The 55,921-nt window shown below is 56.3% G+C and carries 52 protein-coding genes, 1 tRNA gene and 1 other RNA gene (1 of these 54 cut by a window edge); 29 read left to right on the top strand and 25 right to left on the bottom strand.

Annotation, left to right across the window (positions count from 1 at the left end; all coding sequences use genetic code 11):
• Window positions 1–1,716, top strand: the 3' portion of a protein-coding gene (locus tag Q354_RS0111395) for a DNA topoisomerase III (RefSeq protein ID WP_027857709.1). Its footprint begins 273 nt before the window's first position; the window shows 1,716 of its 1,989 coding nt (coding positions 274–1,989); the start codon falls outside the window, past its left edge; it ends in the stop codon at window positions 1,714–1,716.
• A gap of 118 nt (window positions 1,717–1,834) precedes the next feature.
• Here Q354_RS0111395 and Q354_RS0111390 read toward each other — a convergent pair whose 3' ends face one another.
• Window positions 1,835–2,902: a nucleoid-associated protein gene (locus Q354_RS0111390; RefSeq protein ID WP_027857708.1), complete on the bottom strand. Its 1,068-nt coding sequence runs from the start codon at window positions 2,900–2,902 to the stop codon at window positions 1,835–1,837.
• Window positions 2,903–3,065: 163 nt separating this feature from the next.
• Between Q354_RS0111390 and Q354_RS0111385 the strand changes: the two genes are divergently transcribed.
• Complete coding sequence (locus tag Q354_RS0111385; protein ID WP_156948299.1) at window positions 3,066–3,752, top strand: hypothetical protein; 687 nt, start codon at window positions 3,066–3,068, stop codon at window positions 3,750–3,752.
• 225 nt (window positions 3,753–3,977) lie between these two features.
• The gene (locus Q354_RS0111380; protein ID WP_027857706.1) at window positions 3,978–4,517 is read left to right on the top strand and encodes a YaeQ family protein; all 540 of its coding nucleotides are present in this window, start codon (window positions 3,978–3,980) and stop codon (window positions 4,515–4,517) included.
• Here Q354_RS0111380 and arfB read toward each other — a convergent pair.
• Window positions 4,514–4,930, bottom strand: a complete 417-nt coding sequence (gene arfB / locus Q354_RS0111375) for an alternative ribosome rescue aminoacyl-tRNA hydrolase ArfB (RefSeq protein ID WP_027857705.1) — start codon at window positions 4,928–4,930, stop codon at window positions 4,514–4,516. The genes Q354_RS0111380 and arfB overlap by 4 nt on opposite strands.
• Window positions 4,931–4,966: 36 nt before the next feature.
• Window positions 4,967–5,170: a PA3496 family putative envelope integrity protein gene (locus Q354_RS0111370; RefSeq protein ID WP_027857704.1), complete on the bottom strand. Its 204-nt coding sequence runs from the start codon at window positions 5,168–5,170 to the stop codon at window positions 4,967–4,969.
• Between the two features lie 845 nt (window positions 5,171–6,015).
• On the opposite strand from Q354_RS0111370, the gene Q354_RS25505 reads away from it, so the two are divergent.
• The 4 genes from Q354_RS25505 (at window position 6,016) to Q354_RS27885 (ending at window position 7,910) form a co-directional block, all read left to right on the top strand.
• Window positions 6,016–6,969 carry a TAXI family TRAP transporter solute-binding subunit gene (locus Q354_RS25505; RefSeq protein ID WP_211252245.1) on the top strand — a complete coding sequence of 318 codons (954 nt, stop codon included), beginning with the start codon at window positions 6,016–6,018 and terminating at the stop codon, window positions 6,967–6,969.
• 30 nt (window positions 6,970–6,999) lie between these two features.
• Window positions 7,000–7,530, top strand: coding sequence for a molybdopterin-guanine dinucleotide biosynthesis protein B (mobB, locus tag Q354_RS0111360; RefSeq protein WP_084332564.1), 531 nt, complete (start codon window positions 7,000–7,002; stop codon window positions 7,528–7,530).
• A gap of 118 nt (window positions 7,531–7,648) precedes the next feature.
• Window positions 7,649–7,736 (top strand) — tRNA-Ser (locus tag Q354_RS0111355).
• A 57-nt stretch (window positions 7,737–7,793) separates the two neighbouring features.
• Window positions 7,794–7,910: non-coding RNA, RtT sRNA (locus Q354_RS27885), on the top strand.
• A 90-nt stretch (window positions 7,911–8,000) separates the two neighbouring features.
• On the opposite strand, the gene Q354_RS0111350 is transcribed toward Q354_RS27885, so the two are convergent.
• Together Q354_RS0111350 and Q354_RS28235 are read right to left on the bottom strand one after the other, a co-directional pair.
• Window positions 8,001–8,615: a LysE family translocator gene (locus tag Q354_RS0111350; RefSeq protein ID WP_027857702.1), complete on the bottom strand. Its 615-nt coding sequence runs from the start codon at window positions 8,613–8,615 to the stop codon at window positions 8,001–8,003.
• 41 nt (window positions 8,616–8,656) lie between these two features.
• Window positions 8,657–8,812, bottom strand: coding sequence for a hypothetical protein (locus Q354_RS28235; RefSeq protein WP_156948298.1), 156 nt, complete (start codon window positions 8,810–8,812; stop codon window positions 8,657–8,659).
• A gap of 222 nt (window positions 8,813–9,034) precedes the next feature.
• Between Q354_RS28235 and Q354_RS27390 the strand changes: the two genes are divergently transcribed.
• Window positions 9,035–9,583, top strand: a complete 549-nt coding sequence (locus tag Q354_RS27390) for a GNAT family N-acetyltransferase (RefSeq protein ID WP_051560072.1) — start codon at window positions 9,035–9,037, stop codon at window positions 9,581–9,583.
• A gap of 190 nt (window positions 9,584–9,773) precedes the next feature.
• Here Q354_RS27390 and Q354_RS25495 read toward each other — a convergent pair whose 3' ends face one another.
• Both Q354_RS25495 and Q354_RS0111330 read right to left on the bottom strand, forming a co-directional pair.
• Window positions 9,774–10,103 carry a hypothetical protein gene (locus Q354_RS25495; protein WP_036229527.1) on the bottom strand — a complete coding sequence of 110 codons (330 nt, stop codon included), beginning with the start codon at window positions 10,101–10,103 and terminating at the stop codon, window positions 9,774–9,776.
• A gap of 169 nt (window positions 10,104–10,272) precedes the next feature.
• Window positions 10,273–11,151 (bottom strand): MBL fold metallo-hydrolase, encoded by an 879-nt coding sequence (locus Q354_RS0111330; protein ID WP_027857701.1) that lies wholly within the window; start codon window positions 11,149–11,151, stop codon window positions 10,273–10,275.
• A gap of 101 nt (window positions 11,152–11,252) precedes the next feature.
• On the opposite strand from Q354_RS0111330, the gene Q354_RS0111325 reads away from it, so the two are divergent.
• Both Q354_RS0111325 and speB read left to right on the top strand, forming a co-directional pair.
• Window positions 11,253–12,161, top strand: a complete 909-nt coding sequence (locus Q354_RS0111325; RefSeq protein ID WP_027857700.1) for a LysR family transcriptional regulator — start codon at window positions 11,253–11,255, stop codon at window positions 12,159–12,161.
• A gap of 220 nt (window positions 12,162–12,381) precedes the next feature.
• A complete protein-coding gene (gene speB, locus Q354_RS0111320; RefSeq protein ID WP_027857699.1) occupies window positions 12,382–13,341 on the top strand; it encodes an agmatinase in 960 nt (319 codons plus the stop codon).
• 321 nt (window positions 13,342–13,662) lie between these two features.
• Here speB and Q354_RS0111315 read toward each other — a convergent pair whose 3' ends face one another.
• Complete coding sequence (locus Q354_RS0111315) at window positions 13,663–14,013, bottom strand: cupin domain-containing protein (protein ID WP_084332563.1); 351 nt, start codon at window positions 14,011–14,013, stop codon at window positions 13,663–13,665.
• A 134-nt stretch (window positions 14,014–14,147) separates the two neighbouring features.
• Window positions 14,148–14,936: a flagellin gene (locus tag Q354_RS0111310; RefSeq protein WP_027857697.1), complete on the bottom strand. Its 789-nt coding sequence runs from the start codon at window positions 14,934–14,936 to the stop codon at window positions 14,148–14,150.
• A 333-nt stretch (window positions 14,937–15,269) separates the two neighbouring features.
• Between Q354_RS0111310 and Q354_RS25490 the strand changes: the two genes are divergently transcribed.
• Window positions 15,270–16,139: a helix-turn-helix transcriptional regulator gene (locus Q354_RS25490; protein WP_051560071.1), complete on the top strand. Its 870-nt coding sequence runs from the start codon at window positions 15,270–15,272 to the stop codon at window positions 16,137–16,139.
• Between the two features lie 165 nt (window positions 16,140–16,304).
• Here Q354_RS25490 and Q354_RS25485 read toward each other — a convergent pair whose 3' ends face one another.
• Complete coding sequence (locus tag Q354_RS25485) at window positions 16,305–17,723, bottom strand: APC family permease (RefSeq protein ID WP_036229523.1); 1,419 nt, start codon at window positions 17,721–17,723, stop codon at window positions 16,305–16,307.
• Between the two features lie 254 nt (window positions 17,724–17,977).
• Complete coding sequence (locus Q354_RS0111295; RefSeq protein ID WP_027857696.1) at window positions 17,978–19,396, bottom strand: aldehyde dehydrogenase family protein; 1,419 nt, start codon at window positions 19,394–19,396, stop codon at window positions 17,978–17,980.
• A gap of 268 nt (window positions 19,397–19,664) precedes the next feature.
• Here Q354_RS0111295 and Q354_RS25480 point away from each other — a divergent pair, with 268 nt between their 5' ends.
• Both Q354_RS25480 and Q354_RS0111285 read left to right on the top strand, forming a co-directional pair.
• Complete coding sequence (locus Q354_RS25480) at window positions 19,665–21,080, top strand: NAD(P)/FAD-dependent oxidoreductase (protein ID WP_051560070.1); 1,416 nt, start codon at window positions 19,665–19,667, stop codon at window positions 21,078–21,080.
• 241 nt (window positions 21,081–21,321) lie between these two features.
• Entirely contained in the window at window positions 21,322–21,693 is a 372-nt protein-coding gene (locus tag Q354_RS0111285) for a putative quinol monooxygenase (protein ID WP_027857695.1), read from the top strand.
• 49 nt (window positions 21,694–21,742) lie between these two features.
• On the opposite strand, the gene Q354_RS0111280 is transcribed toward Q354_RS0111285, so the two are convergent.
• The gene (locus Q354_RS0111280) at window positions 21,743–22,510 is read right to left on the bottom strand and encodes an NAD(P)-binding domain-containing protein (protein WP_027857694.1); all 768 of its coding nucleotides are present in this window, start codon (window positions 22,508–22,510) and stop codon (window positions 21,743–21,745) included.
• Between the two features lie 550 nt (window positions 22,511–23,060).
• On the opposite strand from Q354_RS0111280, the gene Q354_RS0111270 reads away from it, so the two are divergent.
• Both Q354_RS0111270 and Q354_RS25475 read left to right on the top strand, forming a co-directional pair.
• Window positions 23,061–23,978, top strand: coding sequence for an HDOD domain-containing protein (locus Q354_RS0111270; RefSeq protein ID WP_027857692.1), 918 nt, complete (start codon window positions 23,061–23,063; stop codon window positions 23,976–23,978).
• A gap of 342 nt (window positions 23,979–24,320) precedes the next feature.
• Complete coding sequence (locus Q354_RS25475) at window positions 24,321–25,214, top strand: D-hexose-6-phosphate mutarotase (protein ID WP_169828879.1); 894 nt, start codon at window positions 24,321–24,323, stop codon at window positions 25,212–25,214.
• Between the two features lie 430 nt (window positions 25,215–25,644).
• Here the strand turns inward: Q354_RS25475 and Q354_RS0111260 are convergent, their stop codons facing one another.
• A complete protein-coding gene (locus tag Q354_RS0111260; RefSeq protein WP_027857691.1) occupies window positions 25,645–26,529 on the bottom strand; it encodes a DMT family transporter in 885 nt (294 codons plus the stop codon).
• 176 nt (window positions 26,530–26,705) lie between these two features.
• Between Q354_RS0111260 and Q354_RS0111255 the strand changes: the two genes are divergently transcribed.
• Complete coding sequence (locus tag Q354_RS0111255) at window positions 26,706–27,935, top strand: bifunctional alpha/beta hydrolase/OsmC family protein (protein ID WP_027857690.1); 1,230 nt, start codon at window positions 26,706–26,708, stop codon at window positions 27,933–27,935.
• Between the two features lie 13 nt (window positions 27,936–27,948).
• Here Q354_RS0111255 and Q354_RS0111250 read toward each other — a convergent pair whose 3' ends face one another.
• The gene (locus Q354_RS0111250) at window positions 27,949–28,560 is read right to left on the bottom strand and encodes a LysE family translocator (RefSeq protein ID WP_027857689.1); all 612 of its coding nucleotides are present in this window, start codon (window positions 28,558–28,560) and stop codon (window positions 27,949–27,951) included.
• 178 nt (window positions 28,561–28,738) lie between these two features.
• Here Q354_RS0111250 and Q354_RS0111245 point away from each other — a divergent pair, with 178 nt between their 5' ends.
• The gene (locus Q354_RS0111245) at window positions 28,739–29,749 is read left to right on the top strand and encodes a GlxA family transcriptional regulator (protein WP_051560068.1); all 1,011 of its coding nucleotides are present in this window, start codon (window positions 28,739–28,741) and stop codon (window positions 29,747–29,749) included.
• Here Q354_RS0111245 and Q354_RS25470 read toward each other — a convergent pair.
• Window positions 29,721–30,641: a LysR family transcriptional regulator gene (locus Q354_RS25470; protein ID WP_084332561.1), complete on the bottom strand. Its 921-nt coding sequence runs from the start codon at window positions 30,639–30,641 to the stop codon at window positions 29,721–29,723. The genes Q354_RS0111245 and Q354_RS25470 overlap by 29 nt on opposite strands.
• 104 nt (window positions 30,642–30,745) lie before the next feature.
• On the opposite strand from Q354_RS25470, the gene Q354_RS0111235 reads away from it, so the two are divergent.
• A complete protein-coding gene (locus tag Q354_RS0111235) occupies window positions 30,746–31,345 on the top strand; it encodes a short chain dehydrogenase (RefSeq protein WP_027857687.1) in 600 nt (199 codons plus the stop codon).
• Between the two features lie 66 nt (window positions 31,346–31,411).
• Here the strand turns inward: Q354_RS0111235 and Q354_RS0111230 are convergent, their stop codons facing one another.
• Window positions 31,412–31,792 (bottom strand): hypothetical protein, encoded by a 381-nt coding sequence (locus Q354_RS0111230; RefSeq protein ID WP_027857686.1) that lies wholly within the window; start codon window positions 31,790–31,792, stop codon window positions 31,412–31,414.
• 135 nt (window positions 31,793–31,927) lie between these two features.
• Between Q354_RS0111230 and Q354_RS0111225 the strand changes: the two genes are divergently transcribed.
• The 3 genes from Q354_RS0111225 (at window position 31,928) to Q354_RS0111215 (ending at window position 34,024) form a co-directional block, all read left to right on the top strand.
• Window positions 31,928–32,443: a paraquat-inducible protein A gene (locus Q354_RS0111225; RefSeq protein ID WP_084332560.1), complete on the top strand. Its 516-nt coding sequence runs from the start codon at window positions 31,928–31,930 to the stop codon at window positions 32,441–32,443.
• A 218-nt stretch (window positions 32,444–32,661) separates the two neighbouring features.
• Window positions 32,662–32,952, top strand: coding sequence for a zinc-ribbon domain containing protein (locus Q354_RS25465; protein ID WP_211252244.1), 291 nt, complete (start codon window positions 32,662–32,664; stop codon window positions 32,950–32,952).
• Window positions 32,953–33,079: 127 nt separating this feature from the next.
• Window positions 33,080–34,024, top strand: coding sequence for a LysR substrate-binding domain-containing protein (locus Q354_RS0111215; RefSeq protein ID WP_027857684.1), 945 nt, complete (start codon window positions 33,080–33,082; stop codon window positions 34,022–34,024).
• Between the two features lie 85 nt (window positions 34,025–34,109).
• On the opposite strand, the gene Q354_RS0111210 is transcribed toward Q354_RS0111215, so the two are convergent.
• The 7 genes from Q354_RS0111210 to Q354_RS0111180 form a co-directional block, all read right to left on the bottom strand.
• On the bottom strand, window positions 34,110–34,868 hold the full coding sequence (locus Q354_RS0111210) for an SDR family NAD(P)-dependent oxidoreductase (protein WP_027857683.1): 759 nt from the start codon (window positions 34,866–34,868) through the stop codon (window positions 34,110–34,112).
• Between the two features lie 10 nt (window positions 34,869–34,878).
• Window positions 34,879–35,646, bottom strand: coding sequence for an SDR family NAD(P)-dependent oxidoreductase (locus tag Q354_RS0111205; RefSeq protein WP_027857682.1), 768 nt, complete (start codon window positions 35,644–35,646; stop codon window positions 34,879–34,881).
• A 268-nt stretch (window positions 35,647–35,914) separates the two neighbouring features.
• A complete protein-coding gene (gene proX, locus Q354_RS0111200) occupies window positions 35,915–36,940 on the bottom strand; it encodes a glycine betaine/L-proline ABC transporter substrate-binding protein ProX (RefSeq protein WP_027857681.1) in 1,026 nt (341 codons plus the stop codon).
• Window positions 36,941–37,030: 90 nt separating this feature from the next.
• Window positions 37,031–37,990, bottom strand: a complete 960-nt coding sequence (proW, locus tag Q354_RS0111195) for a glycine betaine/L-proline ABC transporter permease ProW (protein WP_027857680.1) — start codon at window positions 37,988–37,990, stop codon at window positions 37,031–37,033.
• Window positions 37,991–38,017: 27 nt separating this feature from the next.
• On the bottom strand, window positions 38,018–39,199 hold the full coding sequence (gene proV / locus Q354_RS0111190) for a glycine betaine/L-proline ABC transporter ATP-binding protein ProV (RefSeq protein WP_027857679.1): 1,182 nt from the start codon (window positions 39,197–39,199) through the stop codon (window positions 38,018–38,020).
• Between the two features lie 428 nt (window positions 39,200–39,627).
• Entirely contained in the window at window positions 39,628–40,515 is an 888-nt protein-coding gene (locus Q354_RS0111185; protein WP_027857678.1) for a DMT family transporter, read from the bottom strand.
• Between the two features lie 71 nt (window positions 40,516–40,586).
• On the bottom strand, window positions 40,587–41,798 hold the full coding sequence (locus Q354_RS0111180; RefSeq protein WP_027857677.1) for an aromatic ring-hydroxylating oxygenase subunit alpha: 1,212 nt from the start codon (window positions 41,796–41,798) through the stop codon (window positions 40,587–40,589).
• A gap of 277 nt (window positions 41,799–42,075) precedes the next feature.
• Between Q354_RS0111180 and Q354_RS0111175 the strand changes: the two genes are divergently transcribed.
• The 6 genes from Q354_RS0111175 (at window position 42,076) to Q354_RS25460 (ending at window position 49,717) form a co-directional block, all read left to right on the top strand.
• The gene (locus Q354_RS0111175; RefSeq protein ID WP_027857676.1) at window positions 42,076–43,050 is read left to right on the top strand and encodes a LysR family transcriptional regulator; all 975 of its coding nucleotides are present in this window, start codon (window positions 42,076–42,078) and stop codon (window positions 43,048–43,050) included.
• A gap of 521 nt (window positions 43,051–43,571) precedes the next feature.
• Complete coding sequence (locus Q354_RS0111170; protein WP_027857675.1) at window positions 43,572–44,549, top strand: dihydrodipicolinate synthase family protein; 978 nt, start codon at window positions 43,572–43,574, stop codon at window positions 44,547–44,549.
• A gap of 3 nt (window positions 44,550–44,552) precedes the next feature.
• Window positions 44,553–46,070, top strand: coding sequence for an aldehyde dehydrogenase (locus tag Q354_RS0111165; protein ID WP_027857674.1), 1,518 nt, complete (start codon window positions 44,553–44,555; stop codon window positions 46,068–46,070).
• 160 nt (window positions 46,071–46,230) lie between these two features.
• Window positions 46,231–47,577, top strand: a complete 1,347-nt coding sequence (locus Q354_RS0111160; protein ID WP_027857673.1) for an NAD(P)/FAD-dependent oxidoreductase — start codon at window positions 46,231–46,233, stop codon at window positions 47,575–47,577.
• A gap of 12 nt (window positions 47,578–47,589) precedes the next feature.
• On the top strand, window positions 47,590–48,702 hold the full coding sequence (locus Q354_RS0111155) for a hybrid-cluster NAD(P)-dependent oxidoreductase (RefSeq protein ID WP_027857672.1): 1,113 nt from the start codon (window positions 47,590–47,592) through the stop codon (window positions 48,700–48,702).
• A 382-nt stretch (window positions 48,703–49,084) separates the two neighbouring features.
• Window positions 49,085–49,717, top strand: a complete 633-nt coding sequence (locus tag Q354_RS25460) for a DUF1294 domain-containing protein (protein WP_051560066.1) — start codon at window positions 49,085–49,087, stop codon at window positions 49,715–49,717.
• 419 nt (window positions 49,718–50,136) lie between these two features.
• Here the strand turns inward: Q354_RS25460 and Q354_RS0111145 are convergent, their stop codons facing one another.
• A complete protein-coding gene (locus Q354_RS0111145) occupies window positions 50,137–51,978 on the bottom strand; it encodes a hypothetical protein (protein ID WP_027857671.1) in 1,842 nt (613 codons plus the stop codon).
• 329 nt (window positions 51,979–52,307) lie between these two features.
• Here Q354_RS0111145 and Q354_RS0111140 point away from each other — a divergent pair, with 329 nt between their 5' ends.
• Window positions 52,308–52,898, top strand: coding sequence for a DUF6151 family protein (locus Q354_RS0111140; RefSeq protein ID WP_027857670.1), 591 nt, complete (start codon window positions 52,308–52,310; stop codon window positions 52,896–52,898).
• Window positions 52,899–52,911: 13 nt separating this feature from the next.
• Here Q354_RS0111140 and Q354_RS0111135 read toward each other — a convergent pair whose 3' ends face one another.
• A complete protein-coding gene (locus Q354_RS0111135; RefSeq protein ID WP_051560065.1) occupies window positions 52,912–53,397 on the bottom strand; it encodes an Lrp/AsnC family transcriptional regulator in 486 nt (161 codons plus the stop codon).
• A 231-nt stretch (window positions 53,398–53,628) separates the two neighbouring features.
• Between Q354_RS0111135 and Q354_RS0111130 the strand changes: the two genes are divergently transcribed.
• The gene (locus Q354_RS0111130; protein ID WP_027857668.1) at window positions 53,629–54,825 is read left to right on the top strand and encodes a methionine gamma-lyase; all 1,197 of its coding nucleotides are present in this window, start codon (window positions 53,629–53,631) and stop codon (window positions 54,823–54,825) included.
• Window positions 54,826–55,921: the final 1,096 nt, after the last annotated feature.

The following is a 55,921-nucleotide window of genomic DNA, read 5'->3' as shown; positions in this document are numbered from 1 at the left end:
GTAAAGGAAGCCGATCAGCTGGTGCATGCCGGAGACCCGGATCGGGAAGGGCAGCTGCTGGTAGACGAAGTGATCGATTACCTCAAAGTCTCCCAGACCAAGAAACGCAGCATGAAGCGCTGCCTGATCAGCGACCTGAACCCCAGTGCGGTCAAACGGGCGATCAGCCGCCTGAGGGAGAACAGCGAATTTATCCCCTTGGCCGTATCCGCCCTGGCCCGCAGCCGGGCCGATTGGCTCTATGGCATCAATATGACCCGCGCCTATACCATTCAGGGGCGAAAGGTTGGCTACAACGGTGTGCTCTCGGTTGGCCGGGTTCAGACCCCGGTGCTGGGGCTGGTGGTACGGCGCGATCTGGAGATCGAACGTTTTGTGCCCAAGCCCTACTACGAAGTCTTTGCCCATCTGAAAACCGCTGAGGGTGGCTATTTCAAGGCCAAATGGCAGCCCAGTGAAGCCTGCGCCAAATGGCAGGATGAGGAGGGGCGGGTGCTTTCCCGACCGCTGGCCGAAAATGTCGTGGCCCGCATCAGTGGTCAGCAGGGTCTGGTGAAAAAGCTGGAGAAAAAGCGCAAGCGACAGGCCCCGCCGCTGCCTTACAACCTCTCCTCATTGCAGATTGATGCGGCGAAGCGTTTTGGTATGAGTGCCAAACAGGTGCTGGACAGCTGTCAGGCACTGTATGAGAAGCATAAGCTGATCACCTATCCGCGCTCTGACAGTCGCTATCTGCCGCAGGAGCACTTCGCCCAGGGGCCAAAAGTCTGTGCGGCGATCGGCAAAAGCTGTGGCAAGCTTCAGGAGGCGGTGGCCGGGGCGGATACCTCATTGCGCTCCAAGGCCTGGAATGACAAGAAAGTCGATGCCCACCACGCCATTATCCCCACCGAGAAAGCCTCTGATACCGGCCGCCTTGGCCGGGCCGAGCAGCAGCTCTATGAGCTGATCGCCCGTCAGTACCTGTGCCAGTTTTATCTCCACTTTGAGTTCGATGAAACCCGGGTGCAGGTGGAGATCGAAGGTGGCTTGTTTGCCGCCTCAGCGCGCCAGATCGTAATCGCGGGCTGGAAGACGCTGTTTGGCAAGGATGAGGGCGATGATGATGTGATGCTGCTGCCGCCGATGCAGGAGGGCGAGGCAGTGCTCTGCGAGCGGGGCGAGCTGCTCGATAAGATGACCCAGCCGCCGAAGCCCTTTACCGATGCCACCCTGCTGTCGGCCATGACCGGTATTGCCCGTTTTGTCGAGGATAAGGAGATCCGCAAGATCCTTAAGGAGACGGACGGGCTGGGGACTGAGGCCACCCGTGCCGGTATTATCGAGCTGCTGTTTAAGCGCACCTTCCTGCGCCGGGAAGGCAAGGCGATTCGGGCAACCGAGGCGGGCAGGGGGCTGATCGCTGCCCTGCCTGAGATGGCTTCGCGGCCGGATATGACGGCACGCTGGGAATCGATGCTGGATGATATCTGCCAGCGCAGTGGGAGCTATGGTGGTTTTATGACGCCCCTGAGTGCCCAGCTGCACAGCCTGATCGAGCAGGCCGCCGCTTCATTGCCGACCTCGCTGCAGGGGGTGAAGTCGGCCGCGCCGGCGTATAAAAAACGCCGTGGCGGCTCGGCTAAGGGGGCTAAAGGCGGGGCTAATAGTGGCACCGGCAGGCGTAAAACCGGGTCGACAACCTCAGGCAGAGGTTCAAGAAAGAAAACCGCTTAGGTTTCTCTTTCAGGTGAATGGGGTGTTCGTCTGTGCCCTGTGTCTGTCCCGAGGCCGGGATGAGCGTGCGCATCACCACATAATGAGGAATCTGGCACCGCTATTAGTAACAGCCAGATCAGTCTTCAGATTCCAGCGCTTCCATCAGCTGCTCGACGACCTTGGTCGGTAGGCGGCGCAGTACCAGGGTCTTTGACTCCGGATCAAACTCGATATCCTTGCCCGATTCCTTGGTACCCAGCGACTTTTTGGTGAAATCCAGCTGCCAGCTGTCAGACTTGGCCTTTACCTTGGAGAAGCGGTTGATGGTGCTGGTGTGGGGCTTGAACTCGTGGCTGACGTTATAAGGGCCCTGATTGGCAAAGCTGCCAAAGGTGCCGCCTTTGGTTTCCGCCTGCTCCGGTGGGATATAGACGTCGAACAGGCGCTCTATATCGCCCAGGTTGGCGGTTTGCTTTTCAGTGCGCTGGCGCTCCATGTAGTTCACGACATCCTCCACCACCTGCTCTTTCTTCTCCGCCAGATCGTTGTAGTTACAGAAGTCACGCGCAGCGCGGATCAGTTCGCCGGTGGATTTCTTCGACGGCGTGACATCGGTGCAGCCAAAAGCATTGGTGAAGTAATGGGTAACATCTCCTTTCTCCTTGCTGCCGACGAAACTCAGATAACTGTCCTTGCCAGCCTTGTAGGTGGAGATATTGATCCGTGCCGCCTGATGTAACTGCTCCAGGTTAACCTCCATCACCTCAGTCGGCAGCAAGTCCTCATTGAGGGCAATACTGCTACGGTCCCTTACCAGCGCGACCAGCAGGAAGTCATAGCGATCGCTGCTGTAGTTGGCGAAGATCATATAGCCGCCGGTTGCCGTGCGGGCGGATGGCGATCCCATGGCGGCGGCCAGCTGGCTGAGGCCGGTATCCACCAGAGCCTGAAAATCATCCTTACTGTTGGCGCTGTTCACAAAGCCCTCAAACGCCGAGATGAAGGGGTAGCCGTCGGTGTTCTCGTTGTTGAACGAGCCATGGGTCAGTGCGGAGCGGCGATCAAATGCAGAGAGCAGGGCATCGAACAGCTGGTTCGCCATCGCCGAATGGATATCAACAGCGCCACCCTTATCGCTGATATGGACTTCACTGTCTTCGGATTCTTTGGTGAGTTCGCGAATAACCAGATGATTTAGCTGCATTTCTGTTCCTGAATGGCCTGACACACGGAGGAGGAATTTTAGCCTATTTCTGTCCCGGGTGGCAGGCGTTCGTCGCTGAACAGAGACAATTGCGTTGTGGCGAATTGGTAACTGCAGCGGCAGTGTCTATGCTGAAAATATTGCTTAACCAGGGAGGAGGCTGATGATGGACGCCTCGATTGAATTCTATTTGGTATTGTTGCTTTCCGGTCTGCTGGTATCGATGTTGTTGTGGCGTCTGGAAGCGGTTAGCCGATCCTGCCGGCGCTATTTATTGGAGCTATTGCTGTTCCGTGGCCTGTGCCGGGATCACTTTCATATATTTGAGCAGGTACCGGTGGCGACCGAACGGGGCGTGACGGTGCTTAGCTATGTGCTGGTCAGCCGGTTCGGCGTGATTGTCATCGAAATTGACGATAGCCACGCAGCCGAGGGCAAGCGGATCGATGGGTTTGCCTGCCATCGTCGACATTTCCAGCAACAGCGTATCAAGGGGGCTCTGGCACGGGAGCTGGAGGCCGAACTTCCTCTGATTAAAGGGCTGCTGCTGTGCTCTGAGTCTAAGCCCGGGTCGGATTCGCTCTGCTTTAGCAGTGTGATTGGTCTTTATCGCTGGCTGTTGCAGAACCACCCTCAGACCCTGCGGATCAAAGAGCGGCTGCAAATCGTGTCCAGATTGCAGCGGATGAAACGTTACCTGCCCGCACTGGTGGCGATGTCTGATTCGGTTAGAAATAAAGTAGTGCCGGTAAAGGTCGTGGATATCGAACTGGCCCGGGTGCAGAGGCGGCGTGGTTTACGTTCAGGCTGGCAGAAGCGCCAGCTGCGGGGCTCGGGGCACAAGATTTAGCCCAATCAAAGAAGGTTGGTACACCGCCGGATATCGATAAGGGGAATGACAGTGATCGCTGAGTACTGTCTACCCGGCGGGTACCGGAATACGCAATAAGCTATGTTAGCAAAACTTCGCTTGCGAAGGTCACAATTGTACAGATAGTAGTCGGTCTGGCGAAGCAGAAATCTGCCTTATATTGTGATTTCTTTCTGTATAATGCCGCTTTTTAACGGAGGCGGCATGGCACTTAAACCCACTATCTACAAAGTCGAACTGGATCTGGTTGATACCGACCGTCATATCTACGAAAACCTGAAACTGACCGTAGCACTGCATCCCTCTGAAAATTTCGAGCGTATGATGGTGCGGTTACTTGCCTATGCGATGAACTACCATCGGGATCTGGAATTCACCCGTGGCCTGTCGGCGACAGAGGAAGCGGATATCTGGCAACAATCGCCGGATGGCTCAATCGAGCATTGGATTGAAGTGGGGCAGGCCAGCCCGGACCGGATACGTAAAGCAGTCAGTCGAGCACCGAAAATCAGCCTCTACGCCTATGGCAGCGAAGCGGATATCTGGTGGCAGAAACATCAGAACGCCTTTGCCGGGCTGCCAAAGGTGGCTGTGTGGAAGCTGGATTGGCAGCAGGTGCAGCAGTTACCTGAGTTCGAGTCACGAACCATGGTTATGACACTGACCATCACAGATGGTGAACTTTATCTTTCCAGTGATAAGGCGCAGCTGAGCCTCACTGCAGAAGCTCTGCAGTCAGCCTAAAAATCTTTTACCCGGCCACGCATCGACTTGGTTTTACCGTGCTTGGTTTTACTGTCCATCCGCTTGCGCTGTGAGCTTTTGGTTGGCTTGGTCGGGCGGCGCTTTTTCTGCGTCACGGTAACGCTTTGTAGTAATTCCCTCAGGCGCTGCAGGGCGTCTTCGCGGTTTTTCTCCTGTGTGCGGTAGCTCTGGGCTTTAATGACGATAACACCCTCGCTGCTGATGCGTTGATCAGACAGCTTCAGCAGCCGCTCCTTATAGATATCCGGCAATGATGAAGCCAGGATATCGAAGCGGAGATGGATCGCCGTGGAGACCTTATTGACGTTCTGGCCGCCACTGCCCTGGGCACGAATGGCGTTGAGTTCTATTTCACTGTCATCAAGCGTGACATTAGCGGAGATTCTTAACATCCCGCTATTGTAATGATTCCCGCGCCAGATCGGAAATCAGTCGAAGTTCAGCTCATCATCAATCAGGTCGCGCAGGCGACGTTCCTCCTGCATCATCTCGATACGCCGGCGCATGGCGGGGTCGCTTTGCTTGCGGCTGTAGATCACCGACTCCTCCTTCATCTCCTCTTCATATCGGCCATCCCAGCTCCAGTCTTCAGGGTCATTCAGCGACGATGATTGTTTTTGCTTTTCGCTCATCACAAAACCTCCTGCGTTTCTCTGTGGTGCCTGAAGGAGGGACTGGCAGCGCCGTGCGTCCAAACATCCATGCATACACCTGAAATGAGGTTGGCAGGCTATTGCCAACCGATATGAACTGACTATCCAAGTCTCTAAATTAAAGTTCTGTCGAGCTGGCGTTCAAGTGAGAAAAATTCAATCGGAAGGCGAAAAAAAGAGCGGGCGCCAGGAGCCCGCATAAAAGGAATGGGTGATAAATAAAGCACCGTATGATCATCGCCAAATGCGATCGATCGTTTGTTGCTGAGCACAAAAAGACAAGCCTCCCAGTCTCTGAGACCGGCTGCAGCCTGAACCGATATCTCCTGTATGGGCTTCTAATGCAGCCTTCGGGATCTGAAAAAGCTGATCGCACGCCGGAACACATTTTTTGCCGTGAACAAAAAATACCGGATGCAAGAGCCAAAACAGCCTTGTCTCCTTTTAAGCAACTCGCTAGCCGCTGTTCAGGAAACCTGTGATAGCGTCTTTGCTATTGAATGGCATTCATTCATCTTGTTAAAGGCAATAGCCGTGCCAGTATACTAAGGGCGCTGCAGCTACGCGGGATGGCTGTTTCAGGCGCGGTCTTCGCACTATTTTCGGGACAAAAACCGGCAAGATAACTATCAATGGTTGTAAAGAAAGTTACCGCCTGAATGGGGAGAGGCAGGTTAGCGCGCTTTGATCTGGTTACTATTGCGGTTTCCAGATCGTCGGGGGGGCATTATGATATCGCCTTCGCTTCGTGGCCCATAACAAATATAACTATGAATACAGACCGATGCTCTGGCCCTGTTTGGCTAACACGCCTGATGACCATCATGATGCTGGCGTTGATCGCTGTGCCGGCGCAGGCGGGCAAACAACTCATATCTCTGGGCACCGGGGGGGTGACCGGCGTTTACTATCCGGCGGGCGGTGCCATCTGTCGTCTCGTCAACCTGACAAGAAAGTCGCATGGAATCCGCTGTGCTGTAGAAAGTACCGGTGGTTCATACAGCAATATTCAGCGGGTTGAAGCTGGCGAACTGGATCTGGGTATTGCCGAAGCAGGATTCCTTTATCGCAGAGTGCAGGCCGGTGGTTCCCGCCAGGACAGTCGTTTGCGCAGCCTGTTCTCGCTCTACACCGAATATTTCACCATTCTTGCCCGTGCCGACAGTTCGATTCAGAACTTCGAGGATATAGAAGGCAAGAAAGTCAGTATCGGTGCACCCGGATCGGCCCAGCGCCTGATGTTCGATCTGTTGCTCGCGGTCAATGATAAGCGTGCTGAGGGGCTGGTGACGCCGGTAGAACTGGAAGCCGCCCGGCAGGCTAAGGCATTATGCAGCGGTCAGATTGACGTGATGTTGTATACCGTCGGGCACCCTTCAGGAGCCGCACGGGAAGCCACGCGGGATTGTTCCAGTCATCTGATATCACTGCGGGGGGCAGCGGCGCAGAAGCTGGTGCAGGACAACCCCTGGCTCTACTGGGCGGAGATCCCGGGTGGAACCTATCCCGGCAATCCGCACTCCACACGGACTCTGGGCCTGCGCGCAACCCTCTTTGCTTCAGATCAGTTATCTGAACAACAGGCCTATACACTGGTGAAAGCGGTATTCCAACAGATAGAACAACTGCGGCAGATGCACCCGGCCTTTAGCGGACTGCAGCCATCAACGATGGCGCAGGGGCCTTTTCCGGCCCCCCTGCATCCGGGTGCAAAGCGTTACTTTACTGAAGCCGGTCTGTTGCCCGGTCCTGAGAATCAGATCTACAGCGGTGAATGATTATCGCTGGTTGTTATAGGGTTAAGTGAGATGAACCTGACCGAATTTCCCCGCCCGGTACTGGGCATCGCCGCACACAGCGGCACCGGTAAAACCACACTGCTGGAAAAGGTAATCCCATTGCTGCGTGAACGCGGCCTGCGCCTGGCTGTGGTGAAACATGCCCATCACGGCTTCGACGTCGACAAACCGGGTAAAGACAGTCACCGCCTGCGCACGGCAGGTGCCAACCAGATGCTGATCGCCTCCAGCCGGCGCTGGGCCTTGATGCACGAGAACGAAGTCGAAGCTGAGCCGAAACTGGAAGATATGCTCAGCCAGCTCGACCTCGACAACCTCGACCTGGTGCTGGTGGAGGGGTTCAAAAAATACCCGGTACCGAAACTGGCCCTGCGTCGCGAAGGCTACGACGGAGACCTGATCGAACTGGACCGCAGCGACCTGGTGGCCGTTGCGACCGACAGTGACAGCCTGCAACTGCCGGAAGGACTGGTACGACTGGATATCAACAGCCCGGAAGCCGTTGCCGACTGGATTATCGGCTACGCCGGTAGAGGTTGAGCGTAGTTCAGGCTTAATTTTTGAATAATTTCGAATTCGCTGTTGCGCTTACCAAACAATATGTTAGGATACGCGCCTCTTCTGAAGGGCAACATGAAAAGCCCAGTTGAAGACGAGTGGTGAGGTGTCCGAGTGGCCGAAGGAGCACGCCTGGAAAGTGTGTATACCGCAAGGTATCGAGGGTTCGAATCCCTCCCTCACCGCCATCCAAATTCAGAAACCCCGCATAGTAATATGCGGGGTTTCGTCGTTTCAGAACCCTACGAAATTTTTGTGAGGGAGGGTGAGAACCCTCGCGGTTCGAGCCGAGCGAAGCGAGACAACAGCGGAGCCTGCGACGCTGGCCCCGAAGGGGCGAAGTAATCCCTCCCTCACCGCCATCCAAATTCAGAAACCCCGCATAGCGATATGCGGGGTTTCGTCGTTTCAGCACCGCTTACCTAAGCGGTTTAACCAGATCTCAAAAGGCTTCAGCGCGATACCAGATAAGCCCCTGCCGCAGCCATCAGCGAGCCGGCACTGCGGTTTAACCGCTTCATGGCGAGTTCCGATTTGAAAAAGCCGCGCGCCTTGCCAACAAAACTGGCGATCAGCATCAGGCCCAGTATCAGGCCGCTCATATTCAGCATAACGGCCAACAGGATATCGCCGTCGCCAAGGCGGGTGATATCCAGAAAAGTCGGCAGGAAAGCGATATAGAACAGGATCACCTTAGGATTAGAGGCAGAGATCAGGAAGCCCTGCAGGAAGCTTGTGGTGATACTGCGCTTGCTGGCCCTGGGGTTCTCCGCATCCAGGTTGACAGGGGCACGCCACATCTTCCAGCCGAGATAGACCAGATAGATAGCGCCGATGATACGGATCGCGGTAAACAACTCGTTCCAGTTAGCGGCGATCGCAGCCAGGCCAAAACAGGCTGCCGTCAGGTAGAGGCAGTCGCTGACAACCATGCCAAAGGCCAGCGGAAAGCAACTCCGCGCACCCTGCGCCAGCGCCCGGGCCAGGATGGCAAAAGTACCGGGACCGGGGGTAATGCCAAAGATAAAGATGGCGATAAAGAAGGATAGGGCGCTTTCAACGGTCATGGAACGTTCTCGATATGGCACTGGCTATTAAAAGTGGCATCCTAGCACAGTCCCACCCATTCTATCGCCGCGATTGAATCGGCCGGAGCCCGCTGGCGTGCTTCGGAAAAACGGTGTAACCCGGTTGTAAGCTCCAGCTGCAGATACTCCGCTTTACCTTCCCAGATAGCACTGACTTCAAAAATAACCGCGATCATCGTTAGCTCCCCTGGCTCACGAATCTGTACGACTATAAATGCACAGGAAGCTGATAACGATTCGCCAAGACGCGGGTAACGCCATGCTCGTACCGGCAGATGGCTTCAGTTACGATAGGATTCACTCTGGGGCTCGGTCTCGCTTGGTTTGGCGGCTGTTGGCAGCCTTATGCCGGTGATGACATCTCCCAGTACCCATCTGGAAATATGAGGTGATGATCGTTGTTGAATTCGGACTGGACTTACTTGACTGATCGGTTGCTGGTAAAAGAGTGGCACTCTTTTGCATCTGATGAGTGGCGTGATCAAGATCTTGCTGTCATCGTCAAGGGTATCCTTACGCCAAGGGTTACCCACTCTCTTCCGCCAAGCTGGCAAGGCAGCTACACCTTGGAGCGTGCAGAAGCCTGGATTGCTGAACGGGATGATGAAGGGGTCGCTTTACTGGCAATAGAAAAATCTTCAGGAAATGCCATTGGCATCATTCTTTTATTTGAGGCGGCTAAAGATAAAGACGGCTCGGATCTGCGTTTGGGCTACATGCTGGGTGAGTCATCGTGGCGGAAAGGCTTTGCCAGCGAGCTTGTAAATGGCTTCGTCGCCTGGTGTCAGGACAATAAAATCAAATCAGTTACGGGAGGTGTTGAAAGGGACAGCATCGCATCAAGGCGAGTACTGGAAAAGTGCGGCTTTATGCACACGGCATCTGATGAGAGAAGCGGGGATCAGCTGTTTGTGCTGAAAATCCCGTTTCGCAGTAATAACTTATAATACGCTTTATCGGCTCGCCCCCTAAGGACCTGTGACTAAGTCGGAAATTACAGCTTGATACGCTTTTTCTGCTGAACTCGCTGTCAGAAAACAGAAAAATGACAGCCACTACAACTCACGGTCGGAACTAACTGTTTTTAAATAGTGAAACATCTCTGATATTCCCATCGCCTTTCCACCCCTGAAAAAATCACTGCACCCTCATCGCATCGATATGCCAGCAGATGCGCCCGAATACGGTCAGGTCTCCGGTGCTGATTAATCCCAGCGGTGATTTGCCTTCGTAGTAGGGATCGTCATGGGGGGCTGACATATAGCCGTAGACTTCATCGGGATCATCGAAGATGGTGCTGAGGTCGGAATGGATATTGAGGACGAAGGTGACGCGTTCGCACTGCTCTTCGCTGAGCACTTCGGGAAATGGTTGTTCAGGATCGAGATTCAGGATAGTGAGGGCCTGATTCGGTGTGCATTGCCATTGAACCAGGATATTCAAGGCGTCGGAAAGGCCAGTGCTCATGTGTTTATCCCCCGATTACAATCTTAAATATTGTCCACCGACAGCCAATGCCTGTCGGGCAGAAACGTAGTCTAAGGACAGTATAGATAGTGGCTGAGTCATAATCTGAAGCTTCCCTGTATTAATCCGGAAAGCTTCAGTCGGAGCTGACTCTGGGGAGGTTAGGCGGTTACCACTTCATTTCGCCGGTATTGACCTTAGCACCGATCTGCAGGGCGATGCCCAGGCCCGCATCCGGGTAGAGCTGCTGCATACGGTTGATCAGGGCGCCGGAGTCAGCGGCTTTATGCAGTTCAGATTCGTAACGCTGCAGGTATTTCTTGCTGTAGCTTACCGCTGCCAGGCCGGTGTCGGCGTTGGCGGCCGAGTGACCGGGAATCACGGTTTCTGGTTGTAGCTTTTCAATACCTTCCAGGATCTTCACCCAGGCTTCGCGGCTGGCTTTGCTCTGGGTATCGGCGGTCCAGAGGTGCAGACCGCTGAAGACGTTGACGCCACCCACGACCGCTTTGATCGATGGAATCCAGACGTAGCTACGGCCCGGTGTCTGGCCGTTAAGGCCTTTGACTTCGATCTTGCTGCCCTCAAGGTTCAGGCCTTCTGCGGGCAGCAGATTAGGGATGATCGGCTGGCGCGGGGCGTTGGCTCCCATTTTCGGTCCCCAGAAGGCGACCTTCTTTTCTACGGTCTGGTTGATCCAGTCGATGGTTGGCTGGCTGGCGTAGACCTTCACATCAGGGAATTCCGCTTTAATCACTTCCAGGCCGAAGTAGTAGTCCGGATCGCCGTGGCTGACATAGACGCTTTTCAGGGTCTTGCCGCTGGCGAGGATTTCCGCCACCAGGCGGTGGGCATCGGCGCGGGTAAATTGCGCGTCGATCAGCATGGCATCGCTTTCGCCGGTGACCAGTACTGAGTTGACGTGGAAGCTGTTGCCGTCGGCGTTGTATACCTCCAGGGTCAGAGGCTGCTCTGATCCGGCCAGGGCGCTGCCAGTGGCGGCGATGGAGATAGCGGCGGAGAGTAGCAGGCTGTGTAGCTGTTTCATGGTTTTAGGCCTCAAGTAGGTTGTGATGGAGCTACTTTAGTGGCTTGATAGGTTCGGATATATATACAAAAATGGGCTTTTTTGTTTCATAGAGTGAGCATATGGATCGTCTGCAATCGATGCGGGTCTTTGTTGAGGTGGTGAAGCGGGGCAGTTTTACGGCCGCGGCTGACCATCTGGATATGACCCGGGTAAAAGTGACGCGCTACGTCACGGCGTTGGAGCAGTGGTTGGGCAGCCGGTTGTTACAGCGCTCGACCCGCAGTATCTCCCTGACGGAGGCCGGACAGGCGTTTCTGTTGCAGTGTGAAAAGATGCTGGCGCTGGAAGAGGATATGCAGCTGTCGCTGGGGGCGCGGGACAGTGCCCCTAAGGGACAGTTGCGGATTACCTGCAGTACATCGTTTGGGCAGGCTCATCTGGCGGATGGCGTGGTGGAGTATCTGAAGCGCTACCCGGAGGTGTCGGTTGACCTGATGATGGTCGACCATACGGTGAACCTGATCGAGGAGCGGGTCGATCTGGCGATCCGGATCTCCGGTGAGCTGGACCCGGGGCTGGTGGCGCGGCGTCTGGCCAACTGTGAGTCGGTAGTGGTCGCCTCTCCGGATTACCTGGCCCGCCACGGCACACCAGTAGCGCCGCAGGATCTGGTCGGTCACAACTGCCTCTGCTACGCCAACTTCGGTAAAGGGGTCTGGCGTTTTCAGGGTACGTCAGCGGAGGAGGTTTTGGTGCCGGTCAGTGGTAATCTCAGTGCCAATGAGGTGGGTACCCTGACCCGCGCGACCCTGGCCGGAGGCGGTATCGCCCTGCAGCCCACTTACCTTGCCGGGCCGCTGATCCGCTCGGGCCAGCTGGTCTCTTTACTGGACGACTGGAGTGCGCCGCCGATGTATCTCTGGGGTGTTTACCTCTCCCGCCAGCATGTTCCCGCCTCGGTGCGAACGATGCTGGACTTCCTCGCTGAGCGCTACCGTGGCGTACCCGATTGGGATCTTGGCATCTGAACCAGGGCAGGGTAAACGGCAGATCGGCAGCGATATTTTACTTTTGTATATCTAAGGATTAAGTCACTCAAATATTTATATAAGCCGTTAGGATTATTGACTATAACTTAGCTTAGCCACTTTCTTTATCTGCGTTGCCGGCTGTCTTACCCGGCGCTGCGCAATACTGGAAGGGGAATAATCTATAAAGAATCTATGACGGTGTTTAAGAGGTGACGAAATGTCTGAGAAAAAGTTTTACCAGCCGATGAGTGGCAATGAGATGCCACGTTTTGGTGGCCCGGCGACCTTTATGCGGCTGCCGGCGGTGGAGCTGTCAGAAGAGCTGGATGCGGCCTTTATCGGTGTGCCGCTGGATATCGGCGCCTCTAACCGTCCCGGTGCCCGCCTGGCACCCCGCGAGATCCGCGATGAATCCCGCATGCTGCGTCCGTTTAATGTCTCCACCGGTGCAGACCCTTTCAACAGCCTGATGGTGGCGGATATCGGTGATGTACCGATCAACACCTTCAATCTGGAGAAGAGCATCAAGATCATCGAGGATTACTACGATGAGGTGGTGGAGAAGGGGGTGACTCCGCTAACCATTGGTGGCGATCACACCATTGCATTGCCGATTCTGCGCGCGCTGGCGAAAAAGCATGGCCCGGTGGGGCTGGTGCATGTGGATGCCCATGCCGATATCAACGATGAGATGTTCGGTGAGAAGATCGCTCACGGCACCCCGTTCCGCCGTGCCGTCGAGGAAGGCCTGCTGGATTGTGATCGCGTGGTACAGATCGGCCTGCGTGGCACGGGTTATTCTATCGATGAGTATGACTGGTCGCGTGACCAGGGCTTCCGCGTGGTACAGGCGGAAGAGTGCTGGCATAAGTCGCTGGCACCGTTGATGGCCGAAGTGCGCGAGAAGGTCGGTGGTGGTCCGGTGCATATCAGCTTCGATATTGACGGCCTGGACCCGGCTTTCGCACCCGGCACCGGTACCGCTGAAGTCGGTGGCCTGACGGTGATGCAGGGAATCGAGATCGTACGTGGTTGTAAGGGACTGGACGTGGTTGGTTGTGACCTGGTGGAGGTGTCGCCGCCGTTCGATACCAGCCGCAGTACCTCAGTGGTCGCGGCAAACCTGCTGTATGAGATGCTCTGTGTGCTGCCGGGTGTGAATTACGTCACCCGTTAAAGATTACGGTTGAATAGGAAAGGCGCTGTTGGAGGCTGTTACAGGCAGACTCCGGCAGCGCCTTTTTTGTCTAAATAGTGTCGGGATTTGCGTCGATCTTCTAGGCAGCGGAGGCGTGTTGGGTTTTTGTGGGAGGCGCGCTCTGCTGGCGAATGAGCAGGGTATGAAGTTTGATGGTATTCGGAGGAAGTCCCTGCCAAGTTATATAAGAGTAGGGCTGTCTTGCTGGGCTTTGTCGTGGTGTTCCGTAATCCAGGCTGCGGGGCGTTTAACCAGCATTGCGGCAAGTATGAGCGCCTCAGTGTGAAGCGCTATCTACGATCAGTTTGCCGGGATGCCGACGTAGAACTTGCGGCAGTTTTGGTAGATGGTCCACTGCAGCTTGCTACCTTTACGACAGATAAATGCCTGGCCGGCGGTAAAAATCTCTTCCTCACCTGATGCCAGATCGGTGATGCCAACCTTGCCTTCGGTAATAAAGCAGACTTCATCAAACGGATAGTCTTCGACCGTAATCTGACCCTGGCTGCAGTACCAACTGCCCGCGAAACCTGAATGCTGCTCGCTATCAAACAGTTCGGATACGCGCTCCATCGGGTTGCCTGCGCTGGTGCCATCTGCGGGAATCAATTCACTGGCTGGTGCTTCAGTCATTCTTAGAATACTGCTCATGGAATACTCTCTTGATCGGTTTTTGTGGTGGGATACCTACGCCTTCGTGCGATGAAAAAGCACGAAATCGTAGATGAGTATCGAGAAACCGATGTTTTGGAGAAATAACCTGATCAGGTAGGTAAAGCCGGGCTTCAGCCCAGCAGTGCCAGTATATCGCTGCGGCCCGCGTTGGCCTGTGCCTGCAGGGTGATGTTGACGTCACGTTGCAGCAGTTCGCGGCTCTGTTCCGAGATCGCCTTGGCGAGGTCGGCGTCGCTGATCCGGGAGCGGGCGGCTTCTTCGCTGACTGAGGCGTCGCTGAGGCTGCGGACATTGCTGTCGAGCTGGCTCTGGCTGGCGGCGAAACTACCGGCAGACTGGTTAAGCAGGTCGAGGCTGCCATCGAGGCTTTCCAGGGCCTCAGGTGAGGAGATATCCAGTGAGAACAGCCCCTGATCACCCAGCGAGCTGAGCAGGTCCGGGGTGTCGATCTCTGTCCTGCTTTCTCCGGCCTGAATGCCGATGCTGCCTTCCTCATTCAACAGCGAGCGGCCGTTAAAGCGGGTCTGATCGATACTGTCCCTGATCTGCGCCAGCAGCTGGTCCGCCTGGTCCTTGAGTGCCTGGCGGTCGGAGTCATTCAGGGTGCCATTCTGTGCCTGCAGTGAAAGTTCTCGCAGTTGTAATATCGATTCGCTGATTTGCGAGATTCCGCTGATAGCCGATTCGGTCAGGGATGTGCCGTCCAGCAGGTTACGTAGTCCGACGGTATTTTCGTTGATATCGCGGGTTATTCCGATAGAGATCTGAATACCGGATGGGTCGTCAGCGGCGCTGTTGATACGTGAGCCAGTGGCAATCTGTTCGCTGGCATCAGCCAGACGATTGCTGGAGAGGGCAGAGCTGGCGAGATTGGCGACTGAGGCAGGCTGAAGTTCCATCTTTCGGCACCCGGTTATCTAAGGAGAGAGATTAAGTATATGACGGAAAATGGCTGTGTAAAATTTAATCAGATACTTTGTTGCCCGCTTGCCGGAATATTCAGTTGATTACCGATGCGGCGCAGATCAGGGCAGGGGCTTTCGCCGGGCCAGCTCGATTGATTGTTAGTTTTTCTGGCAGGAACAGCCGCGCGGGCGCATATTTTAAACGGCGGGGTCTATACCCTTAGTCAGGGTATTTCCCCTCCCGCATGATATCCGGATACTTGGAAGGTTCACCTAATCGGCACCGCTTCTCCTGAAGCCGGGCCTTAGCCTCTGGAGTGACTCCGTATGGAAAACAGCCTCTCTTTGTTTGGAAAGTGGAATCAGTCAGTCGCAGAGCTGATTAATCATCTGGAGGATGAAGACCTGCCGCGTCTGCTGGTGGAAGCCATTAGCCAGTTGGTCAAGGTAGAGGCGGTGATGCTGGTGCTGGAGCGGCGTGACAAGATGCCGGTGCTGCTGTACGACCTGGGGATTCCGCAAGAGGAGCGGGCACTGCATATCGATGCCTATTTCTCTGGTGCTTACCTGCTTGACCCGCTCTGTCTGGCGGTGGATGAGGGGCTGGAGACCGGGGTCTTCCATCTGTCAGAGATCGCCCCCGACGATTTCTACCAAAGTGATTACTACCGGGCCTACTATCAGGAAACGTCGCTGGTGGATGATGTCTACTTCCTCGTCGGGCCAAGGGACGGCGTCAAACTGTCCTTTGCCGTTGGTCGACAGCATGACCATCCCACCTTCTCTGGCGATGAGCTGGCGCTGTTTCGCCTGATGAACCCGGTGGTGCAATCCGTGCTGGATCGCTACTGGCACAGCGTCTGGGAGGCCAAGGAGATTCCGGATGGATCGGAAGGACGCATGCGTACCCAGATCGAGTCGGCTTTTAACCGTTTCGGCGCCTCCATGCTGACCGACCGTGAGCGAGAGGTGGCGCACCTGTTGCTGAAGGGACACTCTTCCAAATCGGCGGCACAGAAGCTGGGGATCTCACCGGATACGGTGCAGATGCACCGCAAGAATATGTACGCCAAGCTGGATATTTCATCCCAGTCAGAGCTGTTCTCACTGTTTATCGCTGCGTTGTCCAACGCCAGTGGGGATCTGGAGCAGGACCCGCTGGCGAGTTATATGCAGCAGGGCGACAGTCAGAAGTAAGCGGCTTACGAGGGTCCTGAAGGGGGCCTGTTGCAGTATTGGGCGAGCAGAAACAGAAAGCCCCCGGCTGAGACAGGCCGGGGGCTTTTTTGGGTGTAGGCGTGAGGTGCGAAGTCTAGAACAGCTCTGTTACAGCGCGCCTTCAGTTTGTTTAAAGCTGTGCTATCAGGCCGAGCCTTCAGTCGTGCGCAGTTTCTGCTGTGCCTGTCGTTTCAGTCTTTCGCCCCGGCGTACCAGAATCTCGCCGACGACCAGGGTGCCCAGCACGCCGCCGCCAACCTGCGCCAGCAGCACCAGATCCAGTGGTTCGCCCGGTACCCAGAAGAACAGCAGGATCGCCAGTGCCAGTACCGCGATGCAGAGCAATGACAGCAGCAGGCCGGTCAGGGCGCCGCCTGGCACCCGGAACGGGCGTGGTGTCTGACTGTCGGTGGCGCGCAGCTTGATAAAGGCGAAGTGCATACCGATGTAAGGCATCAGGAAGATGATGGCGCTGAAGGAGAACAAGGTCCAGAACAGCTCTTCGGCGTTGTTGGCCATAAAACCATACAGCACCATGATGGCGGCACTGATCAGGCTGGTCAGCATCGCGGCACCGATTGGCGCTTTATGCTTTGGATGACTCAGGCCAAATACGGCCGGCATCTCTTTCTCGTCGGCTGCTTCGGCCACGGCGCGGTTGCCGCCCAGGGTCCAGGTCACCATGGTGGAGAACAGGGTAAACAGGGTCAGGCCACCGATCACCAGTGCGAAGCTGTTACCCAGCTCGCTACCGCCAAACAGCTCTTTCAGGGTTACGGCCAGGATATCGATCATATCGATATCTTCAGCCGGCACTGCCGCCAGCACGCCAGCGGTACCAAAGATATAGAGCGCCGCGGTCATCAGGCCGGCAATCATCATGGCACGCGGGATCGCTTTCTTCGGATTACGGATCTCGTCACTCTCGGCGCAGATCAGCTCGACACCCAGGCAGCCGTAAACGATCACCGGAATAAAGGCCAGGCCCTCATCCAGGTTGTCCAGTGCCTGACTGAAACCGAAATCGTTGGCAAAGCCGTTTTTCAGGCCGTACATCAGGCCGGCAATACCCAGCGTCATGATGATCAGGAACTTGACCGGGGTGCCCAGGTTGGGAATCCACTTGCTCTTATCCAGTGAAATGCAGTTGGCCCAGCCGGTCAGGAAGCAAAGCGCCACGCCCAGGCCGATCTGGCTCCAGAGACTCATCTCGGGGGCAAACAGGGCGCTGTAGATACCGGCGAACATGATATAGACCGCCGGCATCCAGAGGGCGATATTAATCCAGTAGAGCCAGGTAATACGGGCGCCCCAGCGGGTGCCGAAGGCATCGCGAATCCAGGCGTAGATGCCGCCCTGCTGTGGGTAGGCAGTACCCAGCTCGGCGGTAATCAGGGTATTGGGGATAAAGAAGATTGCCAGTACCACAATCCACCAGAAGATAGCGGATGGGCCCACCGCAGCGGACATGGCGATCTGGTCGACCAGCAGGATCGCGGAGACCGTATAGAGGGTGACGTCAGTCGTTGTTAGAGTTTTATTATGGCTGTTGGGAGTGCTCATATTCTATCTCTGATTATTGTTGTTATTGATGCGCAGCAGCGTTGCCTACCCTCCCTGTTAGACAGTATGGCTGCGGAATGCGCGTTTTATCAGTGTGCTACCCGCTCGTCATGGGCGGTATACCCTGTTCAGGGGTACTGGCTCCGGCACAGGAAAAAAGGCGGGAGGGTACTCCCGCGAAAACCACCGGAACTGCTAATAAATCGGATAGCGGTGCGGACCTGATTCTGAGAAACAGGCTTAGCGGAGCCGTGTTAGCGAATCAGGGCTTTGGTCTCGAAAAATTCTTCGACGCCGAAATTGCCCAGTTCACGGCCATTGCCGGACTGCTTGTAGCCGCCGAAGGGGGCTTCGTTGTTCCAGAAACCGTCATTGATATAGACCTGTCCGGCGCGGATCTGGCGTGCCAGGTTTTCGGCGTGGGTCTTGTCTTCTGACCAGACCCGGGCCGCCAGGCCGTAGGGGGTATCGTTGGCGATCTGCAGCGCCTCGGCTTCATTCTGGTAGGGGATGATGCAGAGTACCGGGCCGAAGATCTCTTCGCGGGCGATGGTCATGCTGTTATCGACATCGGCAAAGATCGTGGGGCGCTGGTAGTAGCCTTTCTCCAGCCCTTCAGGGCGATCCAGGCCGCCGGTCACAAGACGTGCGCCTTCCTTGAGGCCGATGCCGATATAGCGCTGGACATTCTTCAGTTGCACTGCGGAGGCCAGCGGGCCGAGGAAGCTGTCGGCGTCGCGCGGATCGCCCACTTTGAGTGACTCGGTGTATTCGCGGGCGATCTCTACCGCTTCTTCATAGCGGGAGGCAGGCACCAGCATCCGGGTCAGGGCGGTGCAGGTCTGGCCGCTGTTAAGCATCACATCATCGACACCCAGCGGTACTGCCTTGCTCAAGTCGGCATCCTCACAGATCAGGAACGGCGACTTACCGCCCAGCTCCAGACAGACCCGTTTGATGGTCGGAGCCGCCGCCTGGGAGATCAGTACCCCGGCGCGGGTGGAGCCGGTAAAGGAGACCATATCCACTTGCGGGTGGCTGCACAGCGGCTCGCCTACCTCAGGCCCATTGCCGTTGACCAGGTTAAAGACCCCGGCTGGCAGACCGATCTCATCGATCGCCTCGGCCAGCAGGAAGGCGTGCAGCGGTGTCATCTCGCTGGGTTTTACCACCATCGTGCAGCCTGCCGCCAGGGCCGGTGCGACTTTGCCGATCATCTGGTGCAGTGGATAGTTCCAGGGATTAATAAAGGCGCAGACGCCGACCGGCTCGCGGATAGCGGTAGCATTGCCGATCTCGATCTGCTCATCCAGCAGGGCGCAGCGCTCAGCATGCTTGGCCAGGGCATCGATCGGGTCTTCCACCTGAACCTCGCGGGAGAAGGCCAGGGTGGTGCCCATTTCGGTGGTGATGGTGTCGACCATCTCATCGGCGCGCTGGCTCAGGGCCTCGGCCAGGCGACTGATATAGCCGGCGCGTTCGGTCGCGCTGGTGCGGGACCAGCTGTCGAAGGCGCGGCGTGCAGCCAGCACCGCCATATCCACGTCCGTTGCATCGGCCAGCGCAGTGCGACCGGCGATCTCCTCGGTTGCCGGGTTGATCACATCGATCATCGCGGCGCTATTCGGTGTCACCCACTGTCCGTCTATATAGAGCTTGTCGTATATCTTCATGCTTGTTGTCCCGCACAGGGTAGGTGTCAGGGCCGCAAAGGCCTGAGACTGCCCGGCATTGCTGTTGTTATGGTGCTCACGAGTCTAGGCCGGGTGTGCGGGAGGGCGGTATACCCTGATCAGGTAGGCCCTGACCCCTGGTACCCCAAAACAGGGTATACCGCAGCGGGGTTGTGCGCGGGATAGTAATAACCATAAAGCACTCCTGAGGGCAGGTTATTGATCCGCAGGTCGGTGCGCTAAATAAGAATAGCGACAGGTAACTCCCATGAGCTCGATCGAACAGGCCCGCAAGGCACTTCTGAAAACCAAATTCTTTCCCTACTGGTTGGATCACAAGGACGCGCCTGAACCGGAACCCGCATTGCAGGAGGATATTCAGTGTGACCTGCTGATCGTTGGCGCAGGCTTCACCGGCCTCTGGGCGGCGATCCATGCTAAGGAACAGAACCCGCAGCGTGATGTGGTGATTATCGAATCCCAGTGTGTGGCCATTGGTGCTTCAGGCCGTCCGGCGGCGATTCTGTCGGCGTCAGTGGTGCACGGCCTCGAGAACGCTCAGCGCTTCTTCCCGGAAGATATCGACGCGCTGGAAACACTGGGCAAAGAGAATATGGATGGCTTTCGGGCCACCATTGAGAAGTACAACATCGATTGTGATATCGAATGGGGCGGCGAGCTGACCGTAGCTGTCGGTAAAGAGGGGATTCCTGACCTTGAACGCGAGCACAAGCTTTACAGCGCACATGGCCATGATGCCCATATGCTGGATGCCGATGAAGTTAAGGCTGAGATTAACTCGCCGCTGTTTGACGGTGGTCTCTGGTCGAAGCAGCGCAGCGGCACCGTGCACCCGGCCAAGCTGGCCTGGGGCCTGAAACGGATCGCCACCGATCTCGGCGTCCGTATCTTCGAGTATACGCCGCTGCAAGATTCTACCCACCTCAAGCCGGGCGTGCTGGTAAAAACGCCGGAAGGTTCCGTCAGGGCCAATAAGGTACTGCTGGCAACCAATGCCTTCGCTGCGGGTAGTAAGAAGATCAAAAACCGGGTGGCTGCGATCCGCGATCGCATCGTTGTCACCGAGCCTCTGAGCGACGAACAGCTGGCGACCATCGGCTGGAAGAACCGTCAGGGTGTCTACGATACCCGTACCCAGCTCAACTATATGCGCCTGACCGCCGACAACCGAATCCTGTTTGGTGGCCGTCTGGGCTATTTCTTCAACAACAATACCGATCCCAAGGCGGACAAGTCGGCAGATAACTTCCTCAATCTGGTGAAGAATTTCTATGCCACTTTCCCGACCCTGAAAGATATCAGATTCTCCCATGCCTGGAGCGGCCCGATCGGCCTGACCACCCGTATGGCCGTGCACTACCAGAGCTACCATGATGGCGATATGGTCTACGCCGGTGGCTACTCCGGATTTGGGGTGACGGCGACCCGGTTTGGCTCCCGTATCGGCCTGGCGATCCTCGATGGCGATGATATCCCGGAAACCCGCCTGAAGTTCGCCACTACCAAGCCGAACTACATTCCGCCGGAGCCGTTTCGCTGGATTGGCGCCAAGATCACCATGTATGCGCTGGATACCATGGATGAGAAGGGCGGCTGGCGTATCCCCTGGATCCGTATGGTGGAGAAGATGGGCTTCCCGATCACCCAGAACGAACTGGGCTAAGGGAACGGTCTCGCAGACCTGAATCACCGGGCCTCTATTCAGGCCCGGTTTTTTATCGCGGTTGTTCCGTAGCGCCGGTCCCAGTCCTAGCTCCGGCTCCGGCGCAGATAGCATTGCTGGCGCCTCTTCTCTACAATGCGCCGCTGCGGCGCTGTCCTGGGGGGCAACTTTTCTCTATGGCGTGACCGGTGATAGCTAGCCGCTCTGGTTGTACCGGCATGCATTGTTCTCGGGGTATCCCATGTCGAAGAAAGTCTATTGTGTAGCGCAGTTTCTGCCAAAGCCGGGTAAGGAAGCGGAGTTGTTTGCGGTACTGCAGGCGCTGGAGCCGAATACTCAGCGTGAAGACGGATGTTTGCAGTATCTGGTTACCCGCCAGATTGCCAGTCCCTTTGCTGAAGGTGAAAGCTATCCGATCGTCTTCAATGAGATCTGGCAGGATATGGCGGCGTTTGAAGCGCACTGCCAGCGTCGGGAGATCCAGCAATTCTTCGAAACCCAGTGTGTGGCGGAAGACGGCCTGGCGGCGAAGTGGAATGTCTGTGTTTACTCCGATGAACCGGAAAACTATGATGCCGCAGAAATCCGTGATGCGGCGGAGATCGCGGCGTAAGTTGATGACAAAAAGGCGCCATCAGCGCCTTTTTTACTGCGCTCAGCGGTCAGGGAAACAGCTTCTCTTTGACGCTGTCGCAGGCTTCATCCCAGGCGCTGAAGGCGTCCTGTTGCTTCAGCTGCTCCAGTCCCAGTTTGGTATAGGTCCCTTCAGTGGCGATACCCTCCAGAATCTCGCCCAGCGGCTGATCTTGCTGTCTCAGGCCGTACACAGCGGCACTCTTGGCGGCATTCAGCATCAGACAGCGCGCCGCCCTGGCGTCGATATCCTCGTTTACCATCCATTGCTCAAGCTGTTCGAAAAGCTGGTAAAACCAGCCATTGGCACAGGCGGCGGTCAGGGCGATCTCGAAACCGCGCTCATTCTCCAGTTCGACCGGCGTGCTGATCTGACCAAACAGAGTACGGCTGAATTCATGCGCCGGGTACAACGGCGTAGCGCCTTCACCAAACTCGACGCTGGATACCGGCATGGCACGGACGATCCGGGTGTTCGGCGCCAGTGCGCTCAGTGTATCGGAAGAGATACCCGCTACGCAGGAGATCAACAGCTGTCCGGGTTTGAAGGTGCAGTCGGTCAGGACATTGCCGACCTGATCAGGACGTAACGAGAGGATAATGACATCGCTGCTGTCGATCAGTTGCTGGTTGCTTTCGGCAATATTGCAGTTGGCGCTGAGCTTAAGGGTTTCGGCGGTCTGTGCGTTTCGCGGTGATACGTTGATGGTGCGGTTGTCACCGGCATTGCGTAAACCCCTGATCACGTAGCTGGCCAGGTGACCGGTACCGATAAAACCGACTGATTGATCTTTCATGCGTCTGTCCTTGTAAGCAGTTTACTGACTTTGGTTGTACCATGATTAGCAGAATGATCAATCTTTCGCCTGGTTATTTTTTCTGTCTATACAATTGGTAAGGCTGGTCGATCAGCAGCTGCCCAGGGTGTCATCCGGTTGGGAGCGGATCATCGCAACCGGTGTGGTATCAAATATCAGTCGGAGTCGTTCACCACTTTCAGCAACAGTGCTTTCAGACAGATCGACCGTCAGAGCCCAGATACATAAGTTGATGAGTATTCAGTTTTCCCGCATGTTTTATTTTCGCGAATGCGCGGGCTTCTCAATATGACGACAGCATAGATTTACATCGTGAACCTTAATGAGGTGGCCGGTCCCGGAGCTGCTTTCAGGACAATACCGGTTGAGCCAGGTCACAAAACAGAAAAGTGTTATGGACGGCGGCGAAAAAAACGTAAGGGAGCCGACGCAGCAACGCTATAATTTGAGCGGTACTATAACGACTATTTGGTTTGTCAGCCTGAAGTATATGGCGTTTTAGCAGGGTGTATTGACGTTGGTGGCAGTTATGGAAACTAATCCGTCAGAACGACATGAAGTTCATATATCGCTGGAGGCCATCAGCAAGCATATTGATCAGTTGCCGCTTTTACCCGGCGTCGTGATGGAGCTGATTAAGTGTGATATTGAGGATGAGACCTTTTACGATACCCTGTATTCGCTGGCGATGTCCGACCCGCCGCTGGCAACCTTTATCCTCGGCTACGCTAATTCCGCCTCCTCCTCACCGAATCAGAGTATTAACAGCCTGCGGGCCGCCCTGACCCGGGTAGGTTCCCATACTATTGTCGAGCTGATCACCGCCCTGTCCGTTGCGAAGGTGTTTGTGCCGACCAAGGCTGAACATAAGGCTCTGTGGCAGCATTCAATCGAGACGGCCTGCATCGCATCCTTTGTTTGCCGCAGCTCGGAGCTGATAGCAGTAGAGCCGGAGATGGCGCATCTCTGCGGCCTGCTGCACGATATTGGCCGCTTTGTACTGTTTCAGCTGGCGCCGGATGCCCTCAACGAGACCGATGCACGGGGCTGGGGCACACCGATTGAGCTGGTCGACGTAGAAAAAGCGGTGGTGGGATTCTCCCATGCCGATGTCGGTTTTCTGGCCTGTAAAAGGCTTAACCTGCCGCCGTTGATCTGTAACCTGGTGCGTTATCACCATAACTACAAAGTATTTAATCACCCTAAAGCGCCGCTGGTATTCCGTCAGCTGGCATTGGTGATCCAGTTTTCAGACTTCGTCAGCGTGTTGGTGGAGCGTAACACCGACTGGAAAGAGTGGAAGCCCGACCTGCTACGCGAAAAGATTCTGCAACACTGTATCAGTGCCGAGTGGCAAAACCACTCGTTGCCCGTGCAGGCGCTGGTAGAAAACCTGCCTCAGCTGATTAAAACCAGTGACGAGTTGCGCGATAGTCTGGGTTTATAAACCCCGGTATGTGGCAAAAAACGGCAAGCCTGACTTGCCGTTTTTTGTGAACGCCATTCAGGCCTGATCCGTGCCTGCGCAAAGGGGCTGCACATATCGGATGGAGGATAAGTTAAATCACATCTGTCATATTTCCTGCAGCCTGGCTGACGATCATAGTCTGCCTCAGGGGCCAGAAAGGTTGGGGATTTATCCCTGCGCTGGCATTATGCCGCTCAGGTCATGCCGGTGTCAGAGTCGAAGGCCGGTCTTGGCGGTATAAAAGAGACAGCGGTCTGGCCCGGTAGAATGAAAAACGCGGCTGCACAGCTTCAGCGGCGCTGGATAATGTCGAGGTGGGAGATGGATCAGGTGACAGGCAACGGACTGGCAGAGTTTATCGCACAGCAACCGGATGGTAGCTTTCTTATCCGCTGGCAGGGTTTTGATCTCTGGCTGGTTAAGCAGCCCTGGGGCGAGCTGGCCGTCGCGCAGCAGGGTGCTCAGTTGCTGCACTTTCGCCCGGCAGGTCAGGCTCCGGTGTTGTGGTGCTCCAGCCAGCCGCTACCGGCACCGAAGGCGATCCGCGGCGGAGTGCCTCTGTGCTGGCCCTGGTTTGGTGATCATCCGCAGGATAGCAGCAAACCCGCCCATGGCTATGCCCGTACCGCCGGATGGCAGCTGGACTCGGCCGAACCGAGTGTCGAGGGTGGCAGCTGGACATTCTCACCGCAACAGGCGCTCTGTGAGGGCCTGGCATTATCGCTGCAGATTGAGGTGAGAGCCGCGCTGCTGACCTTGCGGATGCGGTCGGAAAATAACACCCGCGAAATGCAGGAACTGAGCATGGCGTTGCACAGTTACTTTGCAATTTCCGGACGTGATCAGGTTTCTCTCGACGGCATCGAAGGCTGTACCTATGCCGATAAGCTGCGCGATATGGCCCACTTCAGGCTGGAGCAGCCGCAATCGATCCGCCAGCGCACCGATCGGGTATTCCGGCACCAGGGTGATGTCCATCTGATCGATCGCGGATTACAGCGGATGATCAGCATCGGCAAAGGTAACAGCAATTCAACGGTAGTCTGGAATCCCGGTGATCTGGCCGCTGAGATGGCCGATATTGGCATGGATCAGGTGGATGGCTTTGTCTGTATCGAAACGGCTCGCACGGCTGATTTTGATCAGCTGGCGCTCGCGCCCGGAGAGCAGTTATTGATGGAAACCCGTATAGCGGTCAGCCCCTTGAAGGGTTAAAACCTGATCAGGTTGAACTTTATCGCCGGAACAGTGACAGAGTTAATGGTGAGGCTGAATATTTGTCGGGCAGACAAAAAAACAGGGGCAGGAAGGTCAAACCTGCGTCTGGATATGGTTAAAGATTGTGTTGGTTACTGATTGCCGCTCTGCATCGCAGAGCGGTTTTTTTATCTGTCTGTGCATCAACTCCCTGTCACAGCCCCTGTGCCTGTTCTTTCTCCCGTGCGGCCCCGCACATGCCCTGCTCCCAGCCGTGAATCATCCGTTTATAGATCTCTCCCCCGATAATCGTGACCAATCCCGTCGCTGCCCCCCACCCGTTGTGCCCGCGGTGATCTTGCCACCTTCGTATTGGAGATGGCTTAACTAAAAACCATCAACGTTTTATAGGATGGGGCAAACAGAACAGGCTGTGAATAGGATAGCGTTACGCTGCCTTATTGTATTTCAGACTGGCTGTCCTGAAGCCGGTCACTTTAGCTGTACCCAGTACCACCAGTATGGCACCGGCCAGGGTGTGCCAGCCGAGCTGTTCCTGCAGGAATATCACGCCCCAGAGGACGCCAAACACCGGAACCAGGAAGGTGACGGTAAGGGCTGAGGCGGCCCCGATATCGGCGATCAGGCGGAAATAAAGCAGATAGGCGATGCCGGTGCAGATCACGCCCAGAGCCACAACCGATGCCATGATATCGGCTGGCGGCGCCGATTGCAGGGGGGAGAACGCCAGCAGCGGCAGGATCAGCAGGGTCGAACTCCACATACTGCCGTGGGCATTGGAGAACGGTGCGACAGAGGGGGCGGACTGAGCGTAGACACTGGCAATACCATAGGAGAGTGCCGCACCGAGGGCTGCGATCACGGCCAGCAGCGAACCCGACTGCAAGGCGCTCTGGTCAAGCCCGACTAACAGCGCCACGCCGCAGATACCCAGCAGCAAACCGATCAGCTGTGACTGGCTGAGTGGCTTACGAAACCAGACCGCACCCAGCACCGCACCGAAAATCGGCGCGGCTGCATTGAGGATGGATAACAGGGAGGCAGTCAGGCTCTGGGCCGCATAGGCCAGTAGCAGAAAGGGCAGTGCCGAATTAAACAGACCGAGCAGGCCGTAATGTTGCCAGTAGCGTCGGGCCTGCAGCGGACGACGCAACAGCATCGCTACCAGCAACAGGAACAGGGCGGCAAACAGCACCCGGAATTCGATTAGCCAGGCGGGGCCCAGAACCGGTGCGCCGATCCGCATAAACATAAAAGAAGCGCCCCAGATAGCGGCGAGCAGCAGTAGTTGAGAGAGGCTGATCAGGTTCATAGCAGGTCCTTATCGGGTTTAGACTCAGTGTCTGCAATCCGCGCGGGGCTTGCTATCCGATTCTTGCGCATCGGCCGGAATTTTATCCCTGCAGTGCAACGACTGAGCTAAGCTGCTGTCTCACCCCCGGGAATGATTAAAAGGTGTGCGCACTGATCTAAGTGGAGGATCTGGTTATGTCAGCAGGGCGGAAGAAAGTTGAGTTCAGTGGCAGTGACGGGCTGAAAATTGCGGGTCTGCTGGAGACGCCGGCGGAAAGCCCGCTGGGATTTGCCCTTTTTGCTCATTGTTTTACCTGCGGTAAGGACCTGGCGTCGGCATCCCGCATCGCCCGGGCGCTGGTGGCGCGGGGCTATGCGGTGCTGCGTTTTGACTTTACCGGCCTTGGCAGCAGTGATGGCGATTTCGCCAACAGCAACTTCTCATCCAATGTGGCCGACCTGATCAATGCCGCTGATTTCCTGCGTGCGAACTATCGCGCGCCATCACTGCTGATCGGCCACAGCCTTGGCGGTGCTGCGGTACTGGCGGCCGCCGGTGAGATCGCAGAGGTGCAGGGCGTTGTCGCGATCGCCGCCCCCTCTGACCCGGCCCATGTGGCTGAACACTTTGCCTGCGACCTGTCCCGTATCGAGCAGGAAGGGCAGGCTGAAGTGCTGCTGGGCGGCCGGCCCTTCACCATCAAAAAACAGTTTCTGGATGATCTGGCCGCTCATGATCAGCAACAGAAGATCGCTCATCTGCGCAAGGCACTGTTGCTGTTTCACTCGCCGCTGGATGAAACGGTGGCGATCAGTGAGGCGGAGAAGATCTATCGGACGGCGAAACACCCGAAAAGCTTTGTCAGCCTGGACCAGGCTGATCATCTGCTAAGCCGGGCCGAGGATGCCGAATATGTCGGTGCCACCATCGCTGCCTGGGCTAGCCGCTATATCAGCGATCCGGTTGTGCTGCAAAAGCAGCAGTCCTCGCTGGCGAAGGGGCATATCCGGGTTGATGAGAAAAACAAGCAGTTCACCCGCACCATTATCTCGGACAGCCATATCTGGCTGTCCGACGAGCCCTCGGCCGTGGGGGGGGATGATCTCGGCCCGGACCCCTATGAGCACCTGCTGGCCGCCCTGGGCAGCTGTACCTCGATGACGGTGCGGATGTATGCCAACCTGAAGCAGATTCCGCTGGAAGATATCAGTGTCGAGCTGCGCCACGATCGGGTACACAAGCAGGATTGTGAAGGCTGTGACGAGGAACCGAGAAAAATCGAAGTGTTGTACCGCTATGTGACCCTGAAGGGCGAGTTGAGCGATCAGCAGCGCCAGCGCCTGCTGGAGATTGCCGACCGCTGCCCGGTGCACCGCACCCTGCATGCTGAGCTAGAGGTGCAGACCGAACTGGTCGACAACTAAGGCCCTGATTCGCCTACTGGCTTAGCGGTAGTGCCGTACCGATTATCGCAAAGATGCCGCCACAGGCACGGTTAAAGCGCTTACCGCTGCGTTCCAGCCAGGGACGCAGCTGGTGGGCAACCCGTGCCAGAGCGCACTCCACCACGAATTCCACCACCGCAAAGGTCAGCGCCATCACCAGAAACTGCGTCCAAAGTGGCGCGGTCGGATCGATAAACTGCGGCAGGAAAGCACCGAAAAACAGCAGCACCTTAGGATTGGAGATCGCAGAGATAAATCCCTGCCGGAACAACGTGCCATTGCTGCGCTGCTGCGCCTGCTCGTTGCTGGCCAGGTTCATCGGCGGTGAACGCCACAACTGAATCCCCAGCCATACCAGATAAGCCCCGCCTGCCCATTTGAGGATCGTCAGCGCCTGGGTACTGGCCTGAATCAACGCACCGATGCCAAACATCGACAGGCTGATCAGCAGCATAAAGCCCAGAGTGCCGCCGCTGACAGTAAACAGGGTGCGCTTATGGCCATAGAGTGCGCCGTGGGTCAGGGCCAGCAGGCCGTTGGGGCCGGGAGAGGCGGACAGGCCCATCACCGCCAGCAGGTAAAGAATCCAGGTATCCGGTGTCATCGCAAAATCTCAAACAGGAATCGTTAGTGAGTCGAGGCAGTCTAATCGCATCGGGGTTAACTTATATGGTAAAAAATGGACATTATACGGTTATATATGGACATTTTATCGAATGTCCCTGAAAACCAAATGGCTACTGAAACGAATAAGCTGGTGGAAGATTCCGGGAGGATGTCAGATGAGGCCTGAAAACAGTTACTCAGACTGCAGTTCAACGGTGGAGCTGCGCTTCCTGCTGCTGCCGCTGCCGGGTTTTACCATGCTGCCGCTGGGTGCTTTTATCGATAAGCTGCGTTTCTCTGCAGATGATGCCGACCTCAGTCGCCAGCGCTACTGTGAATGGAAGGTATTAGGGCTGTCGCCGGGCATGCTCAGCTCCAGCAGTGGTATTACGATCGGGGTAGAGCAGACACCAGAGGATATCGACTTCGGTCACTATGATTATCTGGTGGTCTTTGGGTGTCGCAGCGCGCGTGATGCCCGGCTGGCGGTCACTGATTACGGGGGCGTGCTGCAACAGGCGGCCGCTGCCGGTATTACCCTGGTGTCGATCGACAACGCCAGCTTTCTGCTGGCGGAAGCCGGGCTGCTTAACCGCACCCCGGTCGCCGTACACTGGCGTCATCAGCAGGAGTTCAGTGAGGCTTTTCCGGCACTGGATATGCGATCCGATCAGATTTTCTGTATCGCTGAAAAGCGGATCAGCTGTGCCGGTGGCGGTGCGGCAGTTGATCTGGCCGTGGAGCTTCTGGCGCGCCATCTGGGGCGAGACCGGGCACTCAAGGGGCTGGCTGATATGCTGGTGGATGAAGTGCGACAGCCACTGCACCAGCTGCGTTCGCGGGACAATCAGTCGACCGGTAGCCGTCATCTGGATCGTGCTCTCAGCCTGATGCGGGACCGGCTCGCCGGGCCTTATCAGATCTCAGCGCTGGCGCAGCAGATTGGTATTGGCCGCCGCCAGCTCGACCGCCTGTTTCAGAGCCACTTTGACAGTAGCACTGCGGGCTACTGGCTGGAGATGCGCCTGCAGCACCTGCGCTGGCGTCTGCTCAACAGTGATCACAGCCTCGTCAGGCTGGGAGAGGAGGTCGGTTTTGCGGATACCAGTTATCTCTGCAAAGTATTCAGAAAGCGCTTCGGAAAAACGCCGGCCAGATTCAAAGCTGATCCGGCACGGCCGACGTAAACAGTGACTGTTGCCGGCTCCTGTTCCTGATCTCCTCAATCAATGCCTTAAGCGCCGGACTGAGCAGGCGGTTTCCCGGGTAGACCAGCGAAACCGGTATCGGTGCCGGCTCATAGTCTTTTAACAAGATCTGCAATTTTCCCTCTGCCAGCAGCGGACTGACCAGAAAGTCGGGCAGCTGGGCGATGCCTACGCCGTCTGCGGCGAAGCGTGCAACCGCCTCACCGTTATTGACCTCGGCGGCACCGCTGACACTGATGTGCTGAACCCGGCCCGCTTCCTGATAGCTAAAACGCCCCGGCTGGCGATTGCCGCTATCCAGAATGCAGCGATGATCGCGCAGCTCACGCGGGTGCTGCGGCTCGCCATATGCCGCCAGGTAGGCCGGGCTGGCAACAAAGTGCAGCGCCATTTTGCCCAGGGTGTGGGCGATCAGGCTGGAGTCGGGCAGGTGACCCACGCGAACTGCCAGATCAATCCCTTCCTCGACCAGATTGACGTAGCGGTTGAGTAACAGCCAGCTGACCTTTACCGCCGGATGGCGGCACAGGAAGTCGCTGAGCAGGCTCTGCAGGCCGAAGTGACCGATATGCAATGGTGCACTTATCCGTATCTGGCCGGAGATGGCGTGCAGGCGCTGTTGCGACTCCTGCTCCAGCGCATCCACATCGCGCAGCAGGGCATCGAAGGCGGTCAGGTAGTGCCGACCTTCCTCGGTCAGGCGCATGCTGCGGGTGGTGCGTGCCAGCAGGCGGCAGTTGTAGTGCTGTTCCAGCTCGGTGACATGACGGCTGACGGCCGAGGTGACCATATTCAGCTCCCGCGCTGCGGCGCTGAAGCTCTGGTGTTCGACCACCTTGGTAAAGATACGCAGGGATTTAATCAGGTCCATTGTTCTCAAAATATGAAATATGGTTTCTTTATCAGGTTATTTTTCTTTATATCGTATGTAAATACACTGACCTCAACTTAAACGAACAGCTTGAGGTAACAGCGATGAAAATTCTGGTGATTGGCGCAACCGGCACGATCGGAAAAGCAGTAGTGGAAAACCTGTCCGCAGACCATCAGGTGATCAGCGCAGGCTACAGCGACGGAGATGTGAAGATCGATCTGGGCAGCGCCGAGTCTATCCGCGCCGCATTGCAGCAGCTGGCACCGCTGGATGCGATTATCTCTACCGCCGGTCTGGCTAACTTCGGGCCTTTCGCTGCGCTGAAAGATGAGGACTTCCAGCTGGCACTGGATAACAAGCTGATGGGACAGGTAAATCTGGTGCGTATCGGCCGCGAGTTTCTGGCGGATAACGGCAGTGTAATCCTGACCTCCGGTATTCTGTCTCGACAGCCGTTACCGGGTAGCAGCAGTATCAGTATGGTTAACGGCGCCCTGGAAAGCTTTGCCCGGGCGGTCGCCCTTGAAGAGCAGCGCATCCGTGTCAATGTAGTGGCGCCGGCCTTTGTTAAAGAGACCATGGAGATGATGGGCATGGACAGCAGCCAGGGTGTCAGCGCGGTCGAAACTGCTAGCCATTACCGCCGGGCGCTGGAATCGGGTCTGAACGGCCAGACCTTTGATGTGCAGGCGGTCGCGTAGGTCATTCCGTTATTCTGGTGCCGTTTCCCGCAGTGCCCCGGCACTGCGGGAAACGGCTGCATAGCCTTAGTCGAAAACGCGTGCGCAGCCACTGTAGCGGTTGAAGCGGTCATCCCAGCGCCGCACATCATTGGCCCGCCGCCAGCGGCTGTGAAAAAACTCCATCAGGCAGCTGCCGCTCTCCAGTTTTATCAGCAGGGTATCGAACTCCTGTACCTGAGCGTAAGGCGGATAGTCATTGCGTTCGCCCCAGGTCAGGCCGCCTTTGCGGTCGGCATAGTTACGCCAGAACTGCTGTGGTGACAGCCACATTTCCTGCTCCGCGTCCCAGGCCTGTAGGCTGTCCGGCAGGTTGCCCCTGAGCTGACCGTCCTGTACCTCTTCATTGCCTGCATAGGCGGTTGCGGATACTGATACCAGTAACGCCGCGATCAGTGATTTTCTCATCCCTTCTCCCTGAAAATAACCCGTGTGGCCCGGACATTTCAGAGCCGCCCGGATAGTCCGCACCTATCGGTGTGATGGTTTTTAACGGGTTGTTATGGGACAGTAGCGCCCCTGTTTGACCAACCCGGACTTATTATGGCTGAAGAAAGTTCCGCGTCCACTGCCGGGCGCGGCATACCCGCAGGGCAGGCGAGGCGACTGAAAGGAGTGCTGGTGGCGGCTTTTCTGCTATTTATCGCGGGGATCAGCTTGCCGATGATCACTATCAGCAAGTTCTATATCGTGGAAAACTCGTTCTCGGTGCTGTCGGGTATCCTCGAGCTGCTGCTGGAAGGGCAGCTAGTGCTGTTTATCCTGATTGGCAGCTTCAGTGTGGTACTGCCGGTGCTGAAACTGGCCGTTCTCTATCGACTGCTGTCGGCGACAACGCCCGCCGGAAAACTTAAGCGCTACCTGCACCTGATGCACGAGTACGGGCGCTGGTCGATGCTGGATGTGATGGTCGTGGCGGTACTGACTGTCACTGTTAAGCTTGGCGCTATCGCCAGCGTGGAAGTGCACTACGGCCTCTACCTTTTTGGTGCGTCGGTGTTGCTGATGATGCTGATTACCCAGCGTATTACCGCGTTGGTGGCAGGCAAAAAGCCTTGAGGCTCTGATCTCAGGTATCAGGTATCAGGTATCAGGTATCAGGCGATGGGGATTTGGGATTAGTCCCTTTGCCTGTTCTGACGCAGTCTGCACTGCGCTCCCGGTCTATATCAATTTGTAGCTTCATTATTGATCTATGCTCCTTTAGTATTAATGGCAGTGTCATCTCTGTAGCGGACACTTTCGGTGTTAAACGGATTTTTCGATAGGGTGAATTTATGGATATCGCTCATAGCCTGCAAAACAGAAAAGAAACCCGCCTGCCTGTAGACCGTTCCAAACTCAATCTCGGTAATAGCTACGATCCCGGTCCCGAGTACTACTACGACCAGACCTTTACCTGTAAAGGGTGCGGTAAGGCAGAACTCTGGACTGCAGCCCAGCAGAAGTGGTGGTATGAAGATGTCGGTGGCTACTTCTTCGCAACCGCGATCCGTTGTCGTTCCTGCCGGGCCAAAGAGCGGGAGCGGCGGGAAAATGCCCGTCGCATGGCCGGGCATCAGATCTGATAAAGCGCCGGCTGACAGCTGCCACTTTTTTACCCTTCTGAAACACTGATCGCCCTGCCTCTTTCGCTGGTATCTATAATTAACTTTTGGTTAACTCAAAAGATACTTTCAGAGTCGGTTATCAGCGATGGAAAACCTCAGCAGGGCGTTACCCCCCCTAAATGCATTGCGCACCTTTGAAGCGGCTGGTCGCCTTGGCAGCTTCAAGGCCGCCGCAGATGAACTGTGCGTAACCCAGGCGGCCGTCAGCCGCCAGATTCAGGTGCTGGAAGACTATTACGGTCAGGCGCTGTTTCTGCGTGGTAACCGCAAGGTGGATCTGACCGTTGAGGGCCGCTTTCTCTATCTGGCCGCCAACAGCGCATTGCGTCAGATCGCGGCCAGTTCAGTCGAGCTGAAACGACGGAAGGGTAAAGAGCATCTGACCCTGGCCACCACCACCTCTTTTTCCCGCCTCTGGTTGCTGCCGCGGCTGAAACTGTTCCACAAGCTGCATCCGGAACTGCAGTTGCACCTTGTCAGCAGTGAAGGCAGCCCCGAATCGCATGAAAGCTTCGACGCGGCGGTCACCCTGGGGTATGAAGAGCACCCGGACTTCGTTGCCGAATTCCTGTTTTCCGAAGATATCTTTCCGGTCTGTACCCCCGGATTCCTGGCTAAACACCCCGCGATCGACGACCTCGATGGCCTGTTGCAGGTGCCGTTGCTTAACCTGAGTGCCGATCACTGGAAGGCCCGGCTCTGGCCCGCAATGGACTGGAACCGCTGGCTGGAGCATTTTGGCTATTCCCTGGACCAGTGCCAGCCGGTCATGAGCTTCAGTCACTTTCCGCTGCTGGTGGATGCGGTGATGGAGGAGATGGGCGTCGGCCTGGCCTGGCACCATCTGGTGCAGAATAAACTCGAAAGCGGGGCGTTGATCCGGCCGCTGCAGCAGCGCTGGCGGGCGGATGATCGCTGCCACTACTTTGTCTGTCGTCGCGAACGGGCGGGGAGTCCGGAGATTGCCACGCTGCGGGAGTGGTTTCTTGAGCAGACCCGCCCTCTGAGAGAGCGGGATCTGGCGGACTAAAACCGGGTCGCAAGACACTGTGCTACTGTTGCCCGCTGTCAGCGCTCAGCTTATGCCGGAGCGACCGGCCGGGGAGATCTCCTGATCAGAACGGCAGCGGCAGTTTGGCGGTGCGGCCGCCATCAATCACCATCACCTGACCGGTAAGAAACGCCGACTCATCCGATGCCAGGAACACCACGGCACCACCGATATCGGCTGGCTCGCCGGTGCGGCCGATCGGGTGCATCGCATGGAGATCCTGTCGTGCCTGCTGTGGGTCCTGCTGGGCATTGATGTAATCGTTACTCAGGTCGGAGTTGATCCAGCCCGGCGCGATGGCATTGCAGCGAACCCCATCCGTGCCCAGGTCTACCGCCAGTGCGCGGGTAAAACCATGCACCCCGGCTTTGGAGCCGCAATAGGCCGCATGGTAGGGATTGGCACCAATCCCCTCGATAGAGCCGATATTGATAATGCTGCCGCCGCCTCGCTGGCGCATCTGTGGCAACAGCGCTCTGGCGAGGAAAACCGGCGCACGCATATTTACGATCATCATGCGGTCCCAGTCATCTTCGCTCATATCCTCGATATGCTGCTCAAACATAAAGCCGGCATTGTTCACCAGAATATCGGTGCCGCCAAACTGGCTTTCAGCGGCGTGGGCGATGGCGTAGGGAGCTTCCCGCTGGGTCAGGTCGGCCTGGATATAGCTGATGCTTTCGTTGCGGCTCAGGTCATTGTCCAGTGGCTGGCGCTGGGCGATCAGGACCCGGGCACCGGCTGCCAGCAGCTTTTCCGTGATGCCGCGGCCGATACCGCGACCGCCGCCGGTGACAACGGCGACCTTGTTTGTCAGATTCATTGCTATCCCCTTAACCTGAGACCGGCTTGGCACCGGTGACTTCGATGGTTTCACCCGCGATGTAGCGCGACTGGTCCGAGGCGAGGAAAGCGATTACATCGGCGATATCCTCGGGCTCGGCGATACGGCCCAGCGGCACCGTCTTGTTCAACTCTTCGACCGCCTTGTCCGGATCGAGGCCGCGTCGTTCGAAGCCGCTGCGGATCATCGGTGTATTGATCTCATGGGGGCAGACGGCATTCACCCGGATACCCAGTGGCGCGCAGTCTCGGCCGAGGTTTTTAGTCAGTGCCGCGACAGCGCCCTTGCTGGTGCAGTAAGCGACATGGGCCGGGCCGGGATGGGTACCCCAGACTGAAGAGGTATTCACGATGGCACCGCCGCCACGTTTTTTCATATGGGGGATTGCCGCACGGGAAAGGAAAAAGACCGCATTCAGGTTAACGTCCATCGCGGTAAACCACATCTCATCGCTGGTCTCCTCGATGGTGCCGCGGGGGATGATACCGGCATTGTTCAGCAGGATATCGATCCCGCCGAAGCGTTCTGCGGCTTGTGAGATGACTGCCTCGCAATACTCTTTCTGGCGCAGGTTTCCGGCCAGATAGTCGGCCTCAGCGCCCAGGGCGCGGGCTTCTTCTGCCATCAGGCGGCAGCCTTCTTCATTGATATCGGAGATCATGATACGGGCGCCTTCACGGGCGAACAGGCGCACCAGTGTCTGGCCGACACCGCCGGCTCCGCCGGTTACCACTACAACCTGATTTTCGAATCTCATTATTGTTATATCCTCTGTCATCAGCGGGTTGGAATCTGTGGACTCCATATTCGTTAATCATGACAGCGGCGACAAACGAGTTTTTGTGAGCGTTCGATTAACAAATAGTTAATCGAATCTGGTTTAGGGCGGGGCGTCACTCACGGAGTGAACGCCTGCAAAAGCGGGCAGGGGAGAAACAAAAAAGGGTGCCATAAGGCACCCCAAAATGTCGGATGAGAAGCAAGGGAGGGAGCTTCAGCCCCTCCGGTCGAACATGTGCAACAACTTACTTCGCAGCGGCGCGGGCAGCGTCCAGCCAGCTGTTGTAGGTCGCACGGTTAGCGGCGATCCACTCCTGGGCGTGGCGCTTGATGTCTTTGACAGACTTCTCGCCGTTCTGCATTTTCAGGTTCTGGGCACTTTCGTCGTCTGCGGTGATCTGCACTTTAGACAGGAATGCTTTCGCGGCCGGGTTTTCCTCGGCGAATTCACGTCCCATAACAGCCATTACCTTATCGACTGCGAAGCCGAGGTTTTTGCCATTGAAGGTGGTGTTCACGTCGTTGTTGCCGTCTGGCAGGTTGGTCTCGGATACTTCCAGCCACTCAACGTCTTTACCCGGAACCAGTACGCCGGAGATCCACTGCGGAGCCCAGGTGTAGTACAGGATCGGCTTGCCTTCCTTGTAACGGGTGATGGTGTCAGCCATCAGCGCGAAGTAGGAACCGCGGTTATGGGTGACGGTTTTGTTGAGTCCGTAGGCCGCGATATGGTGATCGATCACCAGCTCGCAACCCCAGCCCGGGTTACAACCGGTCAGGTCTGCTTTGTTATCGCCATCGGCGTCGAACAGTTTAGCGATCTCTGGCTTTTTCAGGTCATCCATCGAGCGGATGTTGTACTGGTCAGCTGTTTTCTTATCGATCAGGTAACCCTGCAGTACGCCCGGAATCGTTGTACCGGCTTTAACCAGGTTAGTGTCAGCACCGGCCTTCTGATAGAAGGTATCGTGCAGGATATCCCACAGGTGAACACTGAAGTCGGCATCGCCATAGGCCAGGGCCAGCATCATAGTGGCGTATTCGGTTTCCTTCGGCTCTTCTACGTCATAACCCAGTTCTTCCAGGCCGGCGATGGCGATTTCACCACGGAAACGCTCTTCGGCGATGGTCGGGAAGATCGGCGTAATAGATTCACCATTGCCCGGTGCGGAAGCCGCGTAGGCACCGCTGGTCAGTGCGACTGCAGACAGTGAGGCGGCTGCAGTCAGTTTCATGATCGATTTGGACAGTTGCTTAATACGAGAGTGCATGGATGCGGACTCCTGATTGTGTTTATTGTTATTCAGCGTGTCGTTTAAAGTGCCTGCCAGGCCTCGCTGAGCCGGGCAGGCAAGGGTTAATTAAGGGTCAGTCTTGGCGACTGGCTGCTGGCCTTTGGCGCTGCGCGAAAGGCGGACAAAGAAGCCAACCGGGCCGGTTTCATACCAGTGCAGGGTGTTATCGGCATTGGAACGCTCACCCATCGCCTGAGTCAGGCGGTCGAGGAAGATAGCCAGCAATACCAGACCGGCACCGCCCACGGTCGCCAGACCCATATCGAGACGGCCGATGCCGCGCAATACCATCTGACCGAGGCCGCCGACAGAGATCATGGAAGCGATCACTACCATCGACAGCGACAGCATCAGTGTTTGGTTGACGCCCGCCATAATGGTCGGGGTTGCCAGCGGCAGCTGTACCTTGAACAGCATCTGACGCGGGGTGCAGCCGAAGGCGCGACCGGCTTCCACCTTGTCAGCAGGTACCTGGCGGATACCCAGGTTGGTCAGGCGCACCAGCGGTGGCAGGGCAAAGATAATCGTTACCAGTACGCCCGGTACGTTACCGATACCGAACAGCATCACCACCGGCACCAGGTATACGAAGGCAGGCAGTGTCTGCATCGCATCAAGAATCGGGCGGATAACACGCTCGACCCGGTCGCTGCGGGCGCAGATGATGCCCATCGGAATACCGAACAGGGTGCAGAAGAACAGTGAAGTCAGTACCAGAGACAGGGTAGTCATCGACTCGGACCAGACCCCGATCAGGCCCAGGCTGAACAGGGTGATGGCACAGAAGATCCCCATTTTCTTACCGGCCAGCTGCCAGCCAAGCAGCGACGAGAGGATGATGCCGATCAGTGGCGGTATTGATTGCAGTACGTATTCAATACCGTCCAGTACCTGATCTATCGGCCAGCGGATAGCGCGGAAGAAACCGCGGAAGTTCTGTACCAGGTAGTTAAGGATGGCTTCGACCCACTCACCCAGCGGGACGTTGAGGAACTGGAACGGGTCCAGCAAGCTAAATTCTGACATGATCTTACCCTTATCTTCTTATTGTTCTCAGCCGTGGCTCAGTGTTTCCAGCAACAGATTCTTTGAGATGGTGCCGCGGAACGCGCCGCATCGGTCAACCACCGGAATCGGGTACGGCACCTCGGCCACCTTGCGCAGCACTTCATGCAGTGGCGTATCGCTGTAGATGCTCTCGTGCCGGTCGATCTGCAGGCCCTGCAGGGTGCTGAGATCCGGAGACTGACCGGCGATATCACCGGTTGGCACGATGCCCTGCAGCTGGTTCTGTTCATTCACCAGGTAGCCGTAAGGGCAGATCTCAGACGCTTCAAACGGGTGTACGCTGCCGTTGACCTTGATCAGGCTGGCCGGGTTATGCTCGGCGATATCACCGGCTTTAAGAATCTTGGAGACATCCACGCCCTTGAAGAAGGTTTCGACATAGTCGTCGGCCGGATTGCGCAGGATCTCTTCCGGGGTACCGATCTGTACCACGCGGCCGCCTTCCATAATGGCGATACGGTCGCCGATACGGATCGCCTCATCCAGGTCGTGGGAGATAAAGATAATGGTGCGTTCCTGCTCCTGCTGCAGGCGGATAAGCTCACCCTGCATCTCGTAGCGGATCAGCGGGTCCAGGGCCGAGAAGGCCTCATCCATCAGCAGGATGGTCGGATCGTTTGCCAGCGCGCGGGCCAGGCCGACTCGCTGCTGCATACCGCCGGAAAGCTGGTGCGGGTAGCTGGAGCCGTGCTCGCCCAGGCCAACCTGGCTCAGTGCCTCGGCGGCACGGGAGTGGCGCTCCTGCTCGGCGACGCCGGAAATCTCAAGGCCGAAGGCGGCGTTTTCCAGTACGGTCATATGCGGCATCAGCGCGAATGACTGGAAAACCATGCTCATCTCCTGGCGACGCACATCCAGCAGTTCGGCGTCGGACAGGCCGGTCAGCTCCAGACCGTTGAGTTTGATGCTGCCGGAAGTGGGTTCGATCAGCCGGTTGAGCAGACGCACCATGGTGGATTTACCGGAACCGGATAATCCCATGATGACGAAGATTTCACCCTTCTGAACTGAAAAGCTGGCATCGAAAACTCCCACGGTCTGACCGGTTTTATCGAAAACCTCATCTTTTTCAGCGCCGTTATTCAACATCTCCATCGCAGTATCCGGATCTTCTCCGAATACTTTATAGATGTTTTTGATTGAGAGGATTTCGTTCGAGTCTGTCATGTTACCCTCGTTTATTATCATTATTTTATTCAGGATTTGTTTACCGGTTTAAATCGGTAAAGGCCAAATGCCTGATTGGTAATCTCATGCATTCCGAATCTTTTTATGACACATAGGCGATCGAAATACTTCAGTTACTTGCGCAGATGTCGGTGTCAGTGTCGCTGTTGTCGCCTGCGCTTTGTTAATAAATTATTGATTCGGGCCCAAAGCGTCCAACTATATTTGGTGGGTGCTAACCATAACCAAAGGTTATTATTTTCGGGGTGCCGGGCCTGTTCCTTACGCAGGCCGCTTAAGTGCGGTCTGAAAGCGACTTAATTAGTCGGAAGCAGGCATAAAAAATCCCGTACCACGGCGTGATACGGGATCGCTTTACACTATGTTTCGGACACAAAACAGTGGCCGGAAATTCAATGCAGGGCTGCTCAGGCGGATTTTCTGGCGCTGTTCGAGAGTAAAACAGCGGCGACAATCACCATGGAGCCTCCCCATAGCATCGGTGGGCTGAGGTTTTCCCCGATCAGCATCACCGCAATTACCACCGCAACCACCGGCTCCAGCAGCGACAGGGTCGAGGCATCCGATGCGCCGATGCGGGGCGAGCCACTGATAAAGGTGGCGATGGGCACAATAGTGGCGAACAGGGCCAGCCCCAGTATGGCAATCCAGCCTTCCAGAGTGGCGGGCCAGCTGGCCCCCTGCACCAGCGCGGCGATGGCAAAGGTGATGGCACCCCCGACGAGGATGACACCCGCCGAGGTCATGGGGTTTTGTGGTGAGACCCTGTGGCTGCCATAGAGAATGGCGGAACCGTAACTGAAGGCCGCAAACAGTGCCCATAGAATACCGCTGAGGTCACCGTGAAAGTCCATCCCGGTCGCCAGCAATACGCCGCCACTGGCCAGCAACAGGCTCAGCAGCTTGATAAAACTGGCGCTCTCCTTCAGAAACAGGATCGAAAACAGGGTGACAAACGCGGGGAAGGAGAACATCAGTATCACCGCCAGACTGGCGGAGGCGCTGTAGCTGGCACTGTAGTAGCCCAGCGCCGCCGCGGCATAGCCAAAGCCGATCAGTATGGTCGATCCCAGCTGACTGCGGCCGGGCAGCGGTGTACGGCGCTTTTTCAGCCATAGCAGCATAATCAGAGAGGCCAGTGAAAAGCGGGCCAGCAGCAATCCGATCGGATCGGCCCCGGCCTGATAGGCAAACCAGGCAAAGAACGGCTGCAGGCCGTAACAGAATGCAGACACCAGCACGAGCAAAAAGCCTTTGCGGTATTCCGGCCGCAGTGGCTGAGCGAATGACTCCATCTCAAATTCTCATACGCAGCGGAAAAAGCCCCGTTTGCTGCGAAACGGGGCTTTTTCGGGGGGGAGTGGGATTAGTCCGTCAGCTTGGCCTTCATGGTATCGCAGTACCAGTCCACAAACTGGCAGACACCGTTTTCAGCGATATCCGAGAACGGGCCCGGAATGTAGGACGGCGAGCTGACGCCACGGAAGGTTTCCTCAACCAGCTGGCGATCCTGATCGTTAGTGGCCAGCCAGACCTTGGTCAGGTTATCCAGGTCATAGTCGACCCCTTCCTCCGCATCCTTCGGTACGATCCACTTAGTGGTGACCAGGGTTTCGCCCGGCCCCAGTGGCAGCACACGGAAACTCAGGGCGTGATCGCCGAGGAAGTGGTTCCAGGTGGAAGGGTAGTTGAAGTAGAGCAGGGCACCGATATCCTCGACGTCGGTATCATCCAGGCGGCCATTTATCGCCGGCTTGCCATCCATGGTGTAGCTGACCGAATCACGGAACAACGGGATACGGGTCATGCGGTACTGGCCGTTCGGGTCCATCACCAGACGGCTTGGCAGGCCCGCTGCCTCACACTTGTCCCAGTGGGCGACCAGTTCCGGATCGTCATCACCGCCGACACCGGCGACGGCCAGGTTTTCAACGAAGGAGTTCAGCAATTCCGGGTGGTTGCTGTCGCAGTGATAGCATTCACGGTTGTTCTCGAATACCAGCTTCCAGTTGCCTTTCTCGACCAGATTGGATTCGAAGGCGACCTTGCAGTTGTCGAGGTTGTGCGGCGTGATAAAGGGTGCCAGATCCTGACGGAAGGCCGCGAAATCCGGAGCATCTTCTGCCACGCAGATATAGATGTAGCTGTTCACGATCTCGCAATGCACCGGCATCAGGCCGTGGTCATCGTTATTGAACCTGTCGCCCATATTGGCGGCAAACAGCAGCTTGCCATCCAGATCGAAGGTCCAGCTGTGGTACGGACAGACCAGCTTGGCTACCTTGCCTTTGGACTCGGAACAGATCCGTGAGCCGCGGTGGCGGCAGGCATTATGGAATGCCCGTACGTTACCTTCGGCATCACGCACAATCACCACCGGATAGTCGCCCACCTGTATCGTCAGGTATTCGCCCTGTTTCTCAATCTCGAACGTATGCCCGGCAAAGATCCACTCTTTATGCCAGATCTGCTCAAGATCCTGCTGGTAGACGTCTGGGTCGCGGTAGATCTCGCGTGTCAGGGCGTGGCGTGGTTTACGCTGATTGATCAGGTCGAGCGTCTTGGATTTGCTTGTCATTACTGAAACTCCGATGACAGCAGCCGTGGCTGCAACATTTTTTATTCTTGGAAACCTACTGACCTGTCGCTAAGTGCTTTATGCCACAGGCTTTTTCGTTGGGTCTACCGGGTAGCCTTATTGTTGTTATCCGTGTCGCGAAGAAGCCTGTCCCTCGTCGGGCGCTTATGGCAGTCTAAGTAGGGTGATCCCTTCTGCGACGATCTGTACTCAGTCTATTTATCGGCTATGTTTGGGTAAAACGACTTTTTATCTGGGAAATTGAATACATAACGTTATGGTTAAACACGTCGAGCCGGACAAGATTCTGGTGAAAATGCCCTCGCTGCGGGCGGTAAAGTCCTTTGTTGCTGCGGCCAAGTATCAGAACTTCACCCGTGCGGCGGAGGCGCTGTGCGTGACTCAGGCGGCGATCAGCCGGCAGATTCGCGAGCTGGAAGCGCACCTGGGTGTAGAACTGTTTAAGCGTGCCGGGCGCGCCGTAGAGCTGACCGAAGCCGGTACCATCTTCTATGACGCGGCCTACCTGTCTTTTGTTAATATCGCCCAGGCGGCACAGCGCATTCAGAGCACCGACAGCAATAAGCGCGTACTCACTATCTGCTGCTCACCGGCATTCTCGGCCCTGTGGCTGTCGCGACGCTTACCGGATTTCTTCGCCGATAACCCGGATATCGATATCAATGTCGTCACCACCAATAACTTTTTGCAGATGGAGCCGGGCATCTATCCGGATGTCTTCATTAATAAGGTGACCGATCCGCGCGAGGGCTACAGCTCGCTGCCTCTCTTCTATGACCTCATTTATCCGGTTTGTACGCCGCACTATCTGCAGGAAAATCCTGAAATCAGCGAGATGGAAGGGTTGCGTGATGCCGTGTTGCTGAACCTCAGCCCCTATGGCCGGGCGCAGATCGCCGAGCATGTGGACTGGAGTGTCTGGCTGGCGCTGCATGATATCCAGATCGATGACCGTCCCAAGAACGGCAACCATATGCTGAATGCCAATGATTACAATATGCTAATCCAGATGGTGCAGAACCATCAGGGTGTTTCACTGGGCTGGCATCACCTGGTCGCTCCGCTGGTGGAGCAGGGCGTACTGATCAAGCCGGTGGAAGAGCACGCCATCTTCAAGGAGAAGATGCATTACCTCACCTATGCCGACGAGAAGGAGAACAATGAAGAGTTCTGCCGCTTCCGCGCCTGGCTGCTGGATATGATGGATGACCCGCTGATCAGCGTGGCTTGATTTACCCTAGCAAAGGTAAGCGGACGCGACCGGAGGTCGCTGCTACAAGGGGCGCGGCTTTTTCTGTGAGCGAAGCTTTTATCGGCAAGAGCTTCGCGAATGGCAAGCGCTCCCGCATGGTAGTCAAGTTGCGATTGATAACTAAAAGTCATCAATAGATCCTATAAAACATTGGGCTACATTTTGATCAGATTGGTTTAACCTCGGTTATGACCTGAAACAGTTTAAGTGACTGCTTCGAGAATTGAGATGTTTCCCTATGCCTGAAAAGGTTGGGTGTTAATTAATATGCCCAGTTAGTAAATGCCTTTTGTTTTAGCCTGCTTTTGCAGGCTTTTTTGTGCCCGCCTGATTTTTTCATAACCCAGCGTTATGTTTATTGCGAAATAAATGTTGATTGTGGCCCTGTGCCTCCCCTCGTTAATCTTTTAGCCATCAGATGAAATGCAAAGTTATGAGCCTTCTGCGCTCAGTTCTATGTTGTTTCGAAAATAAAAACAGAATATATGCAGGTGAGTTAAATGCGCTTCGAAGGGATTTACACACCGGTAATCACGCCGTTTGGCGAAGATTACACAATCGACTATGACGCTTACGCGACCCATGTGCAGTACCTGATTGATTCCGGCGTACACGGCCTGATGATCGGCGGTACTACAGGTGAGTATTATGTAGAAAGCCATGAAGAGCGGGTTAAGCTGCTGCAGATCGCCAGAGAGATCGTCACCGGCGACCAGCTGATCATCTTCGGCACCGGTTCGGTTAATCCGGATGCCTCACTGAAGCTGGCAGAAGATGCCGCCAAATACGGTGCTGACTGCATCCTGGTCGCCACACCTCCTTACTCGCTGCCGACCCAGCGCGAACTGGCGCTGCATGCGCTGGCGGTGGACCGTGCCGCTAACCTGCCGGTGATGCTCTATAACTACCCCGATCGTATGGGCGTCAATATGGAAGAGGAGTTCCTCGACCGTGTGGGCCGCTCCTCCAATTTCTGCGGTATCAAGGAAAGCTCCGGCGATATCAACCGTCTGCATATGCTGGCGCGCGACTATCCGCATATCCAGGTGGCCTGCGGTATGGACGACCAGGCGCTGGAGTTCTTCGCCTGGGGTGCCCGCAGCTGGGTCTGCGCCGGTTCCAACTTCCTGCCGAAAGAGCACATTGCCCTCTATCAGGCCTGTGCCGTTGAGAATGACTTCAACAAGGGCCGTCGCATCATGTCTGCCATGATGCCGCTGATGCGGGTGCTGGAGCAGGGCGGCAAGTTTATCCAGAGCGTGAAGTACGGTGTCACCCTGGATGGCCGGGTCGCCGGTGAGGTGCGCAAACCTCTGCGTGGCCTCAACAAAGATGAGAAACGCGCCATGGAGCGGGTGGTGAAGGTTCTGAAATCCACCATCGCCGGTATCGAGGCGGAAGGCTCCACGCAGTTTGTAGAAACCATCAAATCCAGCATTAGCGGTCTTGAAGTCGCCAGCACCGAGAAGGGAGAGTAAGCCATGTCTGACCTGTTAACCCGTGAAGAGTATCAGGCGATTGCCGCTGATCTGAATCCCGCTTCCATGAGCTTCATCGATGGTGCCTTCCGTCCGGCCAGCAACGGCGCAACGCTTGAAGTCACTAACCCGGCGACCGGTGAAAAGATCACCGATATCGCCGCCTGTACCGCCGAAGATGTCGACTTCGCGGCGCAGAAAGCCCGCGATGCCTTTGAAGATGGCCGCTGGAGCAAGCTGCATCCTTCGGAGCGCAAGGCGGTGCTGATCAAGCTCTGCAAGCTGATCCAGCGCAACGCCCGTGAACTGGCCGTACTGGAGAGTATCGATTCCGGTAAGCCGATCCGCGATTGTGAAACTATCGATATCCCGGAAGTGATCCACACCCTGAGCTGGCATGCCGAGCTGATCGACAAGATCTACGACCAGACGGCACCGGTGGGCAACGATGCCGTGGCGATGGTGGTGCGCGAGCCAGTCGGCGTTGTCGGCGCGGTACTGCCGTGGAACTTCCCGATCCTGATGCTGGCGTGGAAGATCGCCCCGGCACTGGCGGCCGGTTGCTCGATGCTGGTGAAGCCGGCCGAGCAGACCTCCCTCAGCGCGCTGCGTGTGGCGGAGCTGGCGATGGAAGCGGGTGTGCCGCGTGGCGTGCTGAATATCGTGACCGGTACCGGCCCTGAAGTGGGCGAGGCGATCGGGACTCACCGCGATATCGATATGGTGACCTTTACCGGCTCCACGGTTACCGGTCGTCGCTTCCTGCATTACTCCGCCGACTCCAACCTGAAGGAAGTGGTGCTGGAGCTGGGTGGCAAGAACCCTTGTGTGGTACTGGACGATGCGGAAGATCTGGATAAGGTCGCCGAGCAGGTGGTTTCGGCCGCATTCTGGAATATGGGCGAGAACTGCTCTGCCGGTTCCCGACTGATCGTTCAGGCCGGAATCAAAGACAAGCTGATGGAACGGATTCAGGCCCACGCCCGTGACTGGAAGACCGGCGACCCGCTGGACCCGCAGAATCACCTCGGCGCACTGGTCGACCAGGGCCATTTCGGCAAGGTCGCCGGCTACCTCGACGTGGCAAAGGAAGCCGGTCATCAGCTGGTACTGGGCGGTGAAACCGTCGAAGACCGCTATGTGCTGCCGACGATCTTCGATGGCGTCAGCAACAGCGATCGCCTGGCGCAGGAGGAGATCTTCGGCCCGATCCTGTCGGTGATCACTGTCGCCAGCTACGACGAAGCGATTCAGGTTGCCAACGATACCGAGTATGGCCTGGCGGCGTCCGTATTTACCGCCAATGCCAAGAAGTCCCTGCGCGCGGCCCAGGCCCTGCGTGCCGGAACAGTGACCGTAAACTGCTTCGGCGAAGGGGATATCACCACACCGTTCGGCGGCTATAAGCAGTCCGGCTTCGGCGGTCGTGACAACTCTATCCACGCCCATGACCAGTTCACCCAGCTGAAGACCATCTGGGTAGACCTGAGTGATGACGCGGTAGACGGCAGCGTCGACTGACCCTTTGCGGCTCAGTCACAGATCAGGTCAGGCCGCGGGGCGCTATCACAGCGGGCCGCGCCGTACAGGTACTGCAGGCCAGACAGGCATGTAGCGGGCCTGCACATGCCCGGCCTGATCTGCGCCTGACCTGATCGTTCTCCTCAACAGGAGCCTAGTTATGACCAGAACTATAAAAGTCAGCAAAACACCGAAGGACACGGGACCTGCTGGCTGGAACCAGATTCTGACCGCTGCCAGAGCCTACCCCCAGCTGCAAGGCGATATCCAGGCTGACTGGGTGGTCGTGGGCGGCGGCTTTGCCGGTATCGCTGCGGCGCGCCGCCTCAGTCAGCTGACGCAGAATGAAAGCATCGTACTGGTGGATGCCAACCGGCTGGCGGAAGGTCCGGCCGGACGCAACAGCGGCTTTATGATCGACCTGCCCCACGACCTCAATTCCGAGACCTATGCCGGGGCGCAGGATGAAGACCGTAAGCAGATCCATCTCAATCGCACGGCAATCGACTTTGCCCGTGAGATGGCGCAGGAATTCGGCATGCCGAAGCAGGTCTTTGATCCCTGCGGCAAGGTGACCGGTGCCGGATCTTCCCGTGGCGAGAAGCATATCGATAGCTATATCAAGCATCTGGAGATTCTCGGTGAATCTCACCGGCTGATGGATGCGGCAGAGATGAAACGCTGGACCGGGACAGACTTCTACAGTAAAGGCCTGTTTACCCCGGGTGCCGTGGTGATTCAGCCCGCCGCCTTTATCCGCATGGCGGCCGAGGGGCTAAGCAAGCGGGTTGATATCTACGAAAACACTCCGGTGACGGCAATGGAGCTGGGCAGCGAACACCTGCTGACCACGCCGGCGGGACGTATCCGGGCGCGTAATGTGATACTGGCCGTGAACGGCCATATCCAGTCATTTGGTTTTTTCCCGCGCCAGCTGCTGCATGTCTTTACCTACGCCTCCATGACCCGGAAGCTGAGCCGGGACGAGCAGCAACGCCTCGGCGGTGCGGCCGACTGGGGCGTGCTGCCGGCCGATCCGATGGGCACCACGGTGCGTCGTTGCTCTGACTTTATGGGTTCGGGCGACCGTGTCACGGTGCGCAACCGCTTTACCCTGAACCAGTCGATGGAGATCTCCGAGCGGGAAGTGGCAGGCGTGATCCGTGCCCACGACAAGGCCTTCTCCGCCCGCTTCCCGATGCTGGAAGGGGTTGAGATGGAACACCGCTGGGGTGGCCGCCTGTGCCTGTCCTGGAACTCGGTACCGGCGTTCGGCGAACTGGAAGAGCGGGTTTACTCTGCCGCCTGCCAGAACGGTCTCGGCACCGTGAAAGGGACCATGTCCGGCATGATGGCCGCCGAGCTGGCCGTAAAGGGTTCGTCACAATTGCTGGACGAATTCCGTAGTTATGATAAACCGCGTCAACTCCCCCCGGAGCCGTTTCTCTCCGTTGGCGCCAATATAAACCTGCGCTGGAAGGAATGGCTGGCTGGCGTAGAGCTGTGATCGGAGTGAGTGATGAGTGAATTCAACACCGCAGAGTTTCTGAACCCGGTACGTACCCAGACCTGGAGTAACGGCCGTCACCTGGTGCGCTGCGTCAAGGTGATACAGGAGACCCACGACGTCTGCACTTTCACCTTTGGTGTCAGTCAGCCGATGTTGTTCTTCTTTAAGCCCGGACAGTTTGTCACCCTGGAGCTGGAGATCGACGGCGAGCGCGTGATGCGCTCCTACACCATCTCCAGCTCGCCATCGATTCCCTACAGTTTCTCCATCACGGTGAAGCGGGTTAAGGGCGGGGTGGTGTCTAACTGGCTGCATGACAACCTGAAGTCCGGTGACCAGATTGCGGTGCATGGTCCGGTGGGGCCGTTTAACTGCATGGATTTTCCGGCGGACAAAGTACTGCTGCTCTCCGGCGGTGTCGGTATTACCCCGGTGATGTCGATGGCGCGCTGGTGGTTTGATACCGACTCCGAAGTGGATATGGTGTTTGCCCACAGTGCCCGTACCCCGGGGGATATTATCTATGCCCGCGAGCTGGAATACATGTCGTCACGGATCGACAACTTCAAGCTGCATATGATCTGCGAGCGCAATGAGATCGGTCAGGCCTGGGGCGGCTATCGCGGCTACCTCAATGAGACCATGCTGCAACTGATCGCCCCCGATTTTATGCAGCGTGAAGTGTTCTGTTGTGGCCCGGCAGTCTACATGGATGCCGTGCGCAAGATGCTGGAAGGTCTCGGTTTCGATATGAGCCGTTACCACGAAGAGTCTTTCGGCGAGACCCCGGCCAAGGATGTACGCAATGCCGAAACCCATGCCGATCAGGCCGAGGAAGCCGCCGAAGCGGCGGATTCAGCCGATACCGTCAAGGTCACTTTCAGCAATGGCAATAGCATCAGCGTCATCCCCGGCACTAACCTCAACGAAGCCGCGCTGGATGTCGGCGTCAAGATTTCCAAGGCCTGCGGCATGGGTATCTGCGGGGCCTGCAAGGTAAAAGTCAGCAGCGGTGATTTTGAGATGGAGCACAACGGCGGCATCACCGAAGAGGAGATCGCCGAAGGTTACGTCCTCTCTTGCTGTACCAGCGTCAAAAGCGACCTGCAGATCGATTACTAGATAAGCCGTGGGTTTCGCTGCGCTCAACACCACGCTACTTCCCTGCTGCCTGCTGTAGTGGGCGGGGTTTTCAGGGGCAAGCGTTTTCAGCCGTGGGTTTCGCGGCGCTACTTCCCTAGTGCCTGCTGTTGTGGCGGCGTTTTTCAGGGGCAAACGTTTTCATCTGGGTAGCGGAGCGCAGCGACAAAACCCACGAATCACAAGCGCCAATGCCTATTGTCCGGTGTTGCAGCGCTTTCCAGCGGCGAAGCTTTGTCCGACAAAGCGCTTCGCTCACGGAGTGAACTCCTCCTACAAAAGCCGCGGACCCACTTCATCCACACCCGGTTTTTCAGATACCATTATCCTCTCGCCGTATGAATTACAAGGACATAGCCAGGATATGCGCAACAAGGGTAAGGTCGCCTCATGGAACGACGATAAGGGCTTCGGTTTTATCGAACCCTGCCTGGGCGGCAAAAACGTCTTCCTGCATATCAAAGCGTTTGATCAACGCGGTCGGCGACCTGAGGTGGGCAATTTCGTCAACTACAGCCTGGCTGCCGACAAACAAGGCAGGCCCTGCGCGGCGAAAGTCAGTTATGACGGCGAGCGTAAAATGAAAGCTAAATCCGGAAGGTCATCAGCGTTGCCGATGGTCGCCATAGTGTTTCTCGGTATCATTGGCCTGTCTGCGTGGATGCAAAAGATCCCGATGCTGCTGGCAGCCCTCTACGTCGTGGCCAGCCTGATCACATTCCTGACCTACGCCAGCGATAAGTCGGCGGCCCGACAAGGCCGGTGGCGCACCCCGGAAAGTACCCTGCATCTGCTGGCCCTGATCGGTGGCTGGCCCGGTGCGGTCTTCGCGCAACAGATACTGCGCCACAAATCCAGTAAACGATCGTTCAAAGTCGTATTCTGGCTAACCCTTCTGCTTAACTGCACCGTTTTCCTGTGGCTGCTGTCCGAGTCTGGCGCTCCGGTTAAAGCCTTGCTGGTCAGATTGACAGAGACGGGACTGGCGTTGCTTTAAGTTTTCAGTATTTGCCTATATACGTGGGTTTCGCTTCGCTCTACGCCACACTACGTTCGTGCCGTTTCCACTTGTAGAAGCGATTTCCAAGCGCGAAGCTTCATCAAGGCCAGATGCTAAAGCAAGTATCACTTCAAAGGCCGGATATATGGTGGCCACCTAAATCAGGCATCGCGCACAAAGTCATTGTGAATAGGGAGGAGACCATATATGGGTAGCGGAGCACAGCGACAAAACCCACGGATACCTCATGTCTACCATCCGGTGTAGGAGCGATTTCCAAGCGCGAAGCTTTTCAGGCAATGCGCATCGCTCACGGAGCGAGCTCCTATAAAAATCTGAATTACCGGTAGTAGCGACCTCTGGTCGCGTCCGGGATATGTGTGAAGCCTTTCAGGCCGGGCGAAAGGAGGGCTGATTCAAAAAGCGTGTTCCAGGTAAACCTGTTTCTCTTTCTCGGTGTGATCCTTACTGAAGTAGCTGATCAGATCCTCCAGCTCTTCGACAACATCATCTCGGTCCTTCTCTCCGGCTTCAGTCAGTGAAGCCTGTTCTGCCAGCGTCACTATGATCTGCTCCCGCAGTGCGGGGCCGTTGTCATCAAGTATTGCTATCAGGTCATCGACTTTCTCACCTGAAAGTTCGGTCGCCTGCCAGAATGATTCGCGCAATTCCGGCGGAGTTTCTTCCTCAGCCTCAGCCAGAGCGTTCAGGTCATCGACATTGGCGATTGAGGTGGTACGGTCAAAGAAGGCGCCATAGGTCTCTTGCAGTGCCGGGGCGGATAGCTGGGCCATAGGATGTTGTTCCTGGCCCTGGCGGTTAAGATCCTGCACCAGTTCATCGCGTTGCTCGGCCCCCATCCCGGATAGCTTGCCGATGAGGCGCTGGGTTTGCGCCTGATGGGCGGAGCTATCCTCTATCTTGTTGTTCAGCCAGGCATCGGTGACGAGGAAGCGGGTTATCTCTTCCATATCGCGGTTTGCTTCGCCAAGGTTTTTCAGTTCATAGCGACGCTCGCCCTCAACAATGCTCTCCTCGCCCATGCGCGACTCGAACACCAGCTCTCGCACCAGAAGGTTATTACGCAGGCTGTCGACTGTCTCGACCGCCTCTTCATGCTGGCTCATATCGATCGGCTCAGCCAGCCCTTCAGGCTTCCCTAGCAGGGTTTCAAAACCGGTTTTACTGATCGCCAGGTAAGCGCGCTGGTCGCTGCGGTCCAGCTGTTGCAGCTGCTCTGCCATCTGTGTGAGCTGGGCATCATCGAAGCTATAATCTTCAAGCAACGAAACCGTATCCTCGACCATCCCCGCTAAGACCCCTTTGCCATTGTTATCAAAGTCGAGCGATTGAGGAGTTTCGTACAGGGGATCGTAATCGACCTTTGAACCGCGGATGTTGTTTAATTCAACAACGTAATCGAGCATCGCATTGTGCGCCTCTGAATTATTGTCCTTAAGCACTTCCATCATCCGGTCGCCCAGCTCAACATCCGTTCTTAACAGGCCGAGCAGCTTTTTCTGCTGAGGCTCTTCGAACTGTTCCAGCTTGTCGAGCATGGCGTTAACGTCATCGCTGTTGTTGATGGCAGTATTCAGGTCGAAGACGCTGGTCGCCGCTATCTTGGCGTTGATCCTGTCGAGCCCGTCCAGAGGGCTGTAGGTTAACGGGTGAACCGGTGTTTTAGGGACTTTAGCGGCATAGTCGGCTGCTTTTTCCAGCACCCGGGAACGGGTATCGCTATCCATGTCTGAGAGGTTATTGATCAGCTTGGCTGCTTCGTTTTTACCGCGATAGTCACGAGGCTCGCCATCAAATCCGTGAAACGGCACGGTCAGGAGCGCTGTGCCAACCGAGACGAGTTCTCGAAGCTCTTCATCACTCAGCTCCTCGGTCAGCTGGAAAAACGCTGCCTCGGAATCCTCTCTTGAGCGAACAAAGATGTCATACAAGGCACTCTTCTCCTCCTCAGAGGAGAGGCGATTCAGGATACTGTCTAACCGGGCATCTCTTTCAGGATCTTCTGAAGGACGATAGCGAAACTTACCGTCGAAATTCTCAGCAACCCGCCGGCTGGCTTCAGCATCTGATTCCTTTGCTTTAAGGGTATCTTCAAGTAACGACATCTTGCCGTCAGCTGATAGCTTATGGTTGATCGGGGTTTTAGATTCAGCCTGATTAGGCGTCCCGGACTCTGCTGGGCGGGTGGTTGATGATCCCTGAGATAGCGTCAGATAGTTAGCAGAGGTGATTTGCATAGCGTGATCCTTCATCCATAAGTGCAACTCCATTGCTAACCTTTTCGGCCTATTGTGAAGAAACTTGATCACTTTATCCCCAATGATTTTATGTTATTCCGTTTCAGAGCCGGATAGGGTCTCCATGGGAATACATCTTGTGAGCGGTACAACATCGCCATGGGTGTGGAAACCAGAATATGGATTGGGCTCTTGTAGGAGTGAGCTCCTACAAACCCACAAACCTCCGTTGGTGTCGGCCTTGGTGGAATACGATCTTCATATTTGCCACAACGCCGCAAACCACCTATAACAAGCGCTTAGCATCGGGAAAATCAGGGAGCTTTGAGATGGCAGATCTGACGCTTAGTTGCAGCTGCGGGACAGTGCAGGGCATGGCAACGGCTATAACTCCGGACAGCGGCACCCATGCAGTCTGTTACTGCCGCAGTTGTCAGGCATTTGCCCGCCACCTGCAGCGGGAAGGGGAGATCCTTGATCCCTGGGGCGGTACCGAGGTATTTCAGATCACACCGTCGCAGATCAAGATCACCGCCGGAGCCGATCAGATCCGCTGTATCCGCCTCGGCCCTAAGGGGATCTACCGCTGGTACAGCGGCTGTTGCAATACAGCGATCGGCAATACCCTGGGTGCATCGGTGCCCTTTATCGGCCTGATCCACAGTTTTATCACCCCTGGCGAGCAGCGCAGTCAGGCACTGGGGCCGGTGTTGTTTAAGGTATTCGGCCAGTATGCCCGGCAACTGCCGCAATCCGATTCCCTGCACCCGGGGCTGCCGCTGAAGATGCTGGCACGCAATCTGCCCAAGATGCTGATGGCTAAACTGCGTGGCCGCCACAAACCCTCGCCTTTCTTCAGCGATACAGGCGCACCGGTGTCAGAGCCACAGATCATCGCCAAGCCAGGCCCGGGCGACTGATCATCAAGTCTTCTTAATCGTTCAGGTGGCCCAGCGGCAGGGTGGTTCTTGAGATCACCCGGCGCAGGGCGAAGCTGGTACGGATGCTGGCCACCCCCTCGATCTGGTTCAGCTGCTTCAGCAGGAAATGCTCGTAGTAGGCCATATCCGGCATCACCACCTTGAGGATGTAATCGGCATCGCTGCCGGTGATCAGTGAACATTCCTGTACTGCTTCGAAGTTCTGCAGCGTCAGCTCAAAGTTCTCCAGCCGCGCGGTCTCCTGGGTCTGCATACTGACATGGACATAGATTGTCAGCGGCAGCCCCAGTGCTTCCTGATCCAGCAGGGTCACCTGGCGTTTGATGATTCCGGCGTCCTCCAACTGCTTGACCCGCCGTGAGCAGGGCGAGGGCGACAGGCCGACCTTATCGGCCAGCTCCAGGTTACTGATCGCCGCGTCTTGCTGGATCTCGCGCAGAATCTTGCGGTCGATCAGGTCTGGTTTGTGTTTTAGCACCACTGCTCCCTTTTATGTTTATTTTTGGTGAAGGCTGCTAATCGGCTGACTCAATTGGGGTGAATAAGCGCAGTTCTGCCGTATCAGCCGGGTTAGCCTTTTATAAAGGAATTCCACTATGAAGGGAAACGGGTGCTGCCGCTGCTGCTTGCCAGCCGAACGCCAGCACGCCGGGCCGTCGAGTGGGATTCCGCATCAACAGGCATAATCAACCGGACGACGAGACCTAAGATGAACAATAACAACAAGCAGGCTTTTGCTACCCGCGCGATCCACTCCGGCTATGACGCCCGCGACCACCAGGGCGCACTGGTACAGCCGGTCTATATGACCTCCACCTTTGAATTCGAAGCCGTTGCCCAGGGCGCGGCGCGCTTTGCCGGTGAGGAGGCGGGCCATGTCTACAGCCGTATCTCCAACCCTACTCAGGAGTTGCTGGAAACCCGTCTGGCCGACCTGGAAGAGGGCGAAGCTGCACTGGCCACCGCCTCAGGCATGGGCGCCATCACCGCCACCCTCTGGACACTGGTCTCGGCGGGGGAGCATATCATCGCCGACAAAACCCTCTACGGCTGCACCTTTGCCTACCTGCAGCACGGCATCAGTCGCTTCGGTGTCGAGGTCAGCTTTGTCGACTGCACTGACCTCAATGCCATTAAGGCCGTGCTGCAGCCCAATACCCGCGCTATCTACTTTGAAACCCCGGTGAATCCCACCATGCGGCTGATGGATATCGCCGCCATCAGCGCCCTGGTACATGACTATAGCCGCGAGATCAGCGTGATTGTCGATAACACCTACTGCACCCCGGCACTGCAACAGCCGCTGACCCTGGGGGCCGATCTGGTAGTGCACTCCGCCACTAAATACCTCGGTGGCCATGGTGACCTGGTGGCAGGCGCAGTGGTGGGCCGACAGGAGATGATCGATCAGATCCGCCTGATCGGCCTTAAGGATATGACCGGTGCCGCCATCGCCCCGATGACCGCCTTCCTGATTATGCGCGGCCTGAAAACCCTGCAACTGCGGATGGAGCGCCACTGCCAGAGCGCCGCCACACTGGCCGAATGGCTGCAGCAACAGCCGATGATCGAATCCGTCTACTACCCGGGCCTTAACTCCCACCCGCAGCATCAGCTGGCCGCCACCCAGATGGCCAAACCCGGCGGCATGATCGCCTTCGAACTAAAGCAGGGCCTGGATGCCGGTATCCGCTTTATGGACAGCCTGCAGATGATCAAACGCGCCGTCAGCCTCGGTGACGCCGAAACCCTCTGCCAGCACCCCGCCAGCATGACTCACTCCACCTACACCCCCGAAGAGCGTGCCGAGCATGGCATCTCCGAAGGCCTGATCCGCCTCTCCGTCGGCCTGGAAGATATTGCCGATATCCAGGCCGATATCCAGCAAGCGCTCGAAGCTGATTAGTTCGACTCCATTCCTATCAGCTCGATATAAAACAGGCGCTCCAAGGCGAGCGCCTGCTAGGCCCTTCCGCCCGTAGCAGCGACCTCCGGTCGCGTCCGCTTCCAGCTCAAAGCCCCATCATCCAGGAATCTGTAGCAACCCCAGCCGTAGGTACGGGCCCCGTGTGCGAATGCTCTTTCTGTACCCCCAGATCCTTACCTATTGATAGAGCAACTCCGGCTTTTATCGCTCTCGATCAATAAAACAGCTCCGCTGGAAAGCAAACCCTATAAACAGCTTTCAGTTTTATCTAAGGTATTCACTCTCTAAATATTTGGTCAGGTTATAGATCGAACGGTTGTTTAAACTGAGGTGTGCTTTGTTGAGGTCTATATAAGGATTTATTCATAATTATTGAGTAATTGATCTGAATTTGTAAGCCCATACAGTGTATTTGAAGATAACAGAAGTTCTAACTGGTATAGCGCGCAAAGGTACAAAAAGTAATGGTTCTATATAAGTAAGATAAATGTTATATATCAACCGGTTAGAGGTGGTGCTGCCGTTGCCGCGGTATGCGCGTTATATCGAATATATGTGCATGCGCGTTTTTGCATGGTTGAAATTGTTAGTTGATCGGTAAGTTATTGATTGGGTTAGATAAAGCTAGTTTTATAAGGCTTGCTCATGAACGGCAAAATGAGCATGCGCAGTATTAAAAATGTTGAATATGATGCCTACCCTAAAAATATAAAAGTATCATATAGTTAAGTGGTTTTTAGGGTTAACAGGGAAGGAGCCTCCGAAACGTGCAAGATTCAGAAAATGTCCTATATCTCCGATTTCCTTTCTCCTATACGGTAAACCGCAGGGCGCGCGTATGAACTGGTTCAGAACGACGCGCCCTGCGGTTTACCGTAAGGCCAAGCGGGATATGGGCTTTGTTTTTTCTGGGTATTTGACTGGATTGGAGACAACGCACACCTATTATATTCCAGTGGAACCGCCTTTAAGTACATGAATAACTGCTACTTGGTCACGGCGGCCCAATCCAACAATCCGTTACACGAGGCGTGCTTGCAAACAGCGCAAGCTCGCGTCGTGAACTAAGTGTTAG

The organism is Marinobacterium jannaschii DSM 6295, from assembly GCF_000620085.1.
In the GTDB taxonomy this organism is placed as follows: domain Bacteria; phylum Pseudomonadota; class Gammaproteobacteria; order Pseudomonadales; family Balneatricaceae; genus Pontibacterium; species Pontibacterium jannaschii.
Note: the sequence above shows the minus strand (reverse complement) of the source record. Positions and strands in the feature narration are given on the sequence as shown.

Excerpts from the sequence above, each read along its gene's own strand:
- Q354_RS0111315 (WP_084332563.1), bottom strand. The coding sequence starts at position 14,013 with ATGAGCAGTATTCTAAGAATGACTGAAGCACCAGCCAGTGAATTGATT.
- Q354_RS0111285 (WP_027857695.1), top strand. The coding sequence starts at position 21,322 with ATGTCGAAGAAAGTCTATTGTGTAGCGCAGTTTCTGCCAAAGCCGGGT.
- Q354_RS0111235 (WP_027857687.1), top strand. The coding sequence starts at position 30,746 with ATGAAAATTCTGGTGATTGGCGCAACCGGCACGATCGGAAAAGCAGTA.
- Q354_RS0111170 (WP_027857675.1), top strand. The coding sequence starts at position 43,572 with ATGCGCTTCGAAGGGATTTACACACCGGTAATCACGCCGTTTGGCGAA.
- Q354_RS0111225 (WP_084332560.1), top strand. The coding sequence starts at position 31,928 with ATGGCTGAAGAAAGTTCCGCGTCCACTGCCGGGCGCGGCATACCCGCA.
- Q354_RS28235 (WP_156948298.1), bottom strand. The coding sequence starts at position 8,812 with ATGATCGCGGTTATTTTTGAAGTCAGTGCTATCTGGGAAGGTAAAGCG.
- Q354_RS0111250 (WP_027857689.1), bottom strand. The coding sequence starts at position 28,560 with ATGACACCGGATACCTGGATTCTTTACCTGCTGGCGGTGATGGGCCTG.
- Q354_RS0111130 (WP_027857668.1), top strand. The coding sequence starts at position 53,629 with ATGAACAATAACAACAAGCAGGCTTTTGCTACCCGCGCGATCCACTCC.
- Q354_RS0111380 (WP_027857706.1), top strand. The coding sequence starts at position 3,978 with ATGGCACTTAAACCCACTATCTACAAAGTCGAACTGGATCTGGTTGAT.
- Q354_RS0111255 (WP_027857690.1), top strand. The coding sequence starts at position 26,706 with ATGTCAGCAGGGCGGAAGAAAGTTGAGTTCAGTGGCAGTGACGGGCTG.
- Q354_RS25485 (WP_036229523.1), bottom strand. The coding sequence starts at position 17,723 with ATGAGCACTCCCAACAGCCATAATAAAACTCTAACAACGACTGACGTC.
- Q354_RS25480 (WP_051560070.1), top strand. The coding sequence starts at position 19,665 with ATGAGCTCGATCGAACAGGCCCGCAAGGCACTTCTGAAAACCAAATTC.
- Q354_RS0111140 (WP_027857670.1), top strand. The coding sequence starts at position 52,308 with ATGGCAGATCTGACGCTTAGTTGCAGCTGCGGGACAGTGCAGGGCATG.
- Q354_RS0111175 (WP_027857676.1), top strand. The coding sequence starts at position 42,076 with ATGGTTAAACACGTCGAGCCGGACAAGATTCTGGTGAAAATGCCCTCG.
- proX (WP_027857681.1), bottom strand. The coding sequence starts at position 36,940 with ATGCACTCTCGTATTAAGCAACTGTCCAAATCGATCATGAAACTGACT.
- Q354_RS0111260 (WP_027857691.1), bottom strand. The coding sequence starts at position 26,529 with ATGAACCTGATCAGCCTCTCTCAACTACTGCTGCTCGCCGCTATCTGG.
- Q354_RS0111350 (WP_027857702.1), bottom strand. The coding sequence starts at position 8,615 with ATGACCGTTGAAAGCGCCCTATCCTTCTTTATCGCCATCTTTATCTTT.
- Q354_RS0111390 (WP_027857708.1), bottom strand. The coding sequence starts at position 2,902 with ATGCAGCTAAATCATCTGGTTATTCGCGAACTCACCAAAGAATCCGAA.
- Q354_RS0111205 (WP_027857682.1), bottom strand. The coding sequence starts at position 35,646 with ATGAGATTCGAAAATCAGGTTGTAGTGGTAACCGGCGGAGCCGGCGGT.
- Q354_RS0111270 (WP_027857692.1), top strand. The coding sequence starts at position 23,061 with ATGGAAACTAATCCGTCAGAACGACATGAAGTTCATATATCGCTGGAG.
- Q354_RS0111155 (WP_027857672.1), top strand. The coding sequence starts at position 47,590 with ATGAGTGAATTCAACACCGCAGAGTTTCTGAACCCGGTACGTACCCAG.
- arfB (WP_027857705.1), bottom strand. The coding sequence starts at position 4,930 with ATGTTAAGAATCTCCGCTAATGTCACGCTTGATGACAGTGAAATAGAA.
- Q354_RS25465 (WP_211252244.1), top strand. The coding sequence starts at position 32,662 with ATGGATATCGCTCATAGCCTGCAAAACAGAAAAGAAACCCGCCTGCCT.
- speB (WP_027857699.1), top strand. The coding sequence starts at position 12,382 with ATGTCTGAGAAAAAGTTTTACCAGCCGATGAGTGGCAATGAGATGCCA.
- Q354_RS0111310 (WP_027857697.1), bottom strand. The coding sequence starts at position 14,936 with ATGGAACTTCAGCCTGCCTCAGTCGCCAATCTCGCCAGCTCTGCCCTC.
- Q354_RS0111245 (WP_051560068.1), top strand. The coding sequence starts at position 28,739 with ATGAGGCCTGAAAACAGTTACTCAGACTGCAGTTCAACGGTGGAGCTG.
- Q354_RS0111280 (WP_027857694.1), bottom strand. The coding sequence starts at position 22,510 with ATGAAAGATCAATCAGTCGGTTTTATCGGTACCGGTCACCTGGCCAGC.
- Q354_RS25460 (WP_051560066.1), top strand. The coding sequence starts at position 49,085 with ATGCGCAACAAGGGTAAGGTCGCCTCATGGAACGACGATAAGGGCTTC.
- Q354_RS0111210 (WP_027857683.1), bottom strand. The coding sequence starts at position 34,868 with ATGAATCTGACAAACAAGGTCGCCGTTGTCACCGGCGGCGGTCGCGGT.
- Q354_RS0111145 (WP_027857671.1), bottom strand. The coding sequence starts at position 51,978 with ATGCAAATCACCTCTGCTAACTATCTGACGCTATCTCAGGGATCATCA.
- Q354_RS0111330 (WP_027857701.1), bottom strand. The coding sequence starts at position 11,151 with ATGAAACAGCTACACAGCCTGCTACTCTCCGCCGCTATCTCCATCGCC.
- proW (WP_027857680.1), bottom strand. The coding sequence starts at position 37,990 with ATGTCAGAATTTAGCTTGCTGGACCCGTTCCAGTTCCTCAACGTCCCG.
- Q354_RS25505 (WP_211252245.1), top strand. The coding sequence starts at position 6,016 with ATGATGCTGGCGTTGATCGCTGTGCCGGCGCAGGCGGGCAAACAACTC.
- Q354_RS0111385 (WP_156948299.1), top strand. The coding sequence starts at position 3,066 with ATGATGGACGCCTCGATTGAATTCTATTTGGTATTGTTGCTTTCCGGT.
- proV (WP_027857679.1), bottom strand. The coding sequence starts at position 39,199 with ATGACAGACTCGAACGAAATCCTCTCAATCAAAAACATCTATAAAGTA.
- Q354_RS0111165 (WP_027857674.1), top strand. The coding sequence starts at position 44,553 with ATGTCTGACCTGTTAACCCGTGAAGAGTATCAGGCGATTGCCGCTGAT.
- Q354_RS25490 (WP_051560071.1), top strand. The coding sequence starts at position 15,270 with ATGGAAAACAGCCTCTCTTTGTTTGGAAAGTGGAATCAGTCAGTCGCA.
- Q354_RS0111325 (WP_027857700.1), top strand. The coding sequence starts at position 11,253 with ATGGATCGTCTGCAATCGATGCGGGTCTTTGTTGAGGTGGTGAAGCGG.
- Q354_RS25475 (WP_169828879.1), top strand. The coding sequence starts at position 24,321 with ATGGATCAGGTGACAGGCAACGGACTGGCAGAGTTTATCGCACAGCAA.
- Q354_RS0111370 (WP_027857704.1), bottom strand. The coding sequence starts at position 5,170 with ATGAGCGAAAAGCAAAAACAATCATCGTCGCTGAATGACCCTGAAGAC.
- Q354_RS0111215 (WP_027857684.1), top strand. The coding sequence starts at position 33,080 with ATGGAAAACCTCAGCAGGGCGTTACCCCCCCTAAATGCATTGCGCACC.
- Q354_RS0111295 (WP_027857696.1), bottom strand. The coding sequence starts at position 19,396 with ATGAAGATATACGACAAGCTCTATATAGACGGACAGTGGGTGACACCG.
- Q354_RS25495 (WP_036229527.1), bottom strand. The coding sequence starts at position 10,103 with ATGAGCACTGGCCTTTCCGACGCCTTGAATATCCTGGTTCAATGGCAA.
- Q354_RS0111180 (WP_027857677.1), bottom strand. The coding sequence starts at position 41,798 with ATGACAAGCAAATCCAAGACGCTCGACCTGATCAATCAGCGTAAACCA.
- Q354_RS0111230 (WP_027857686.1), bottom strand. The coding sequence starts at position 31,792 with ATGAGAAAATCACTGATCGCGGCGTTACTGGTATCAGTATCCGCAACC.
- Q354_RS0111185 (WP_027857678.1), bottom strand. The coding sequence starts at position 40,515 with ATGGAGTCATTCGCTCAGCCACTGCGGCCGGAATACCGCAAAGGCTTT.
- mobB (WP_084332564.1), top strand. The coding sequence starts at position 7,000 with ATGAACCTGACCGAATTTCCCCGCCCGGTACTGGGCATCGCCGCACAC.
- Q354_RS25470 (WP_084332561.1), bottom strand. The coding sequence starts at position 30,641 with ATGGACCTGATTAAATCCCTGCGTATCTTTACCAAGGTGGTCGAACAC.
- Q354_RS0111160 (WP_027857673.1), top strand. The coding sequence starts at position 46,231 with ATGACCAGAACTATAAAAGTCAGCAAAACACCGAAGGACACGGGACCT.